Genomic DNA, 55601 nt, shown 5'->3' on the forward strand with positions numbered 1-55601 from the left:
ACAGGTATGTTCGCTTCGCGACGAGCCGTTGACGAGGAGGACGCGCGATGGCGCGTTTTCGTCCTCGAAGCGCGCTTGCGCAGCGCGGATTTGATCTCTCGCCTCGAGCCAATCGACGCCAAGATCATAGTCGGGATCGGCAAATCCTGGTCCAGCCTTTTTGGTTATCGGGCTCTTTCGCGAATGGGCGTATGCATTCCATGCGGCCGCGGCCACCTTGCCGAGTTCGTTATCCAGTGTGTCGTAAACCCGATCCTTGAACTGGCTTAGGAAACGCCTCTTGAATTCTCGCTCGTCGAGGCGAGGGCTCGGGCTGCCTTTTCGCGGTTCGAGGTCAGATGCGTTCGCGGCTGGTTCGTCGGGCATGGGGCCTCCACGCATTCATGCGCTCGAAACAACGCGGTGAGCCGGCTTCTGTTCCGGTGCCTCCCAGTTGCATCGTCTATCGAGGATCGGTGATCAGCCCGGAACAATCGGCCGTTGTCCCGGTTCGGAAATAAGGCCGATCGGCTACTCCATGCAGCAAGGGCTTCGGGATCATGAATTCTCGCAATCGAGCCATCTTTTCCAGGGAAAGACCCGCCGGCTTCGTCCGGATAAATCGTGCCAGCTGGATCGACACTTTGCGTGTGGTTGCGGCTGTCATGGTTCCGACGGCTGCCAAAGGTGTCATCATTCGCCGCCCGATCATGGAACGCCTGGCACAGCGGCAGGATCTGGACACGGGTGCTGTCAGTCAGATGCAGCGGCTGGTGAAGAAATATGGCAGGGAGCCTCTGCTTTTGCCTATCCCGTTCCGGCCGCAGCTGCTGGTGTTCGACCCCTCCGACGTCTCCACGGTGCTCGAGTGTTCAGCCCAGCCATTTGCCACGGCAACCTGGGTCAAGCGCTCCGCTCTTGCGCATTTCGAACCGAAAAACGTGCTGATCTCAGATGCCGCGCGGCGGGCCGAGCTTCGGCCGATCCATGAACATGCTTTGGCAAGCGCGGACCGGCTGCATCCATCTTCGGCCGGCTTCAAGACAATCGTCGATTCCGAACTCCTGGAGATTTTGGACGGTATCGGTTCCGACCGGCCGAACGAACTCGATTGGTCTGCGTTCTCGCGAGCCTGGTTCCGGATTGTTCGCCGCACCGTACTCGGCGATCGCGCGCGCAACGACGTCACTTTGACGAAGACCTTGAACGACCTTCGAAGTCGGGCGAATTGGGCTTTTGCAGCTTCCATCGATCGGCGCAAGCGTCGGCAGTTTCAGCTGCAGCTCGCCCAATATCTGCGCGAACCGGAGGAGGGCAGCATGATTGCTCGGCTGCCGAAAGGCAGCGATTTTGATTTGGAAAGTCAGGTGGCCCAATGGCTGTTTGCCTTCGACGCTGCTGGAGTGGCCGTTTTCCGGACGCTTGCGCTGCTTGCCTGCCATCCGAGCTACTGGGCCAACGCCGTTGACGAAGTTAAAGATCCCGACCTTGATCGTCCCTTCACGCGCAATTGCCTGCTCGAGGCTCTGCGTCTCTGGCCGACGACACCCGTCATTCTCAGAGAGCTGACCGAGGATGTCAAATCCGGCGACAGGACCGTGGTGCGCGGCACGGGCGTCATCATTTTCGCGCCCTTCTTTCACCGTGATCCCGAACTGGCTTATGCAAACCGGATGGAACCAAGTATCTGGGGGCGCAACGACACCTTGCCGACAGTCGGATTCGTACCTTTCAGCGCTGGTGCTGCCATTTGTCCAGCCCACAATCTCGTACCAGCGATTGCAAGCTTCGCCATCGGCGCGCTGTTGTCGGAGGCGGATATCACGCTGCTTCAGCCGTCTCTGACAGTCGACGACCTGCCCGGCACCCTCAACCATTTCGATATTCGGCTGCGGCTGAGCAAGCGACCGGTGAAAGCCCGTGCACCGCATGCTGCGGCAGGCTTTCCGCCTCATTGAAATCCGTGCTTGGCGCAGCTGTGGTCCGACGAAACGAGTCTTTCAAGGTGCGGCCACCGGAGGCGGCTCAACCGCATAATGGCGTTGGCCTCGTCGACACAGATAGACCTCGCGTTCCGGATGGTCGTTGATTCGAAAGCCGGCGCTGCGCAGCATCGCCTCGACCGCCGCCTGGTTGGGGATGAACCAGTTTGTCGGATCCGACGCGTAGCGTTCCTCGACAAAGAAGAGCTTCGGATATTCAGGCTGGTCGAAGATGCTCCATTCGGAAAAGTCGTAATCTTCCCTAAGGTCGGGAACGCGCTCGTCGCCCCGCTGGAGGCATTGGAACAGCATCATGTCGCCGACGGCGTGTTCATAGAGAAGATCCAGCGCCAGCAGGGGGTGGCGCAGGTGGTAGAGCACGCCCATGAAGATCACCAGGTCGAATGTTTCACCCAGTCGGGCGACGTCGTAGACGGACATCTGCCGGAACTCGATCTCCGCTCCCGCTTGTTCCGCCGCGAAGCGGGCCTGCGCGAGGTAGCGTGGGTCGGAATCGATGCCGACGACACGGGCGGCGTTGCGCCGTTTCATCTCGAGGGCATAGAAACCCGCGTTGCAGCCGACGTCGAGCACGCTGAGGCCACTAAGATCGGCCGGCAGGACATGCTGGAACCCTTTCCATTTGAAGGTGGGATAATCTCCGAGGAAATGATCGGCCGCTGTCATGTGGCCGCCGATGTTCAAATTCTGAAACCACGGCCCGAGTTGCTGGATCCGCTTTTGCAGGTTCGGATCTCTCGTCGGCTGTGCTGCATCCATCTCGGCTCTCCTTTGTCTGTTATCGCTCTCGAGTCAGATGCCAATCGCGGCGCGTCCAGCTTTTGCGCGCCGTCGCCAAGTCGAGCGCCGCGTGACTTGCGCGTCATCGAAGTCGCCGTCTGGACGGGCCGCGGCGATGAACCAATCGGCCGTCAGGCGTAGACCTTCGGCAAGCGGAATCGTCGGCTGCCAGCCGAGAAGGTCTTTTGCGCGTGAGATATCGGGCCGTCTGCGCTGTGGGTCGTCTTGCGGCAGCGGCTTGTGGACGACGACGGATGTCGACGGCACCATGGCCAGCACCATGTCCACCAGCCGGTTGATCGTGAACTCGCCGGGATTGCCGAGATTAACCGGGCCGCCCGGATTTGGATCGACATCCATCAGCGCCATCAGGCCCGCAACGAGGTCGCTGACGAAGCAGAAGGAACGCGTCTGGTCGCCGCTTCCATAAATCGTCAGCGGCGCGCCTGATATGGCTTGCACCAGCAGATTGGAGATGATCCGCCCGTCACTCGGCTGCATGCGAGGCCCATAGGTGTTGAAGATGCGGGCAACACGTGCGTCCACCTTGCCGGCCCGCAGCATATCGAAGCAAAGCGCTTCCGCCGCCCGCTTGCCTTCGTCGTAGCAGGCGCGCGGGCCTGTGCAGCTGACATTGCCGCGGTAATCCTCTGTCTGCGGATGCTCGACGGGGTCGCCGTAGACCTCGCTCGTCGACGCCTGCAGGAGCGAGGCATGATGCTGTTCGGCCAGCGAAAGCAAATTGCCGGTGCCGGCAACGCAGGTCATCATCGTATGCACCGGGTCCGCCTGATATTGTGGGGGCGATGCCGCGCACGCGAGGTTGTAGATCTGGTCCAAATGCTCGTCGACACCATAGAGATGGCAGATGTCCTTTTCGATCAGATGGAACTTCGGATGGTTGATCAACGGCCGGACATTGTCCTCCGATCCGGTGATATAGCTGTCGACACAGATCACCCGGTCGCCGCGGGCCAGCAGCGCATCGCATAAATGAGAACCGACAAAACCGGCTCCTCCGGCGACAAGCACGGTCTTTACTCTTCCGTTTCGCGTCCTTTGCAGCATCATGCGTCTCCTAAGCTGAAATGGATTGAGGCTGGGGACGATTGTCGTTCTCCCCCTTCTTCTGGCAGTTCTCGCAAGGCGGCGGCGAGTTCACGAGCGCGCACCTCGCCGGTATGGCGTTCAAGCACCGTCGCCCTGGCGGCCGATGCGAGCGCACGGCGCCCCGCGGCGGCGATGGTTGTCAGGGCGTCGACGACATCCCCCGATCCTTTGGCGATGATGATCGCCTGACCGTCGGCGAAGAACTCGTTCAAGCCGCGCCACTCGTCACTGATGATCGGCGTGCCGCACGCAGCGGCCTCGAATAGCCGCACGCTCGGCGACCAGCCCGCTGCGATCATGTCGGTTCGCGTGACGTTGAGCGTGAAACGCTGCCGGCTGTAGAAGCTCGGATGATCGGCAGGCCGCAGGTGTTCGATCCGCTCCACATTCGCCGGCCAGTCAATATTTTCAGGATATTGAGGACCGGCGACCACGAAGCTCAGATGCGGCAGTTGCCTGGCAGGCTCAATCAGCAGCCGCTCCAGCGTTGGCTGTCGGTCGGGGCTATAGGTGCCGAGATAGCCGAAATCCCAGCGGAAGGCTTCGTCCGTTGGCCGATATCGGCTCGCATCGACGGAGCAGTAGAGAGGGATCGCCTTGCGCGCGCCGTATCCGCGCTCGAGACCCGCCAACACGTCACCGCCCGAAAACGAGAAGTAGGCGTCGAAGGTCGCAAGCTGTCGGCGCGCCAGATATTCCTCGTCGCCGCGGTCGAGCTTCGCCAGCGTCACCGGCGTGTCGATGTCATAAAAGCACAGCCGTCGGGGCTTCAGGGCGGCGATCCTGTCGATAACCGCCACGCCGGATGGAACGTAGGACCCGATGATGACCGCGTCCGCCGCCTTGATCCGATCGGCATGGTTTTCGATCATCTCTTCGATGTCGCTGTAATGGACGAGCTGGCAAAAGTCGGGATCGGGAAGATCTCGGTGCGCCGCATACCAGGGCACGTCGCGCTCCAGGAACAACACTCGATGCCCCCCGGCGTGCAAGCCGCCGATGAGGGCGCGATAGGTCGTCGCGTGACCGTTGCCCCACGACGACGACAAGGAGAGGCCGAGGATGAGGATATCGAGCGGACTGGTCATTCGGCCGCCTCCGCTCGCGCGGCATGAGCGCGGAAGATGGCATCGGCGGTCTCGGCGCGATTGCTATAGGTATGTTCGGCAAGCACACGTCTTAGCGCCCGCTGTCCGATCGCCCTGGCCTGCTGCCATGTCAGGCCGGTCAAAAGATCGGCGACATCCTGGCCGTCGCGCGCCACCAGGATTTCTTTGCCGGGCTTCAGAAACAGGTCAATGCCTTGCCAGTAGTCGGTGATCAGGCAGGCGCCGGCGCCTGCGGCTTCGAAAACGCGGGTTGCCGGCGAAAAACCGTTTTCGGCCATGCTGGTACGGGAAATATTGAGCACCGCCTTCGGCGTCGCGTTGAACGCGTTGTGGTCGCGGGTCGGGACATGCCCGATGTGAACGATGTTCGACGACAAGGCTTTGTCGCTCCAGCCGGACCCGCCGAGCAGAAAGCTTTGCCGCGGCAGGCGGGCCGCGGGTTCGAGAAAAAACTGCTCGACCCGCGCTTCACGGTCGGGCAGACGGTTGCCGAGAAAGGCAAGATCCGCGGTGAACCGCGCCTCCTCCTGCACCGGATGATGGGTTTGAGGATCGAGCGCGTTGTAGATCGGCACGCAGTCGGCTGCCCCGAGGCCGCGATAGGCGTCGATCACGGGGTCGCCGCCACCATAGGTGAGGATGAGGTCGATCCGGCTCAAGGACTTGCGAAGCGGGTGCTCGGGGGTCTGCCGCAGCTCGGAAAGCGTTGCCGGCGCATCCACGTCCCAGAAGATCTTCAAAGCCCCTTGCCTGGCATGGCGAAGGACTTCCTGCAGCAGGAGATCGTCCTCGAAGCCGACGCCGCTGGCTTTGACGACGATATCGGCCTCGGCCGCGGCCGCCGTCACCTGCTTCAGCGCCTCGATGGTGCCTTGATAGACGACGACCTTGCACCATTCCGGCGGATCGATGTCGCGGTTTTTCTGCCGGTCGTAAACGTCGGGCTCGTAGAAGGTGATGTCGTAGCCCTTCCGCGCCAAAGCGCGCAGCAGGCCGCGATAGTAGGTGGCGGCGCCGTTCCAGTAGGCGGAAACCAGGCTCGATCCGTAAAAGGCGATCTTCATTCGGCGGCCTCCTTGGCTTGCAACCGCCCGACGACGCCCGCCGTGCCGCATTGCTCCAGAATGGCGAAAAGTTCATCGACGCGATGCCGGCAGGTGTGCCGCGCCCGGATCGTCTCCAGACCGGATGCGATCAGCGAGGCCGCGAGAGCATCATCCGCCGTCACCTCGCGCAGCAGGCGGGTCATCTCGGTCCCATTCCTGGCGGCAAGGTAATCTCTACCCGGCCTGAAAAGCGCCTCGGCATCGTGCCAGGGCGCGCAGATCAGCGGGATGCCGCAGGCGAGCGCTTCGAAGACACGGATCGTCGGAATGCCGGGGAGGTTTTCGACATAGGGGCGTCGCGGTACATGCACGGTCACCTTGTGGTCGGCGAAAGCGAGTGGCGCCTCCGCATTGGCGATCCAGCCGCCATAGGCGATGCCTGCGTCCTCGAGAGCGTCGAGCGCCTGCTTGGGGTAGCGCACACCGCGAACGGTCGCCCTCAGCCCTAGCGCATGCGCGGGACGGACGAGGAATTCCATCAGCTCGGCGGAGCGCTCGTCATCGCCCCAATTGCCGATCCAAATGAGATCGCCTGTCTTTTCGATCTCCGGTCTCGGATAAAACAGCGCGTCGTCGGCCGCCTCATGCCAGGTAAAGACCGATCTGCCCCAACCGGCCCGCAGATAGCGCTGCCGCAGCGTCTCGCCGAAGGCGAGCACGGCGTCATAATCCTCAAGCGTCAGTCCGGCGATGTCGCCCTTCGCCGACACGGCCCGGTGATGCGTGTCGTGGAACAACAGGGTGAAATCGGCACCGTTGCGCCTGGCTCGCCCGATCCGTTCCACCAGTGCTGGCTCCGTCCACTCGTGGACCACGACGACGTCGGCCTCGGCGATCGCCGCCTCGTGATCGAAATGCGCTCCGTAGATTTGCGAACGCAGCTGCGGGAACATGTCGTGAAACTTCTCCACCGCCGTCGGCCCTTGATCGCTGAGCAGGTTGCCGCGGCTCCAGGATTGCTGGGGTTCGAGCGCCAGCGCCTCGTGATGGCGGCGGGTCAGCTCCCGCATGATGCCGCGCAAGAAGTGGGCGTTGCCATGGTTCCAGTCGGAAACCAGCGAATGGGTGTAAAACAGAAATTTCATGATTGCTCCGCCGCTACCAGGTTAAATTTGTCGTTCATCAGTCGTGCATAGGCTTCGAGCACCGCTGCCGCATGCCGTTCCAAACTGAAGACTCGCGAGCGCTCCAGCGATCGCACGACGAGTTCGGCGCGCAATTGCTCGTCTTCGCTGAGGCGCATGCACGCGGCTGCCAAGGCCTTCGGATCATGCGGATCGAAGAACAGCGCGCATCCATCCCATAGCTCGCGATAGGTCGGGATATCGGACAGCGCCAGGGCCGCGCCGCATCGCGCCGCCTCCAGGACGGTCAGGCCGAAAGGCTCGTAGGTGGATGGCGATACGACGATTTGCGCGCGCCGCATCAAGGCGATGGTCTTCGAATAAGGCAGCGGCCCGCGATCGTCGGCGTCGTCGAGCTGCAGTCGCTGTCCGTTAGGACCCGAGCAGGAACCTACCATGACGACGGGAAGGGGCATCACCGCTGCCGACCTGTCGAGCACCGCGCCATTCTTGCCCTCGTCCCACCAGCGCCCGGCCGCGAAGACGAAAATCTTCTTTGGACGCGGGTCGGACCCGACGCGACTGGCGTTGTGGACCACCTTCAGCCGGGAGAGAGGACCATAGGCGGCCTGCAGAGCGTCCGCATGGCTCCTGCTTGGCGCAAGCACGGCATCGGCGCGGTCGAAACCTTCACGGTTCGCGTCGCGCTGCCAGGCCCAGTCGGGGGGCACCGGCGTGCCGCGCACCGCGGCAAACCACGTGACGACGCAGGAATGGGAAACCACGACAACGGGCAGCGGCGTATCGATCCCGGCGGCCTGGGACGGCAGGTTGAGATGCAGCAGATCGGCGCCATGGGCTCTGGCGATCCGAGAGATTTCGGCGGGCGCGGCAGATATTTCGGCCCTGCTCGCCGCCATCCAGTCGAGAGGGGCATCGAGCCACACCAGTTGCCCAAGCGCAGTCGCTTCGCTGGTCTGTGTTGCCGACGGTGCGGGTCCGAGGCCCGCGAAGACGATTTCCGTCCCCTCGCGCCGAAGCCCGGCACCGAGATCCATCGCATAGCGCCAGACACCGCCAACCGCGTCGAGGGTCATCAATATTCGGTTTCGTCGACGGATCATGCCGAGACCTTTCGATCGCGGCGCAGGATCGGTCGGCCGCCGAAACGGTGTTCGATGAGCCACTCCGCCAGGTGCCGCAGTCCGCTTTCCCATCCCACACGCGCGCTCCAGCCAAGCGTGTGCTGGAGCTTACGTGTGTCCGCGACGAAGAAATACTGATCGCCGGGTCGCCAGTCGTCGAAGGAGGTTTCGACCGGGCGCCCAATCAGCTTGCCGATCTCGCGCAGGACCGCGAGCACGCTAACGGCGTTCGTCGGACCGCCCCCCAGGTTGAAGACGCGGCCCTTGACCCCGTCAATGCCATCGAGGACGCCGCGATAGGCGGCAACCGCATCCGCGACGTGAAGAATATCGCGGACCTGCTTGCCATCGCCGTAGATCGAGACGGGCTCGCCGGCGAGCGCCCGGATCAGGAAATGCGCCACCCAGCCCTGATCCTCGGTGCCGAACTGGCGTGGGCCGTAGATGCAGCTCATGCGCAGCACGGCCGTCGGGATGGAAAAGGATTTCGCGTAGTCCAGCACATACTGGTCCGCCACGCCTTTCGAGCAGCCATAGGGGGTGCAGAAATCGAGCGGTCTGTCTTCGCCGATGCCATATGACCGGACGGTCGCGTCGACCGGCAGGTAGCGATCCTCGGCCTCGCGCATGGCGAGGTCGTCGAGCCCGCCATAGACTTTGTTGGTGCTGGCAAAGATCACCGGCGCATGTCGGCCCGCCTTGCGAACCGATTCGAGCACGTTGATCGTGCCGCGCGCATTGGCCTCGAAGTCGTCAATCGGATGGATGAGACTGGTGGTGACCGCGGTCTGGGCGGCGAAGTGAAAGACCGCCTTGGCATCGGCGAAGGCTGCCTCGATGCTTCTGGCGTCGCGTACGTCGGCAAGCACCGGATGTACGTTTGAGCCATGCCTCTCGGTCAGCCAGCCGAGGTTCTGATCGACGCCTGGCCTCCCGAGATTGTCCAGCACGACGACGTCTTCACCGTCCTGGAGGTAGCTGTCAGCGAGGTTGGAGCCAATGAAGCCGCAGCCTCCGGTGATGACGATCGGGGCGGCTCCCTTGGCGACGTTGGGGGTGGCGAGCCGGGCGACCTGCTCGAGCCGTTCGACGCCGCCTTCCATCAGCAGGCGCGCGAGCAGCTTCGGCTGGTTCTCGTGGGTGACGGCACCGAGATGGTAATGCCGCGGGTCGAACCACAGGCCCTCCTGCACCGGCACGTCCGGCGGCACATCCCGCCAGGAATACCAATACATCCGGTCGGCCGGCACGCTCAGAGCCTTCACGAAACGCCGCGCCTGCTCCATCTCGTCGTTGCGCCAGGTCGAATAACCGGTTTCGGTGATCCAGATCTCGGCCTTGTCGTTGAAGCGTCCGATAATGTTTCGCATCTCGCCGAGATGCATGTCCCAGCCGCTCCAGGTGCCTTCCTCGCTGTCCCATGTGCCGGGAAAACCGTGAAAGCCGACGGCATCGACGACGCCAAGCACGCCGCGTTCGCCCATCAGGTTGAGCCAATAGGGATCGAAAGGGCACGGGCCCCCGAGCACCGGCTTCCAGCCGCGATGCTTGGCCCAATAGGCGGCGGCGCCGACCATCTCGCAAAACAGCAGGAAGTCCTTGTCCTCGCGCCAGTCCCAGTCGAGCAGGTTGTTTGGCTCGTTCCACAATTCGACATGGCTGAAATATCGACCGTATCGGGTGAGCACGTGGTCGACGAAGTCGGCATAGGATTTTAGATCGGCCGGTGCGCCGGAAGACCGTCCTGTCCGGGACAAGGACGGCGGCGTGTAGTGAATGCAGGGGAGGAGATCGATCTCGCGCCCAAGCTTCGGGATCAACCAGTCAAACCACGCCTCGCCTCCCGGAGCGAGATATTCAGCCCATGACAGATGCGTGCGCAAGTAGCTGGCGCCGCTTGTACCGACGTCGGCGATCGTCTGCGACGTCCGCTCGTATTCGCCAGGGCGAAACCACTCGACGAAGCCATAGGGTCTCGAGCACGTGCCGGTGCCGGCGGAGAACGCGGATATAGTCATGATACCAGCCCTCTTTCCTCCAACTGTCGTTTCATCTCCGCGCCGCGATCGATCGCTCCGGCATTTCTCACCCAATCGGCGAAAGGTCCGAGCGCGTTTTCCAGCTTGAAGCGCGGCTCGAAGCCGAGCAGCTCGCGCGCCTTCGCGATGTCGGCAAAGCAGTTGCGGATATCGCCGGAGCGCGCCTTGTTCATGATCTCGGGCCGTATCTCCGGCACGCCCATCGCGTCGGCGAGAAGCGTCGCGACTTCGGTGATCGTATAGGCCTGGCCGCTGCCGATATTGATCACATGTCCCGGCGCGTCGGGTTTTTCGAGCGCCAGGCGGAAGGCGCGCGCCGCGTCGCGCACATGCACGAAATCCCGTCGCTGCTCGCCGTCCTCGAAGATCATAGGCGGCTGGCCATTGGCGAGCCTCGAGGCGAAGTTCGCCAAGACGCCGGTATAGGGATTGGACAGGGCCTGGCCGGCGCCGAATACGTTGAAGAGACGGAGCGCCACTGCCTCCACGCCATAGGCTTCGCCAAAGATCAGGACCTGTTTTTCCTGCGCGTATTTCGTCAGCGCGTAGATCGAGGCGAGATCGACGGGCTTTTCCTCATCCGTCGCGACCGGCCTCAGGACTTTGCCGTCAGCGCCACGCGGGTTCCATTGGGCGGCCCTGATCTGGTCGCTGCGTCGCCTGACCAGATCGATTTGCGCGCCGTCGGCGGTTTCATATCGGCCCTCGCCATAGACGCTCATGGACGAGGCGACGACAACGCGTCTGGGCCGGCGACCGATCATCGCCTCCAGAAGGACCGCCGTGCCAAGATCATTGCCGCCGACATATCGGGCGATCTCGTACATCGACTGTCCGACGCCGACCTCAGCGGCGAGATGGATGACGCCATCGGCACCCAGCAAAGCCCGTTCGACCGCGGTTTTGTCCCTAACGTCGCCGCGCACGATTTCGGCGGCCTCGGGCGGCGCCGTTTCGGCATCGCCGTGAACCTGATCGATCAACGCATCGAGGACCCGCACCTCATAGCCGTTGTCGAGAAGTTCCTCGACAACATGTCTTCCGATAAAGCCGCAGCCGCCGGTTACAAGGATCATCGCCATCTGATTTCCGTCCGCTCAAGTTGAAGATGACCCGCCGAACCAAGCGCGGCGAAGATTGTTCCGGCTTCAATGTCATCTTCTTTGACATGTTCTTTGACATCATCCGGAACATCTGGCGGCGTCGCTGGTTCGGCGGCCAATCCGTGAGCGAAATATTTCCTCGAGGATTGAGAAGCGGCCACCGGCGTCTGTCGGCTAGCAGACCGGCCGTGCCAAACGAAGGAGCAATTCATGAACATGTTGGCAAGAGCAGCCGAGGGTGCGACCCGGGCGGCGATCATCACCGGTCCCGGAGAAGTGTCCGTCGAAGAGAGACCTCTTCCTCAGCCGAGGCCGGGGCAGGTCAGGATCAGGCTCGAGGGGTCGGGCGTGTGCGCTTCCAATCTTGGCCCTTGGGCCGGCCCGGAATGGATGAGTTTTCCGACGGAGCCGGGCGGTCTCGGGCACGAGGGCTGGGGCAGGATCGATGCGCTCGGGGACGGAGTTTCTGGCCTCACCCTGGGAGACCGCGTCGCCGCGCTCACCTATCACGCCTACGCCACCCACGACATCGCCGATGAAGACATGGTCGTGTCGCTGCCGCGGGCGTTCGATGGCCAACCCTTTCCGGGCGAGCCGCTCGGCTGCGCGATGAACATATTCCGGCGCAGCCGCGTCGAGGCGGGTCAGACCGTCGCCATCATCGGGATCGGATTTCTCGGCGCCTTGCTAACGCAGCTTGTCAGCGGCGCCGGCGCGCGCGTCATTGCCATCTCGCGCCGTCCGTTTTCACTTGAAATCGCCAAGCGCATGGGCGCCGCCGAGACCGTGTCGATGGACGACCACTGGCGGATCATCGAAGCTGTGAGAGAATTAACCAGCGGTGCTTTCTGCCACCGCGTCATAGAGGCGGTCGGCAAGCAGTGGCCGCTCGATCTCGCCGGCGAGCTGACCGCCGAGCGCGGCCGGCTGGTGGTTGCTGGATACCATCAAGACGGGCCGAGGCAAGTCAACATGCAGCTCTGGAACTGGCGTGGCATCGACGTCATCAATGCTCACGAACGCGATCCCAGGATTTATGTCAGTGGCATGCGCGAGGCGATCGCAGCAATGATCTCCGGCAGGCTCGATCCGTCATCGCTCTATACGCACGTCTATCCGCTCGAAGGCCTTGGCGAGGCGCTCGACGCCACCCGCGATAGGCCCGATGGTTTCCTCAAGGCGATGGTGACATGCTGATGAATGGGATGATAGAGCGCTCCCCGCGGACGCGGGTCAAGTCCGTCAGGCTCGGTTTTCTCGGTGTCGGCTGGATCGGCAGAAGCCGAATGGAGGCGATCCTCCGCACGCAAATGGCCGAGGCCGCTGCCGTCGCCGATCCCTCGGAGGACATGCTGAATGAAGCCCTGCGTCTTGCGCCGGACGCGGAAATCGTCGGCGGTCTCGATGCGCTGCTGTCACGCGACCTCGACGGCGTCGTCATCGCCACGCCGAGCGCGCTGCACGCCGAGCAGTCGATCCGAGCGCTGCGGGCCGGGGTCGCAGTGTTTTGCCAGAAACCACTCGGCCGATCCGGCGCGGAAGCGGCAGCCGTCGTGGCCGCCGCCAGATCAGCCGACAGGCTGTTGGGCGTCGATCTCTCCTATCGTCATACGCAAGGCATGCAGCGCATCCGCGATCTGATCAGAAATGGCGAACTCGGCACCGTCTTCGCCGCCGATCTGGTCTTCCACAATGCCTATGGCCCCGACAAGTCCTGGTTCTACGACAAGTCGCTATCGGGCGGAGGATGCGTCATCGACCTCGGCGTCCACCTCATCGACATGGCGCTCTGGTGCCTCGACTTTCCCCAGGTGGTTGACGTCACGAGTACGCTGATGAAAGGCGGCCAGCCGATCAGCGCAGCGGGGGATGTCGAGGATTTCGCCATCGCCACCCTGACGTTGGCAAGTGGGGCGGTTATCCGCCTTGCCTGCTCCTGGCGGCTGCAGGCAGGATGCGACGCGGTCATCGGCGCCGACTTCTTCGGAACATCCGGGGGTGCATCCTTCAGGAACGTCGGCGGGTCGTTCTATGACCTTGCGGCCTATCGCTTCCGCGGCACGTCCGCCGAAGATCTTGCCCTGCCTCCCGACGACTGGGGCGGCCGGGCGGCGGCCGACTGGGCGGTCCGGCTCGCTAGTGGTGAGGCTTATGATCCGTCCTGCGAACGACTTGTCGAAGTTGCCGACATCATCGATGACATCTATCGGCACGCATGAAGCAGCGGCCTCGGCCCGGCTGGATGAAATTGTTTGCAGTCAGCGGTGAATCGGCTGGAACCGCCGCGCCCTTTGTCGGTTTTGGCGGTCGCAAATCATCTGCGGGATAGACATGGCCTCTCGACCAGCACGGAAGACGTCGAAGCCGCGGGCAGCCTCGAGCGATATGCTCGTCCGCAGCAAAATTCCTGTCTGGATCGTCAAGGCGCTTCTTTCCAGCGGCATCAAGCGCGTCAGTAAATTGTCTACGATGACCGACGATGAACTGCTGGCGCTTCCCGGCATCGGCAAGCGCGCGATCGAACTGATCCGATCGTCTCGGAAGGCCCGCGAAAGCGACGGGAGCCACGCTCGGGGATCGCCTGTTCGTCGATGACGTGAGAGGCGCTGGTCACACGCGGAACTCTCCGCCTTCGCGGGGGTTTGGACTTGCTCAACATGGAAAGCATGCAATGTCGATGCCGAAATCCGAGCAGCAGCAGACCACGATATCGAGACGTCTCGACCGCAACATCGAGGCTCTGCTGAAACGGCGGGAGCAGGAAGCGCGGCAATCGAGCCGGCAGGAGCGGGCGGCCGATGCCATTACCCGTTTCGCCGGATCCTTGATGTTCGTCTACCTGCACCTGCTGGTCGTCACGCTCTGGATCGTCGTCAATATCGGCCTTGTTCCGCTCGTGCCGGCCTTCGACCCCTCTTTGGTCATTTTGGCGATGGTCGCATCCGTCGAAGCCATTTTCATCTCGACATTCGTGCTGATCAGTCAAAACCGGATGGCGGAAGCCGACGACAAGCGCGCCGATCTCAATTTGCAGATTTGCCTTCTGGCGGAGCATGAGGCGACTGAGTTGCTGACCCTGGTCTCGGCCATCGCCGAGAAGCTCGGCGTCGAAATCGAGACGAGCGAGGAGCTTGAGGAACTGAAAGAGCACGTGAGGCCGGAAGAAGTGCTGGACGAAATCGAAGAGAAGATGCAGCGGCGGGGGACCAGAGAGCCGCCGGCGTAAACCGCCATCGCCGAGGTGTCGCCCGCTTCACGACGGTTTGGTCGGAAAGAATTTCGGCGGGCTTGGAACCGCGTCGATTCCGCGCGGAACATCCTTTCCGGAGTTTGGCAGCAGAACCGCGTGACGGTACCGGAGGGCGAAGCGTATCACGGCAGATACCAGCCGCTGATCCGACCACTCGGTGTCAGGGACGGATGGGCCGACGTCAGCCGACGCGACAGGGCGTCGGTAAATGCAAGGAAACTTCAAGACATTCCAGACCATGACGGCAAAACCCAGAAAAACACCGAGGATTGGTTTCCACAGCGCCGGCGGGTGGAGGGGCTCGGCGAGATCGGTGGGAGAAAGTCTTCTCCGAGAACATATCCCGGTCTCCAGCCCGGGGCTCTTGGCGCATCAAAACAAGCCGGACGGATATATATGCGTCAGTTGCGCCTGGGCCAAACCCGCCAAGACGCATCCACTGGAATTCCGTGAAAATGGCGCCAAGGCGACGGCCTGGGAGACGACGAACCAACGCGCCGACCGGTCTTTCCTTGAAAGCACATACCCTGACTGAACTCGAAGACTGGCGCGACCACGACCTGGAGGAACAGGGACGCCTGACCCATCCGATGCGGTGGGACCAAAAGGCCGAGAAATATGTTCCGGTTTCCTGGGCTGCCGCCTTCGAGGAAATCGGCCGCGAATTGCGGGCAATATCACCGGAGAAGGTGGCGTTTTATACCTCGAGCGGGCTTCGCTCGAGACCTCTTACATGTATCAGCTTTTCGCCCGCATCTGACAGGAGGCGCAGTCGGCGGCAAGAAAAACCAGTTTCCCCTTCGTCGCGTCGCCTGCCGTCAATGCAGCATTTTCCGCATAGAGGCGCGGATCAGCCTCGGTCACATGGCGGAACAGAAAAACCACGATCAGGATACAGATGACAACACCGGCCATCGGGCCTACCGGCGCGCGGACGACAAGGTGCGGCGCAGGCGATGGGCTGCGGCGCGAAAGTCGCCACCGGCTGTAGACAAGCTGTTCATAATACTCTTTCCACTCAGTCAAGCGCGGGTCGGCGCCCCTCCTTCGACGGCTCAAGGTATGCCCGGCAAATCGGTCGTGTTTTCGGACAGTTCCTTTTCCTGCTCTCCGGCGTCCATCATCTCGCGAAGCGGCGAGCGCGACACATTCGCCTCGATCGCCCGATGACCCGGCGTCTCCGGAAGAGCCTGGCGAAAGCTCTTGGCATAGTCTTTGGGCATCTTCGGAGGCATCATCGGCTCGTATTGGTCAACCATCGCTTGAATGACCACCGGACCGGCGACGGAGAAAGCCTCCGTCAAAGTCGGCTCTATCTGATCGAAACGCCGAATTGTGAAGCCGCGGCCTCCCATTGCCTCCGCCGCCTTGGCGAAGTCGATGGGCGCCAGTTCGCAGGCAAATTGCGGGTTGCCAAGGAACATCATCTGCTCCCAGGCGATCTGGTTGAGCATGCCGTTGCAGATCACCAGCAATTTCAGCGGGAGAGCCATGCGAACGGCGGTCGAGAACTCCCCGAGCTGCATGCCGAATCCGCCATCGCCAATGACCGCGTAGATTGGCCGCTTCGGATCGGCGGCGCCCGCCGCTATCGCATAAGGCAGGCCGGAAGCCATCGAGGCGAGCGCGCCGGAGACTGCGAACTGGTTTGTCGTGCCGAGGTCGATGTGGCGCGCCGCCAGCTCGGTGTTCTGGCCGGAATCGGCCACCAGCACGCCATCGGCCGCGATGCGCCTGCCGAAAGCTCGAACCACCGCCTGTGGCTTTAACGGAGCGCTCCGCTCCGTCTCCATCGTCTCCATCATTCGGCGCCATTCGGACATCGCCGTTTGCGCCTTTTCCAGGAACGACCGATCCGTTTTCCTGGTCAGCCTGGGCCTAAGGAGCCGTAGCGTTTCCCGTGCGTCCCCCACCAGACCGGCATCAACGGGAAAGCGCAGGCCAATTCGCTGAGGATCGCTGTCGATCTGCACGCCGCGGGCGGCTTCGGGCCGCGGGTAATATTCGATGTAGGGAAAGGAGGAACCGACAATCAGCACCGCGTCGCACTGTTCCATGATCTCCTGCGAGGGAGCGGTGCCGAGAATTCCAATCCCGCCGGTCGTCAAGGGATCGTCGTCGGCGAGAGCCGTCTTGCCGAGCAGGGCTTTGGCCACCGGCGCGGCGAGCAGGTCGGCGATCTCGCGCAATTCCTCCGCCGCGCCGACAACACCCCGGCCGGCGAGGATGGCGACCTTGCGGGCATCGTTCAGTATCCGGGCCGCACGATCGAGCTCGATCTCCTCTGGCACTTGGCGGCCGTGGAAATAGCGGTTCGGTACGTGTTTCGGGCGGTTCCGTTTCGATCGCGATTTCGCGTCCATCTCCTGGACGTCGTTGGCGATGGAGAGATGTGCGACGCCCCGGCGCGAGAGCGCCGAGCGGCAGGCGAGGCTGGCGACGTTTTCCATGTGCGACGCGTCACTGACATGCGCATTGTAGAGCGCGACATTGTCGAACACGCGGGTCAAGTCGACGTCCTGCTGGGTAAAGGTTTCGATCAGGTCGTGATACTGCGTCCCGGTGATGGCAAGCACCGGCATCTGATCGAGCTTGGCATCATAAAGTCCCGTCAGCAGATTCGTGCCGCCTGGTCCGGACGTTGCAAGGCAAACGCCGAGATTTCCGGTGAATTTAGCGTAGGCACTCGCCATGAAAGCGGCCGATTCCTCATGCCGGACCTGGATGAAGCGGATCTGGTCCTGGCGCTTGCGCAACGCCTCCATGACCCCGTTAATACCGTCTCCAGGAAGGCCGAAGATGACCTTCACGTCCCATTCAATCAGTGTGTCTATCAATATGTCAGCGGCATTGGGCATCGAAATCGTCCTCTGCTTATCAAAGACCGCAAACCTGCGTCATTGGGAAAGGTTCCAAACGCACGCCCCGGAAGAGCTGCGCGGCAGCGAAGCGATGTGGCAGGCAAGTATGCCCGAGCGCGTTCACATCCTATGCGCCAAACCGTAGACGAGGATCGTGACGTAAAGCAGGAAGGCGATGACGGCCACGGTCGCGATCAAGGTGACGGCAATCCGCCCGCCTTTGAGGCTGTTTCGCTGCTGTTCAGTGCTGGGCCGGGTCACCTGGATAGGATCGTGCTCGGGCGCGTCCATCAGGGCTTCGCTTCCGTCGAGATTTTTGCAGGCTCGTCATTTCCGCCGCTTGCGTTAATTGAGACCATCGAGCCGAAAACGATCAAAAGCCCAACTAACGTGATGGCGCCGATGTAGATGAAGGAAGCCCGACCGTCCGATTGCTGGTTCATCTGCCTCTCCCTTGGTTTGTCAAACCAAAGAACAGCGGCAATGTTCCCGCCAGCTGGCCTTATCGCGTCTTTTTGCTTTCCCCGCGGCCATCGACCACGATCGACGTCGGCCCCTGACCTATGCAGCGCATCACTTCCGTCAGCAATATGGAGGGCTCGCATGGTTTTTCCAACCACACGCCCTCGGAAAATGACAAAGCATCCGGGTGCACCTTCCGCTGAGCACCGGTGTAAACAATGAATGGTATATGGCGGCCGCGCAAAGATCTCGCAATCGCTCCAGCGACGCCATCTGTCAATTCGATGTCCATCACCACGAGATCGGGATCGTTCGCTGTCAGCCATTCTTCGGCTGCTCGACAAGACGACACTGTCTCTATCCGATCGAAGCCGGCGCCATGAAGGATGTCTTCCACGTCCATCGCGATGATAATCTCATCCTCCATCAGAAGGATGGACGTCGTTCCTGCAACGCTCATGGCCAAACTCCTAAAATACTGGATTACACAATAGACCTTTCGGGTCGAAATACAGGTTTCGTGCGCTATCGCACAGTTATCCTACCTCGCATGTTTCTCGCGAGGAATACTGGCAAGAGAGACGGGACCACGCAAGTTTTCAAATGGAGCCAAGGCGCGCCGCTGACGCGCCAGATCGTGTCGCCGACGATCTACGGCCTCGTCTTGTGGACGGCAAGTCCGACCGGTCGGCCGTCTGTTTCGTCCTGCATAGTCCGGAACAATCGCTTTGACGAGGAGGTCGGCCGGTTGAGGATTGACCCGGGGATCGACATTCTGGGTCCGGTCGGTTCATGCGTCGCCTGACGAACGAGAATTGCCAGATTGTCGAGGGTGGTGCCATCTCGGCGCGCTCCACGCTGAGACTGTGACTGGCTGCTCAGGCTCGCGATCTCCGTCTGCAAATAGCGGCCCGCGTCGCCCAGCCACTTCCACGCGAAGGAACTGCCGGCCGAGGAAGAGCCGGCTGGCCGTCATTCGAGCGGTTTCGGCGATCGATACCATCGGGCCTCTTTGTTCATAGGGGACAGGGACGCGCGAACACCGGACCGTCTGTACGCTATGGCACAGTGCATTGCTCAACGATTCGAGATGGTTAGGTTCGCCGCAGCAACGGGCGAAGGACTGCCACATGTGGACGAAACCATGGATGACGAGCAATTGAATTTTAGAAATGAGCTGTTGCGGGCCATGGGCCCACAAGAGCGCGATCTGATCGTGCCTCATATGGAGCCAATAACTCTCGATGTCCCCTTAATCCTTGAGATGGAGGATACGCTGGTCGGCGACATCTATATCCTCGAATCTGGACTTGCTTCGATCGTGGCGAGATTTCCGGGTGGGCGCGATATCGAGGTTGGCATCGTCGGCCGGGAGGGAATGACAGGTGCCGCCGTGATGCTCGGCGGAGACCAGTCCGCCAATCGGACGTTCATGCAGGTCTCAGGCCACGGCTTCAAATTACCAGCCCCGATCCTTTCCGCGGCCATGGAAGAAAGCCGGACCTTGCGCGGCCTGCTTCTCGCGTATGTCCAGGCGCTGCTCGCGCAAACGACTTCGACGGTGCTAGCCAATGGTCACGCCAAGCTAGAGGAGCGGCTCGCACGTTGGTTGCTGATGGTCCATGACCGAACGGACGGCATGATGATATCCCTGACCCACGAATTTCTCGCCGTGATGCTGGGGGTCCGCCGCGCCGGAGTGACGGTCGCGTTGCATCTGCTGGAGGGCAAAGGTCTGATCCGGTCCACCCGAAGGCAAATCGTCATTCTCAACAGGCGCGGATTGATCGAAGAGGCGCATGGCTGCTACGGTGCGGCGGAGGAGGAATATCGGCGACTGATCGGCAGCCCTCTCGCGCGTTGAGCGAACTTTTGATCAAACCTGGTCGTGCCGCGGTCAGAGGCGGCGCTTGCGGGCCGATGCCAGGCGACCCACCGAAAGCAATTTGTCCTGGTCTGCCACTCCATGTCGGTAGAGGCTGATCAGCAATGCCGCGATCTCCTGCGTTTCAGGCGCTCGCAGAGGCTTGCCCGTCTCGCAACAGATGGTATTCAAAATGGCCCGCAGATGACTGAGGTCATCTGAATCGAGGGCCTTCAAATGAGCAGACTGAGAATCGAGCATAGCGCCGTTCCCGACATAAAGGCTTCGGATCATGCGGCCCCCATCATGAGGTCCGCAAACGCCTAGCGCAACGCTTGGTGCGTAAACGCACGGATCTAATGATAATAGCCGGCACCAAATCCGAACAATGCCTCTACGATGGCGTTGATGTCGGCGGCACGATCGCTGAGGACGAAACCGGCTGAGAGCGCTTCGGCCGGATGCCCTTGAGCGAAGACGAAGGGTATGCGCCGGATCTCCAGCCATTCATTCATTGCGAGCATCGCCTCGTCCGGGATCGTGACGTCGATGATCGCCGCGTCACATGCAAAGGTTTCCTTTGGACCATGCATCGCGAACATATCGACGCTGCTGGTGACGACCACGGCTTGACGCGCGGCCCATGCCTTCTTGACGCTGTCTGAGAGAAAGCCGGATTCACCAATGATGACGATCGTCTTGCCAGCGACCGGACTAAGCGATTTCATAGCGGACGCCTGCAAGAGTGGTTGGACCGTCATCATGCTGCCAACCGGCGATTCACCGGCGCTGACAGGCTATCCGTACCATATTCAAGTTTGCGATGCGACGTTCCTCTAATCCGTCCCGAACCCGACCGCGCTGTGTTGGTTCCCCAGCCGATGGCGAGGTGAGGGGGAGGACTTCGTACGATTCCGCACTAGCGGTTGAAATCGAAAATCCGGAATTTTAGGATCGCCTTAAATAACGAGGAGGAAGACGATGACCCAGCACTCGGGAATTACGAAGCCGGCTCTGCAGCCTGGTGACATCGCCATGTTGCAGGCTGTGTTGCAGGGTTGGTGCCAAGAAAAATCATGCGGGATGGCCAGCCCCGCGGCGCAGCATGTGGCGAGGGAACTTGTCTCCTGGTTCGAGTGCGGCATTCGAGACCAGGGTAAACTCAGCGGTCTGATGCGCTATATGCAAGTGGATTTCAACAGCTTATCGATCCCGACGAAGCCGCGGCGTCCTGAGCCCCTGCCGTTCGCTGTCAATATTGGCGAAACCAGGGTGCTGTAATGGACAGACTTGTCTATTTCAAAAGGATGGCCTCCGATCCGGCCGCGCTCGATACCGTCGTTCGGGGGATTATTGTGCGAAAGATCGTCGATGAACTTCAGGAAATCTGCGATAGCGAGGCGAGCTGCGGTGCTGACCGGTACCCGGCGGTCGATGGTCTGCTTCGGACGATCCGAGCTTCGATCATATCGATCAGCAAAGCCGACGACCGTTGTTGGCAGAAGATCGTTGACGAGCTCCTACAGCTTCGCGCGACGATGGTTGATCTGAAGGCCGGCCATGGTGGCAAGACCTCCCATTGATAGGGAACTACACACGTCCCGCCGATGCGCTCTCATGGCCTTTGGCCAGGACGCATACTGATCGGCGATTGTTTGGGCGTCACTTGCCCGGCAGGTCCTTCTCCGTCGTCGCGGCAGCCGGAAGCCTTTGCTGCGACTGCTCTCTGTCAGAGGCGCGCACCGGGGCCGTCGGCGCCTTGGCGACATACACGCCCAGTCCCAGCGCGCCGATGGCAACGATGAAAGCGCCGGCTATGGCGAAGACAGACCGTCGTCCGTCCTGCTTGATCATTCCAAAAGCGAGGGCGATCCCGAGAAGGGCTGCTCCTCCTGCCACGGCGAACAGCCAGAGATAATTCATCAGCGTAAGCTCCCAATGTCCGGCCGCCTAACCCCGAAGAACAAGGAAGGTTCCTGGAGCATCCGTTTTTTCCAAATCTCGGATGTTCCACCTCGTTCTCTTGAATTCGGCGCAACAGCGGCGAAGGCTATTTGTTCAGGTCCTCCGCCATCTGCAGATGATGTTCAAGCGCAGGCCTCGTGCTTGCCGCCCAAGCTTTCAGCTCAGCATTGTCGCCGCCTTCGCCGTAGCGCTTGAAGAGGTCGACCGCGTCCTCGTGCGCGGATTCCTGGTCGGAATGATATTGCTTGATGAAATCATCGCCTTGAAGGCCCTTCAGCTTGTCGAGCATGTCCTGCTGCGCGCTGGTCATGGCGCTCGGCAACTGCGCCTTGACCTTGCCGGCGGAAATCAGCGCCTTGAGCTCGCTGCTCGTCTTCTCGTGATCCGTCACCATCTGCTGGGCGAAGGTTTTGGTCGCGGCATCACCGCGATCGACTGCCAACTTGCTGGATTCGATCTCGAACATATCACTGGTGGCGGCCTCCTGTACGAAGTCCTCTGTCTTCGGCGCAACGCCAATCAGCGAGTTGACTCCGGACTTTTCCGCGGCGGATTGGGCCAGGACAGGTCCAGCAAGCGAAATGGCAAGAGAGGCGATAATGATCTTCTTCATGGTTTGGTCTCCTGGTTGGTGGCTCGATTCGGCCGCTAAACAAGCCCAAGGCGGAATTGTTCCCTGCAAATGGATCCCTCCCGCTTTCCGATGGAACAACTCCTTCCGATCACGGTTTGGCTGTCTTGAGTTTGAAGACCAGAGACGGAAAAATCGTTTCCAAAAACCGAAAGGGTTGCAAGGCGGCGCGTCCGCTCTGCGCTCGGGATCGAAAGGCGGACGACGACATGAAAGCACTTACCTGGCATGGCAAACACGACATTCGATGCGAGAGCGTTCCAGATCCTCAAGTCGAGGAAGGGCGCGATGCCATCATCAAGGTGACGGCCTGCGCGATCTGCGGGTCTGATCTTCACCTCTTCAACGGTGTGATGCCGGACATGCATCACGGCGACATCATGGGCCACGAGACGATGGGCGAGGTCGTCGAAGTCGGCAAGGACAACAAAAAGCTCAAGGTCGGCGACCGTGTCGTGGTGCCGTTCACCATCTCCTGCGGCGAATGCTTCTTCTGCCAGCGCGGCTTTTATTCCGGATGCGAACGCAGCAACCCCGACCCGGCGAAGGTCAAGAAGATGTGGGGGAATTCACCCGCGGGCCTGTTCGGCTACACACATCTTCTTGGCGGCTACAGTGGAGGTCAGGCGGAGTACCTGCGCGTGCCTTACGCGGACGTCGGCCCGATCAAGGTGCCGGACGGACTGACGGATGAGCAGGTGCTCTTTCTCTCCGACATCTTTCCGACGGGGTACATGGCCGCGGACTTCTGCGATATCCAGCCCGGCGACACGATCGCGATCTGGGGCTGCGGCCCCGTCGGACAGATGGCGATCAAGTCGGCCTTCATCCTCGGCGCCGAGCGCGTCATCGCGATCGATACCGTGCCGGAGCGGCTTGCTCTTGCCGAAGCGTCGGGAGCCACCACCCTCGATTTCATGGACGAAGACATCTACGACAAGCTCATGGAGCTGACCAACGGGCGCGGCGCAGACGCGTGCATCGATGCGGTCGGCACCGAAGCCGATCCGTCGGCGAGCTGGGACTCGCGCCTTGACCGCATCAAGGTCGCCACGTTCATGGGAACCGATCGCCCCCACGTTCTTCGCCAGGCAATCCATTGCTGCCGCAACTTCGGTACGGTGTCGATCGTCGGCGTCTATGGTGGTTTCCTCGACAAGATCCCGATGGGTTCGGCGATCAATCGCGGCCTGACGTTCCGAATGGCGCAGACCCCGGTGCAGCACTACCTGCCGCTGCTCATGGAACGCATTCAAAACGGCGAAATCGATCCGTCGTTCATTATCACGCATCGTGCGACCCTCGACGAAGGTCCCGAGCTCTACAAGACTTTCCGCGACAAGAAGGATGGCTGCATAAAGGTTGTTCTTAAGCCGTAACGAACGTCGCGGACGCCCTGGATCCTAGCCGGCATCGAAGAAAGGTCCGATCATGCAGAAGAAATCAAACGACCCTATCGAAGACCGGAATAGGCTTCGCCCACCGGAGATGGAGCTCGAGCCGATCCGGTCCGAAGGTGAAGACCATGGCGCAGCTGTCGGCAAGCGCGATAAAGCTCGAACCGGCCGCCATGCGGAAGGATCGCCTGCGCCGCGCCGCGCCCAGGTGGACAATGAAAGGGTAGAAGGATTGCCCGAAACAGACGCGGCAGAAAGCTTGGCGACGGCGCCACCTGTGATGAAGCGTGACTGAGCGTGGTCCTCCCAGCCGGATGGAGACACAGGAGATCACGATCGCTCCAACTTGCGGGGGATTGGCCGATAACCATGGGGCTCGCCCGCATGACACGGAACCTATTCGTTTTTGGAACTTTGAAGAAAGGCTTTCCTCTCCATGAACAAGGACTTTCCCGCGCCAGCTTTCTTGGAATTTTCCAGACCCGACAATGTTATCCGATGCTGATTGCCGGCCCTTGGTTCGCGCCGATGATGTTCAATGAACCGGGCATTGGCCATCGGGTCATCGGTGAACTTTACGAGCCTGACGATGATACGATAGCAAGCTTGGATCGGCTGGAATCGATAGGCATGCCCGGCAACCTGCGAGTGGTGCTAGACGTGGAACCGGTCGCCGGCGGGCCAATATGTTCAGCACTGGCATACATGAAATCGCGTCGGCTCGCCCACCCTGTTCATTCGACTTATATGCGAGTCTACGAAGACAGGCGGTTTATTCCCTTCGATCGGCGAGGTTTAGACTTGTATCGCGATGGCTGCGATGTTGCCGACATGGAAACGCCCGCGTCACTTCGAGCGCCCTACAAATAGCCCGGCCGCCTGAAGATCCTGTTTGTGGAATTCATGATCCTTCCCGGCCCGGACGTTTCCTAGATCGCGCATGGGAGGGCCTCGGCTTCTTGCGCAACGCGCGCGGGGATAGCCGTTTACGATACCGGCAAGCAATGTTGGTCCATGCGCCTCTCGCGCTTCCAAGGCCAATGGAACCAGCCGCATGCGGGCGACGTCTCTGGGTTTCCCCAATGCGGGCTTTCAACTACTCCTCGGCGTCGGAATAGTTCTTGTATTGCAGCTTCTGGAGCGATGCATCGAGCTTCAGGACGAACCCTGTCGGCGCATAGTCAAGTGCGACCTCTCCGAAGGCGGACAGGCTGGAGCTCACGAGGCGTGTGCCGAACCCCTTCTTGCTCGGAGCTTCCACCGTCGGGCCTCCAACCTCCTGCCAAGTGAAGTGCAGGCGTTGGTCGCCCGCCTCATCGCGTACGGACCATTCGATTTCGACCCTCCCTGTGTCCATCGACAGCGCACCATACTTGCTGGCGTTGGTGACGAGTTCGTGCAGCACCAGGGAGAAGCAAAGGGCCGCCTGTGGACCCAATTCAACCGCGGGACCGCTCGCTTTGAAACGCCCGGACGTCTCAAGTCCGAGATTAATCGCGGTCGCCTCGACGATTGTCGCCATGCTCGTGCCCAGCCAGTTCTGCTGAAGCAAAATGTCGTGCGCCTTTGAATAAGCATTGATGCGTGCCGTGATCGAATGCTCCGCATCCTCGAGAGAACTGGCGTTTCGGAAGGATTGGCTGGTGATGGCCTGAACGACGGCCAGCGTGTTCTTCATGCGGTGAGAGAGTTCGTGCATCAGGATGCGTTGTCGTTCCTCATTCTCTCTCTGCTCGGTGCGATCCCTCAGAATTTTTACGTATCCCTCGACTTTGCCATCGTCCGACGTCAACGCCATCATCTGACCGGACGCCCAGAACAACGAGCCGTCCTTGCGAACGTGCCAGCGCTCATCATTGCCATGACCTTCGGTCAAAGCGGCAGTCATTTCCAACTGGAGAATCCCGGCCTGCCTGTCTTCCTCGGTGAAGATGACCGCCGCAGGCTGGCCGACAATCTCATCCGCATCCCATCCGAGAATCCGGCGGGCGCCCTCATTCCACGTGGTCACCAGGCCATCGAGATCCGTGGAGATGATCGCATACTCGATGGCACTCTGCAGGATGGCTTCGAGAAAGCGCTCTCGAGAACGGCTGGAATTGGAAAAGAGTTTCATGATCATGTGGTGCGCGCGATCCTTTCGGGGCCTGCGGGCTGAAAGGCCTCATCCCGATTTTATACCGGATGCCGTCGCTTTGGCAAAGGCCGCAGCCATCCTGCAAGTCCCGGAGGAGCGATCGCTAAAGGCACGCAACCTTCCTGGAAACAAAGATACGCGAGCGACGTTATCAAGCGACGTCTTAGTGAGCGTGGAAGCATGACTGGCCATTCGAGAGAAAAACTGCATGGGGATTTGCCCTCCGCATCTTCAAAAGCAGCTTCCGCCGATCGGAAAGAGCTGGCAGCGATCGCATTTGAACGGACCAGGATGCCAATGGTCGTCACCGACGCGCGTAAGTCCGATCAGCCGATCGTGCTTGCAAACAAGGCATTCCTCGAGCTGACAGGTTACGAGGCCGAAGAAGTGTTAGGCCACAACTGTCGTTTCCTGCAGGGCCCCGCGACGTCTCCGATCGCCGCCGCTGAAATTCGTGCCGCTATCGCCGGGGAGCGTGAGATCAGCATCGAGATCCTCAATTATAAGAAGAGCGGAGAGCAGTTCTGGAACCGCTTGCATCTCAGTCCCGTCCATGGGGATGACGGAAGGATCCTGTATTTCTTTGGATCTCAAATCGACATGACGGAATACCGGCGGATCGAGGCACTGGAGGCCTCCGAACATCGCCTGCTGATGGAAGTCGACCACCGATCCAAGAATGTCCTGGCGATCGTCGACAGCATCGTTCGCCTGAGCAACGCCGATGACCCCGCCCTTTACGCCGCCGCCATTCAACACCGCGTGCAGGCGCTTGCCCGTGCCCATACCTTGCTTGCCGCACGAAGATGGACAAGCATTTCTCTTGAAGAACTCATTCGCCAACAGGTATCGCCGTTCGCGGCCACCCGCACCTTTTTTAGCGGACCGGATATCGACATGCCTGCGCCGGTCGTCCAGCCCCTTGCGCTCGTGCTCCACGAGCTCGCTGTCAACGCAGCCCATCACGGTGCGCTTGCCGCTGCGCAAGGTAGGCTTTCGATCAGTTGGAAGCCAGGACCGTCCGGAGCCGGCTTCAGGATCCGGTGGCAGGAGGTGGGCGTCGACACTCCGCCTAGATCAGCAAAGCGGGGTTTTGGCACGGTGATTGTCGGCGCAATGGTTGAAAAACAGCTTAACGGACGTCTTGAGAAAACCTGGTCGGACGAAGGGCTGCTTATCGACATTGAGGTCCCGTCCGCGGGCTCTTGATTTCAGGGACGGCCATTGAAATTAGGGAATGCCCCAGTGATTAGGAACTATTGATTGATCGCCCTTGAACAGCCGGGGTCCTGCCCCAATATCATTTTCATTAGGACCATTGGTGGCATGAAAGGAGGAAAAGATGCCGCTTAACGATGTTCCGTGGACCCTGCCGGTGAGAATCCGGTTGCAGTGCGGTTTGGAGCGCACCTTCACAGGCGCATACGACGCCTTGGATTTTCTCGAGAACGAATGGCCGCTGCGTCATGGAAAGCGCCATGAACGCGCAGTGAAGACGTGTCGTGGCGTCCTCAACGGGATCATTCCTAGCACCGTCGCGCGCGAAGCCTTCGTTGCGGCCTGCCTCGAAGCGGGCATGCCGTCCGTGCTGGCCCCGTGGAAGGGAAAGCCGACGACGCATCCGGCTCGGCCAGCACGCCTCGTCGCCCATTAATGCAGAATGCCAGACCTCGCCTCGGACGAGGAGAGGTCTGGCATCAGCGCACTTTTCCCCCGACAGAGTTCGTCTCCGAATTGGTTCCGCGCAGCGAACGAGGTCGACAAGCGGACGTCGATCTTCTAGCCGGCATCACCGCGAAACAGACCGGGAAAAGGCAGTGCAAAGGGCTTGCCGGATCAGTCATGGTGCGACGTTCGCACGCCACGCAGGCTCGGTCGCGGAAAAAGACGATCTGGACTGCAACAAACCTAATGCAGCACAGCAAGCTTCGCCTGCCTCTCCAGAAGACCTTCGACGGTGCCAACAAGCCTCGCGGCCCGCCGCAAGAGGTCCGCGCCGGTTTCGCTCATCGCGATGTCGTTGGACATCCTTTCCATACAGCCCGCCACCTCCATCATTGCGGTGCCGAGCTCGCTGCGGCCGAGACGGTCCGCCAGCCGTGCAAGGCGGCGGATGTTCTCCACATAGCGGAAAATCACCAATAGCCGCTCTGGCATCAGATCATGGGTAGTGGTGACATTCCCAGGTTGGGTTTGCCGGACTTTCATGTCGGCCTCCGCTTACCCAAGCAAAACCGGACGGCGCGTGGGCTGCGTTTGCAAGCCCTCGCCTCGCCACTCCTCGAGCTTCTTCAGTGCGTCGAGTATGTCCCTGTATCGAACTGGATGGTGGACGCCCGGCGGATGGCGCAGTTCCGGCAAGGATTCGACCGCGTGAAGGTCAGAAGCCCACGAAGCGAGAATTTCTCGTTTCTCGTCTGTCGAAAGCCCCGCTGAGACGACCTCCTCCGGGTGGTCAAAGTGTCGGTGCGTGTGAAGAATGTGCGACGCGGATATCGCGTCGACGGCGTTGTGGGGATTAGTGTGGTCAGAGCCTTTCGTTTTCATCTTGCGTCTCCTAAAAACTTCCAGCTAACGGAGCGAAGATCTCCAGGTGAAAAGGAGATTGTTTCAACGAAAACAGTATTCAAGAGGTTCGAGGCGCGACGCTCAGAATTTTTTTGATGCGCCTCTTGAATCAAAAAACGCTCGAGACCAGATCATTTTCCGTCGGTCGCCCGATGGGGCCGACAGCAACCCGGAGACGCCAGGCCGCGTCTCCATTCCATCTCGCTTTACGGAGGATTTGGTATGAGAAACGACTTCGACTTCGCACCGCTTTATCGGTCCAGCATCGGCTTCGACCGTGTTTTCAGTCTCTTGACCAACGCGCAGCAGCGCCTGCAGGCCATCGACACCTGGCCGCCCTATGACATCGTCAAGACGGGCGAGGACGACTATCGAATTCAGATGGCGCTCGCCGGCTTCGCCGACGCCGATCTCGAGATCACGCAAGAGCGCAACGTGCTGGTGGTGAAGGGTCAGAAGGCCGACGAGAAGGATGGTGAATATTTACATCGCGGTATCGCCGGCCGCGCCTTCGAGCGCCGCTTCGAGCTCGCCGACCACGTCAAGGTGGAAAACGCCTCCTTGACGAACGGCCTTCTCAGCATCGAGCTCAAGCGGGAGATCCCGGAAGCGATGAAGCCCCGTAGGATTGCGATCGGCGGCAACGCCGAAACACAGGCCCCTCTGCAGATCGAGGGCGAAAAGCACGAAGCCGCCTAATTTCAAGGAGGAGCGGGGGCGCTGTCTTTGACGGCGCCCCGTCCGTATTTGACCCCCACCCCATCGATGTAAGGGAGTCGGCGGCCTTTTGACGGGCGTGGTTGCTGCGGTTGGCGCCGATCGCTGCCACAACACAATGCATCACAAGCAGGCGCCGCCACGACGCCTGGTCGCCGATCGAAGCGTCCGTCAGCGCTGCCGCGAGCTTACTACAAACGACGTTGTGCCCCATCGGTCGTAAAACTATATTTTGTGTCCAGGTTCCTTAGGCGGCGGTCATGGTGGCAACCGTCATTGCCTTTCCGGCAGACCGATCCGGCCCCATGATTCAGAGGCGCCTGCGTGAAAACCCAGGCAGATGGGAGAGAGCGATGCGGAACTGTTTAGGCCTGTTAACGGCGGGAGTTTTTCTCCTCCAGCCATGCTCCTTCGCCAAAGCACAGGCGCCGAACGCGTTGGAGAGAGCCATTGGAGATGTGCAGCCATGCAGGTCGTTGAAGACCAAGGTATCGAGCTTCGGCATCAGTGTCGAGGTAGGCGTCGACAAGCTCGATTCCGTGAAGATCGAAAACCTGCAATTGTCGGTGAATGGCGACACGGCGGAGGCGAGCGCCCGCGGCACGCTTGCTTGCAAAACCTCGGACGAAGCGCTGGTCGAAGGAGGGTTTTCAGCTACCGCTGAAGTTCGGCTGAAGATCGACCTGTCGACCTGCAAGACGACCGATACCTCCATCGAGATCGTCAAGACTGGTGGCCGGTTCGGCGATGTCGTCAAGGGACTGGAGACCCAGATCTCCAGCGCTCTCCGGCAAAGCCTGGAAAAGAATTTAGCCAAGCTTTGCCAGAAGTGATCAGCGGATCGACGTCGCTGCCAAAAAGTCCCATAACCCGTGAGCGATCGCCGAACCTTGGAAATAGAAATGCCTCAGCTTATCCAGGTCGTCATCGGGTGGATAGTGATCACCCGTCGATCTACCCTGCTTCCCATTCGCGTTTTCGCCCGACGACGTTCCGGCGTGGAGACGTGGCACGGCTCCGAAGCCGCTGTTCGTCGTCGGGCAGAACCTTCATATGGGCGGTTGCCTCGGGCTGCGCGCACAAAAGCTTGCCTCGCGCTAGTGGGCCGCGTTCGCCTTGAAGCGAACGTAGACACGAGGCAAGCGCGTGCTACCATCTCGGATCATGTAGCTGCCTTGGTCATCTCTCCGACATCAAGACGCCCATTAGGCCCTATATCGTGGATGCCGTTGCGAACTGCTCCCGATCCGGCAAAGACACGGCAATTTCACGGATCGGTATCCTGCTCGGGTCGTGCATGGGGTCACCAGGCCTTGCTCGACTCAGCTCCCTTCGTCGACGCCGCTGGCCGGGATCAGGCAGCGTTTGATCTTGAACGTGTCCCAGGCATTTCGAGCTCGCCGTGGAACATATGCGCCGCCCGACCGTTGCTCCGCTCAGTTTGAAAGGTTGTCTGAAATGCCAAATCAGCGTGCCAACGATGATGAGCTTCGCGACATTATCGATCAGAAACTGACTGCACTCATCCAGGAAATGGAGGATGCGGATTGGAGCGCCAATGACGTCGCTTTTGCGATTAACGATGTCCTCAAAAGCAAGTGGCTTGATCGGATGATGGCGCTACAAGACGCACGCGACGCGGTTCCAAAAGGATTTCTGTCAGACGGGAACGAAGGCTAGCGGTCGGTTATCCACGGCGTGAAAAAGGAAAAACTTTCATGACTGCGACATTCCTGGTCATCGCCATCAGTTCGCTCGATCCGGATGGTAGCGACACCCGTAACGAGCCGATGCTCGTTTACCCCGATGCGCTAAAGACTGCACGGCAACTAAAATCTGAAGGCAAAGCGTTCAGGGTGATCGCTGACGGAGACCAGACGGAGGAACAGCTGCAGTCGTTCCTGGCGCTCGGTGCGCTCGTATAGTCGGATGATGGCGGTCGAGTTGTGGCAGGCTGAGTTCGAAGCCGTCGAGGCAGGAAACGCCGATCAGGTATCGGCTGCCGAGAGGGATCGGGCTGAGGACTATCCACTGACGCCGGTAAAACCGGGCAACGGGTGCTGACGTTGCAAATGAAGTCGAGGCCGGGACGAGGAGGATCGATTGGTGCAGCGCACTGCTGAAGATAACGCGGCCCGCCGCGCGCGCCGCGCTGAGCGCAGGCAGAAGCAGCGCGACGCCAATGTCGATCGGGCCGCCAAAATGCGTCAGGTACGCCTTGCCGATCCGCAGGCCAACAACCCGACCGAGGATCGACAGGCCGGTCGCACCCATATCGGATGTTCGGGGTGGTACTACTGGCATTGGAAGGGGGCGTTCTATCCTGCGGATGTTCCGTCGAGTCAATATTTCGCAATCTATCAGGGATCCTTCAAGACGGTCGAGCTCAACGCCCCGTTTTATTCGTGGCCGACAATCGGAGCCGTGAAGGCCTGGATCCGCCAGGCCGCGCCGGGTTTCGTCTACACCATCAAGGTCTGCGAGCTGATCACCCATATCAAGCGGTTCGAGCACGCGGAAAGTCTGATCCAGGATTTCGGCTATATCGCCGACCTTCTCGGCCCGCAGATGGGCTGCTTTCTCTTCCAGCTGCCGCCGAGCGTTCGCTACACTCCGGAAATGCTGCATTCCATTTTATCGCAGCTCGACTGCCGCCGCAGGAACGTCGTCGAGTTTCGCCATAAGAGCTGGTGGAATGATGAGGTATTCGAAGCCTTCAACGCTGCCGGGGTGATTTTCTGCTCCTGCAGCGGCCCCCGGCTACCTGATGAACTGGTGCGGACCGCCGATGACATCTACGTTCGGTTTCACGGGATCAGGCAATGGTATCGCCACGATTACAGTGACGCGGAATTACTCGTGTGGGTCGAGCGGATTAGGCAAAGCCGGGCGAAGACCGTATGGGCCTACTTCAACAACGATCGCGACGGACATTCGATCAAGAATGCCAATCGGCTGTCGGAGTTAATGAATGTTTCAGCCACGTAGGACAGCTGCGCGGGACGAGGCTGCGATGGGGCACAGAAATCGCTTCGCGGGATCTTCGCGGTCTCCCGATACTGAACGCGGGACGGTCGGATCTGCGTCCTGAAGTGCGGCGCATTTGTATCTGTTGCAACAAAATAGCCGGTGAACCCCACTGTTCAAGCGGGCGAATGAGGCACATCCCAGCTAGGTGATAGAAGGTCACAACTAGACTTGGTCGCGGTTGCGACCGAACAGCTCGCTCAGAAGCTCGTGTTCCAAGCGTTCTAGCCAATCTCGACGCGCCTCTACAGCCAAATCCCTTTGAAAAGCAACGCCGCGGGCTGACGTGATCGTTTTTGCTCATCATGGTTCGAATTACGCCTTGGGCTTATATCTCAATCGTTGAAAATCCCTGCAGCCCAGTGGTTGTCAAATCGCTGTCACGGCGGTGAGTGTTCTGTCATCCTGATCGCGAAGGCTATGAGCAGTGCTGACTGCGGCGATAACCGGAAACTTCGCCTCAACCTTTTTCGGGCAGACGAGACCGAATTCGGACGTTCCTTGTTCGATACTCGGAATTAACGCGGGGCTGGAAAAGCAAGAGACGACAAGCTTGGCTCTTCGGTGGGCTACAAGCCTTTCGCACTGTCCTCCATTGAACCGGATGAGGCTGGACTTTGCCGCTTTAGGACGCGCCGATCCTAAGTTTTGTGCCGAAGCCTGGAGCCTTTCCAGCAATCATCGCGCGATTGTGGCCGCCATCCCACGCCCCGCCATTCGCAATTCGACCTGCTGGCGGGCCGCACGAGTGCCGCGTTCGCATCTCGCACGATGAAGCAGCGCGGCCGGCTCGGAAACAATTCGTAAAACACGGAAATGTTCAGAGCATGATCGTGCCACGAACCGGTGAGTTACTAGCGGGACGTCCTTCGAAGATTCACCGCCGATTGAAAAAGAGCAAAGGCGCTAACTCGTGGCTGACATCAATATACCGTCTTCTCCGATCCGAAAAAGTGACAGTGCCTATCAAATCGAATGCAAATTCGCGCTGGAGCCCTCACTTACAAGGCTTTTCGAAAAGGCACGCTCCGCCGGCTGGGACCCACAGCACATAGCCCTCGCAGTCGCCGCGCTCAGTTGGGAGCTGCTGGTTGATCAGCGCGATAGTATGCAACGCGATGGATGCGGCATTGAACATTAGGGTTCATCCGCTCCGCAAGACGGATTTAGGGAAGTCCTCGGTCCATGCCGGCTGGATTGCGCATACAGTTCTCCTGCTCACGCTGCTGTCGTCGGCCACATATTGCCGTGCCGAGAATGTCATCAGCGTTACAGAGACCGGTGTGAATGTCACGCGGCATGTCAGCATCGGTCTAAATAAGACGCTCATCGTTGAACTTCCTCAGGACGCTCATGACATTGTTGTTTCAGATCCAGGCGTGTCTGACGCGATAGTGCGAGCGACACGCACCATCTTTCTCTTTGGCAAAAAGGTCGGGCAAACGAATATCTTCATCCTCGATGCGAACAAGCGACCAATCGTCAATATCGATATCGCGGTTGAGAGAGACATTGCCGGGCTGGAGACGGATTTGCGTCGTTTGATACCAGATGCGGCCATCAAGGTTGAGATTATTTCCGATAATATTGTCCTCACCGGCACCGTAAGGTCGGCACAGGACTCGGCACAAGCCGCCGATCTTGCATCCGCTTTCGTCAAAGGCGGGGAGGCGACGACCCGCACCCAAAGTGCGTCGAGCGGGGGTAGTCAAGGATCCGTGGCCCTTGTTGCGGAAGATCGGCAGGAATCCAAAATCATCAACCTTCTTCGCATCGCAGCCGACGATCAGGTGATGCTCAAAATGACGATAGCGGAGGTAAAGCGAGAGATCCTGAAGCAACTGGGCTTTGACAATGAGCTAAAAAACGCTGGTGGCTCAACAATTGCCCAGCTGGGAACGGCATCGACGGATGCGACGACCGCGACCTCCGGCGGCGGCCTATCAGCCCTATTCAGCGGATCCTTCGGCAAGTATGGCCTCTCAACGACATTGAATGCGCTTGAACAAGCGAAAGTGGTTCGAACCTTGGCCGAGCCGACATTGACGGCCGTCTCGGGTCAATCGGCATCGTTTCAAGCAGGTGGCGAGGTCCTCTATTCAAACACCGACAGCGATGGCAATACGACCCAAACCCCGTACAGCTACGGCATCAGCCTCTCATTCAAGCCCATCGTCCTAACGTCCGGTCGGATCAGCCTGCAGATCTCAACCGAGGTGTCCGAACCGGTTACCTCTATATCCGGTTCATCCCCGACCTACGGCAAGCGTTCGACCAGCACCACCGTTGAACTGCCATCGGGTGGTTCGATCGCTCTGGCGGGGCTAATCCGAGATAACTTCAACAGGACCTCCAATGGGACGCCGGTCTTGAACAAGATTCCAGGGTTTGGCGCTTTGTTTCGCCAGACAAGCTTCGAGAGAAACGAGACTGAACTCGTAATTATCGCCACACCCTATTTGGTTCGCCCTGTCGCGGCAAAAGATCTGAATCGGCCTGATGACAATCTTAGCCCAGCTGATGATGCCTCTCAGGGGTTACTCGACCGGATCAACAAGCTCTACGGCAACGGCAAAACCTTGGAGCCGACAGCGCAATATCACGGCACCGTCGGCTTCATATACAAGTGATCGTTGCTGATAGTCTGACGTCCGGAGAGGCCCGGCCTGTCATTCAACCGACCTGCCTCTTCGGTCAGTGCCTTGGCGTGCCAGCAGGTGAGCCCGACAAGAACACGGCTAACAAATATCGCCATTGAAGGGGTTTCCCAACGTTAAAAGCTCAGCTCCGAGGTTGGCATGACTTGGACAAGCGGGACGCTCACCATCCTTTCCAAACCATCGATCTTGCTCGCGCGCCGGGCGTCCGGGGTCGCACCAGCGGGCGCCATCCGTGGTCGGACGTGGCACCCCGGAGCGGTCGCACTCGTCTGCTTTTACTCAATTTTACGCAGCCTTTACGCTGCTTAACGTTGAACCCGCTACCAAGGATGGCGACGTAGTCAGGAACCCGTCCATGGACATCGAAATGAACGACGGTAAATCGCGACAGTCCCTCCTGCCGTGGCGCGGCGTAGACCATCCGCTCAGGACACGGTTGCTTTGCCTGATCGCGGGCCTGGTCGCCTCCGGCTTGTCGACGTCCACATTTGCCGAAGACAGCGCAACCGGCAGTACGTCGCTGTTTCAGGTCGGGTCCAGCATCGCCGACACAGGAACCGGATACTCGCTGTTTCGCGGACCGCAGCACGGCTCCAACGACTATTGGATTGAATGCTCTTGTTCGAACGGCGCATTGGCGGTCAGATCGTGTCCTTCCTTGAGATACAAATGCTATTGCGCAGATAAGCCCTCGATATCTTGCAGCCAATGATCTGTGCGCCCCGCAACCCAGCCGTGCTCGGTTCTGAGCGCTTCGGCTCAACGGTGTCCGCCAGGATGCCGGCGCCTTGCGACCTAAATCGCGTCGCTCCTTTCCCCGATGCCGGCAACGACTGCCTTCCCGCGACGTCTGTCCCCACCGGTTCCTTTCATTCGGCGTCTGGACGATTTTCGTTCGCGTATATCCACCATGCCGATCCTGTCGGCAGCCTGTTTGGCGGGCAGAGGTCTCGGGTCGTGGACGGCGACGCCCTTTGCTTCTCCCTCCGCCCCGCCCGAGATCAAGCCGGCCTTTGGCCGATCTATTCATGCGGTGTTTCCGGCCCTGCTGCACTGCGAGGACGGAGGCGAAATCACCCACGATGGGCTCTGCGTTTGGGGATGGGGTTGCTGCAGGTCGCGAGCGAGCGCCGTCGGGAGGTTTGGGTTTGGGGCTGAGACTGGCGAGCGTTTTGGCACTGCTCCTGTCGGGGTTGGTTGGGCCAGAAGCGGCCCAACGAAAAAATTCCGATGAGGCCTCATGGAGAATGGAAAGTGGATTCAACCGCGCCGGATCGTTGGCCCTGGGCGCCGCTGCGCCGAGCGAACAGCTCCTCGTCGCCGCCGACGGCATAAAGGAGAAATACGATGACTGGGGCGTTGAATGCGCGGTCGTCGACGTCGGAAAGCAATGTGCCGCGGGTCAGTTTCATGAAGATCCAAAGAGCGGTTTGGTTGCGTTCGCAATTCAGGTCTACCCTTCTGAAGAGCTGGGCACGAGGGTCCTGATCAGGATGCCGCTCGGCTTGAAGTTGTCGGACGGCGTGCGCCTCGAGCTTGATACGCAACCCTCAAAACAACATGCGGATGTTGCGACGTGCCTGCCCGATGGTTGCGTCGTTCTTCTCATCATGTCCGACGCCACCATAGACATTTTGAAGGCCGCGCAGGTGCTCACGGTGAGCGCCACTTCGTTTGCTTCAGGTGGTAAGTTGACCTTTCGCGTCTCTCTGAAGGGGTTTCCTCGTTCGCTCGAACGGCTGGATGAACTGCGATGATCGCGACGCTCCCATGGCGGATGCCGTTCCTTACTCCCAACGGCTGACGGACTTGGGCGCATCGAACCATGGCAAATGATAGCGCCGATCTCATGAGATATAGGGCCGCGGCGACAGCACACCATTATTCGGCAATCAAACGCTGCTTGTGACGTTTTCGAATGCAGCGGTTCCAGCAGCTTAACGTTTCTCGGCGATCTCGGGATGTTTCTGGAGGTTTCCCGCAGACGACAACGAGAATTGAAAGCCGGCAGTGGAAGAAGAAATCAATCATCGAGGTGGGCGATATGGACCATATATTAGTCGTTGATGGCGATCTGGAAATCCGCCGGCTACTGACACGTTATCTTGTCGATCAAGGTTTTCGTGTCACCGCTGTTGCATGTCGGCAGGACTGTGAGAGGTGGATCGATACCAGCACGCCTGACCTGATCGTGCTCGACGTCCTGCTTCCGGATGGTTCGGGCCTTGATATCTGCAGGAACCTGCGCGCTAGCCAGTCTCGAATCCCTGTTATTCTGCTGACCGCATTGAAGGAGGAGGTGGACCGTATCATTGGCCTGGAATTCGGAGCGGACGATTATCTTGGCAAGCCGTTCAATCCGCGAGAACTCGTGGCAAGGATCAGGGCAGTCTTGCGACGAGCCGGCGACGCTGAGGACAGTGACACCGACGTCAAGGTCTTCACTTTCGCAGAATTCATCGCTGACACAAGCACCCGGCGGGTATGCAAGTTGCGTGGCCCAGAAATTGAGTTGACCGGAGCGGAATTCGACCTGTTGGTGGTCTTTCTTGAACGACCGGGCCGACTCTTGTCACGAGACCGGCTGCTTGATCTGACACAAGGGCGCAAGAGCGAGCCTATGGACCGATCAATAGACGTCTTGATGAGCAGGCTGCGACGTAAGCTTGGTCAAACCCAAAGCGGCCCCCTTTTCCGGACGATCCGAAATGGCGGTTACCAGTTCACGCTTCCAGTCAAGGCAGGCGTGCCTGACGTGGCAGCTAGCATTGCGGTTCTCACCGGGAACGACAACGTTCGCTCCCTATGAGCGCGCTGGAGTCTTTTTTCGTCTCAGCTTGCCAACGAACTGGCCGGTGGCGACTGCATCTGTCAACGGTCGAGATCGCAGGCGCTAACCGCCGGGATGACCGATTTGATGAGCGGTCCAAAAGGAGAGAAGCGGCGAGCGTTAAACGCAGTTGAGGACATTCTCACTGTTATGATGTCACGTTTCGCTGCGCTGCATCGTCATCACTTACGAGAGCCTTGATTGTTGGAGAAGCGGCAATGGCTGACAGCGATGCCTCGAGCTAGCCGAGGCATTCTTGACCGCCTCGCGCGACGGCGACCTGGCGAAATTGCGGCGATACTCGCGGCCGACGTGGCGGTGTACGCCGATGGCGGGGGCGAAGCCGCGACGGTCACGAACGAAGTTGTTGGAATAAGGCGGTTATGCGCCTGCATGCCGGGCTCGCGCGGCTGTTCGATCGCAGCCGTTCGCGCCTGCTGCCATGAGTTTTATGACGCCAGTCTGCGCTCCCGCGCCAATAGCCGCAAGTTCCAGTAGAAGGTCGCGCCATACACCGTGCCCCGGGGAGATCGACAAGGCTAAGGCAGCCGGGGAGGTTTTGCGCTCACGGACAATAGGCGGCGGAGCGCGGTTTGACCAGCGCTGAACGCGCGCGTGGCCGTGGTATCAGCCAGGGTATGGACCGCCGGCGCAATAGTCGCTATTTGCAGGACATGCTGCGATGTTGAAAACGTCGCTGAAACATCACCGCAGATACCCAAGGCTTTTTTAAATTGAAAAAAGTGCAGCGCAGCTTTGCCGTCGAGTACAAATCAGGTCGGCGAAAACTCAACTCCAAACCGAGCTCGATCTGGGCAGACACGGATCTCAAGTCCGTTGCACAAGATATGCAGGACGAGGCAATGCCATTTATGTCATTAGCTCCTCAGGCAAGAAGCACCGGAATGCTTGTATCCGAAGAAGAACAGGCCGGGCCGTTATTGACACTGCCGATCGAGCAAGAGACAAATGCATCGGCTTTACAGGAGACCATAATGGCCGACGAAAAAGATACGACAACCAATGCTGACACGCCGGCCGCCGCGGCGCTCGATGGACTGAAGAAGGTGCGCAAACCTCGCGCCAAGAAGGTGGTGCCTGCAACCGCCTCAGCCGCCGTTTCTTTGCAACCGGCAGCGGCTTCGGATGCCAAAGCTGGAAAGCAGACGAGAGGACGCAAAGCAAAGCCTGACGAAGGGACGACGAGTGCCAAGCGTGTACCTGTCAAACGTGCTCCGAAGGCTGTGTCGATAGCGGCTGCACCGTCGGTGGCGGCAGTTGATGAGATTTCGGATCTTCTGCAGCTCGAAGAGGAAAACCAGAAACTGCGCAAGCTGCTGGCGGAGAAGCTCCGCGCTGAAAATGCCGATCTGCGAAAGCGCCTCAACCTCGGTTGATCGGCAGCAGACGGTCAAGCGCTGGCCGCATTCTCATGCTTATTGAAGTGAAGATTTTGGCGGCGGTTCGTTCTGCCGCCAACGTTTTTGCTCGCAGTTTGCATACGCAGTAGAATTCGAGGTCAAATAAAATGGCGTCTCCATGGAAACTTCTTGCTGGGCTGGTGTCACGGCGACGCCAGCAGAAGCAAGAACACGGCTCAACCGATGACGTGAAGCCGGACGTATCAGCCATGGCCGAGCCGACTGAAGCGGCGGCCAACAACCGGTCGAAGGCCGCAGACCGTGCGGCCAACGAAAAGCCGGTCACCCACGAACAACACGAGGCGGTGTCGGTAGACCCGCGTCGTCATGCCGAAGAGGCGGCAAATAGTGCTGATCACACGACAGATGTCGAAAGCGCCACGCTCGAGATAGCGGCTGATCCGGCCTCATCCGATGTGGTGGACATAGCTGCACACGCCGCGCCCAAGCCCTCGCGGACTGACGATGGTGCAGCGCGAAAGCGCAGCAGACAGGCCAGGAAAGCGGACGTCGTCGATGTCGTTTCGCGACCATCTCCACGACTTGCCATCGTTTCCGACGATGCAATCAGCCTTGAGGGAGAAATCAGGATGCTCCGGGATCAGTTGGCGAGGAAGCTTCGGCTGCAAAACGCACAACTGAGGAGGATGCTTGATCGGTTCGAACGCTGAATTGTCAATTCCCGTTGTACCCAATGGGTCCAATGCGCCTTGGCCCGGAACGGCTATGAGCTGCGTTGCTGGCGCATTGCATAAGGTCTATCGGCCCGGCCATCGAATGATCGAGCTAGCAACTGGCGTTTGATATGGCGCTCAATCCGGGTTCTGTCTGCCTTTGCCTAAAACGACTTGGTGGTCCCTCCCGTCTTTACCAGTAGCCCGCCGGACTGGGTTGGCATTGACATGCGTGAAGTCATGCTGGCCAGTCCGCCCGACCACCTTCCCACGAACATTGCCCGGCGTGGCAATAATTGCAAAAGCCACCTCCCGTCGTCGACGACAAGTTGCCGGCCGGCAGTCGATCCCATTCTCGCGCCCATGCCCGGATGTTCGGGACGAGTATCTCGATTGGCGCGTGATGTCGTATCGCGCGCGCTTCATCCGCGAAGCTGGCGACGGGATCCGGATCGCGGATCAGCCATGTCCGCCTGCGTCAAAACCTCCCCTGCGATTGCGGCCATCGCGTCCTGCCCCGGCTTTTGGTCCTGCCAGGCTCGCGCCGCCGGCAACGGCCTTGCCGTCCTCCACTTCGTTGCGGCCCCGCGGGGTGCAGGCAGCGCTTGCCGCCTGGCTTTCGGACCGCCGTACGTAGCAGGTCGCGATCGCCGCGACCTCGAAACGGAGGTTCCAACATGAGCAGGCAGCAATCCAATCAACGATCCGATATCTACAGCCGCATCACCAACACGATCATCGCCGATCTTAAACAGGGTGTGCGGCCATGGACCAAACCCTGGACGACGGGACATGCGACAGCCAAGGTCAGCCGGCCACTGCGCCACAACGGCCAACCCTACACCGGGATCAACGTCCTGCTGCTGTGGTCGCAAGCCATCGCCCGCGGCTTTGCCTCATCTCGCTGGATGACGTTTCGCCAGGCCATCGAGCTCGGCGGCGCCGTGCGCAAGGGCGAAACCGGCACAACCGTCGTCTTTGCCAGTTCGTTCGTCCGCACCGAGACGACAGACACGGGCAGCGAGATCGAACAGGATGTTCCATTCCTCAAGGCCTACACGGTGTTCAACACCGATCAGATCGCCGGTCTAAAAGGCCGCTTTGACGACGGCGCACCTCACCAGGATCCGATGAGCCGCATCGGCAATGCCGGCCGCTTTTTTGCCAATACCGGCGCACTGATCCGCCACGGAGGATCGGCTGCCTATTATGCCGCTCAGCGTGATTACATCCAGATGCCATGCCTGGATGCCTTTAGGGACGATGCTTCCTATGTCGCCGTCCTCAGCCACGAGATGACGCACTGGACCGCCGCACCGCGACGGCTGGATCGCGATCTCAGCCGCTACGCGAAAGACCGGAGCGACCGCGCCCGCGAGGAGCTCATTGCCGAACTCGGCAGCGCGTTTCTCTGCGCCGATCTCGGCATCGTCCCAGAGCTCGAACCGCGCCCCGACCACGCCAGCTATCTCGATGGCTGGCTCAAGGTTCTCCACCACGACAAGCGCGCCATCTTTTCGGCGGCGGCCCATGCGCAGCGGGCGGTCGACTACCTGCATTCCTTGCAGCCGGAGCGCAACGAGGAGGAGGCGGCGTAAGCCGTCTCTTCTTCAACTGATGAAATGCTCGGATGATCAGGCCGCCCCGCGGGCCTTCCAAGCCTGCATGGTGAAAACCGACGCGCCGCTCCGTAGCCTGATCGCGCCGCCGCCGAGGCCTTGCCCAGACCGAACGGTGAAGTGGCACCAACTGCCTGCTGCACGTTCTCGCATTTTGTTCATGAGCCCCAGACCACTGACTGCTCATGCCGCTTAATCAGGTGCTTGAGGTTATCGAAGCCGGTGCGGATGTGGCGGGCGAAGTTGTCGGCGGCGGGTGTGCGGGGTGCGTCAGAACGCTTCAGCAAGCCGAGCGCGCGTTCCGAATGGGGGATGGGAACGGGCAGGGCGGTGATGGACTTTTCGTTGCGCAATGCGAAGACGACGCTGTGCGGCATGATGGTCAGCGCATCCGCCGCCTTCATGTACTGGACGACGCTCATGAGGGAGCCGCCCGAATAGCGGATCTTGACTTCGGTTGCGCCGAAGGACAGCAGCATGCTGCGCAGATCGGTGAGTAGCGGGCTGCCTGGCGGAGGCGCCACCCAAGGGAAATCGAGCAGGTGCGCCGGCTGAGGGCGCCGCTTCAACAGCAAAGGATGGGTGACCCGGCAGGCGACGACGTTGCGGCCGGGCAGGATTTGCTGAAATTCGAGGCCGGAGCCCTCGTCGAGAATATCGATCGGGCAGATGGCAAGGTCGATCTGGTCGGCATTGAGCGCGGCACGGAGGTCTGGGAAGTAACCATAGCTCTGGTCGATGCGTACGTCTGGATGCAGGTTCTGGAACTCGGCGATCATGCCGGCGATCAACGCATCCATGAAAAAAGGCGTGCCACCGACACGCACTACGCCGCTTCTGCCGGCCCGAAAGCTTTCGACGACATCGGAGGCCTTGCGCGATGCCGACAGCATCGTCTGGCCGTGATCGGCCAGCGCCCGACCCAATGACGTTGGCTGCAACGGCCGCCGCCCCTTGACGAACAGTGGCTCGCCGATGCGAGCCTCGAGCATTGCGAGCGTACGCGAAACAGCCGGCTGCGATAGGCCGAGCAGGGCAGCTCCCTCGGTGACCCCGCCGGTCTTAACGACTGCCGCAAGCTGGACAAGGTGACGTTCGTCTATCTTCATAACGATATGATATATTAATAGCGAATAAAATCATTACCGGCACATAGCGTTTGGACTAAATTTGTCTCCACCAGCCATTGCCTTGGAGGAGACGCATGACGCCGGGTCCGATGGCGCTGAATTTCAGCGAGGCCACCTCGCATGACATCTTTGCGCAACGACTTCAGCCATCAAAGGACAACATCCTGCCGCAGGTTCTCGCGGCGGCGGTGACGCATCTCCATACCCTGATCCGCGAAGTGCGGCCCACCCAGGCGGAATGGCGCCAAGTCATCGAATTCTTGACCGACGTTGGCCATGCAAGCGACGAGCGGCGCCAGGAGTGGGTGCTCCTGTCGGATCTGCTCGGCGCTTCGACACTGGTCGAGGAGATCAATTCGCGCCGTCCGAAGACGGCCACCCCCAACACCGTGCGCGGACCGTTCTTCCGCGCCGACGTTCCACAATTGCCGCTCGGCGGCAATATTTCGCTTGATGGTATCGGCGAGCCGCTGGAAGTTTCCGGCCGCGTGCAGGATCTCGATGGCGATCCCATCGCAAATGCCGAGATCATCACCTGGCAGGCCAATGCTCAAGGCCTCTACGAAAACCAGCAGCCGGACCTGCAGCCGGAATTCAACCTGCGCGGCGGCTTCCGCACGGATCCCGACGGACGTTTCCACTATCGGACCATCAAGCCATGCGGCTATGGCGTGCCTGACGATGGTCCCGTCGGAAAGCTTTTGCGGCGGGCGGGCTATCCGCTGCGCCGCCCCGCGCATCTTCATTTCATCATCAAGGCGCCGGACTTCGAGACGATCACCACGCATATCTATGACGGCAGCGATCCGCATCTGGCCGAAGACGCGATCTTCGCCGTCAAGCCCGAGTTGGTGCGAACCTTCGAGCAGCAGGGCAAGCGGTGGTTGTTGAAACTGACGTTCGTCATGGTCCGCGCCAGGCAGGGAGCCGATACATGAGCCGGATTTTCACCTATAGCGGCAGCCCCGCCCATATCGTCTTCGGCGAAGGCAAGAGCGCCGCCGCCGGCGAGTGGGTGGAAAAGCTCGGATGCACCAAGGCCCTCGTTCTCTCGACGCCGCAACAGAAGGCCGACGCCGAAGCGCTTGCCACGCGGCTGGGCTCTCTCGCTGTCGGCGTCTTTGCCGGCGCCACTATGCACACGCCAGTCGATGTCACCGAAGAGGCGATGGAGGTGGTTTTCCAAACGCAGGCCGATTGCGTCGTTTCGCTCGGCGGCGGCTCGACCACCGGGCTTGGCAAGGCGATCGCCTATCGCACGGATCTGCATCAGATTGTCATTCCGACGACCTATGCCGGATCGGAAGTGACGCCGATCCTCGGCCAGACCGAGGCCGGGCGCAAGACGACCGTGCGCCATGCGAGCATCCTGCCAGAGGTGGTGATATACGACCCGGCGCTGACGCTTGGCCTGCCGGTCGGCATGAGCGTCACCTCGGGCCTGAATGCCATGGCCCATGCGGTCGAGGCGCTCTACGCGCAAGACCGCAACCCGATTTCGACGCTGATGGCGGTCGAGGGGCTGCGGGCCTTCAAGACCAGCCTGCCTGATATCATCGCTAATCCCCACGAGCCCGATGCCCGTGCCGATGCACTCTACGGCGCCTGGCTTTGCGGCACCGTGCTCGGCACGGTCGGTATGGCGCTGCACCACAAGATCTGCCACACGCTGGGCGGCACTTTCGATACGCCGCACGCCGACACGCATGCGATCATGCTGCCGCACACCGCCGCCTACAATGCCGCGGCGGTGCCGGAACTTCTGGCGCCGGTCGCCGATATTTTCGGCGCCTCGGTCGGCGGCGGGCTTTGGGATTTCGCGAGACAAATCGGTTCACCGCTGGCGCTGAAGGGTCTGGGCCTGAGCGTTGCCGATCTCGATCGCGCAGCCGAGATCGCCACCGAAAATCCCTACCGGAATCCAAGGCCGATCGACCGGAAGTCCATTCGTGCCCTGCTGCAGGATGCCTGGGAGGGCAAGCGGCCGGCATAAGCTGACGACAGACATCACGCTCTCTGGGAGGAGAGGAAAATGGGAGGAGGAAACATGTTTACCCGACGCGATTTTCTGAAGACGACGGCCGCCACCGGTGCATTGGCGGCGACATCCGGGCTCGCCGCCCCCGCGATCGCGCAGGACGCCGCGATCAAGCTCGGCTATGTCAGCCCGCAGACGGGACCGCTTGCCGCCTTCGGTGAGGCCGACAAGTTCGTCATCGACAGTTTTCTGGCAGTCACCAAGTCGAAGGGTCTCAACTACGAGGTTGTCGTCAAGGACAGCCAATCCAATCCGAACCGGGCGGCGGAGGTCGCCAAGGAACTGATCGTCACCGACGAGGTGAACCTGATCCTCGTCGCCTCGACGCCGGAGACCACCAATCCGGTGGCGACCACCTGCGAGGCTGAGGAAATGCCCTGTATTTCGACGGTGGCTCCCTGGCAGCCGTGGTTCATCGGCCAACAGGGCAATCCCGGCGACCCGCCCTCCTGGAAACCATTCAACTACGCCTATCACTTCTTCTGGGGTCTCGAGGACGTCATCTCGGTCTTCACCAACATGTGGGCGCAGATCGAGACCAACAAGAAGGTTGGCGGCCTCTTCCCAAATGACGGCGACGGCAATGCCTGGGGCGACAAGGTCGTCGGCTTCCCGCCGGTGCTGGAAAAGATGGGCTACGGGCTGATCGACCCCGGCCGCTATCAGAACATGACGGATGATTTCTCGGCGCAGATCAACGCCTTCAAATCGGGCCAGTGCGAAATCATCACCGGCGTGGTGATCCCGCCTGACTTCACCACCTTCTGGAACCAGGCCAAGCAGCAGGGTTTCGCCCCGAAGATCGCCTCGATCGGCAAGGCACTGCTGTTCCCGCAGACGGTGGAGGCGCTCGGCAATGCCGGGCATAATCTGTCGTCGGAAGTCTGGTGGACGCCGAGCCATCCGTTCAAATCGTCCTTGACGGGCGAAAGTACAGCAGAGGTGGCGGCCGCCTTTACCAAGGCGACTAGCAGGCCGTGGACGCAGCCGATCGGTTTTGCCCATGCGCTGTTCGAGCTGGCGGTGGATGCGATGAAGCGGGCCGGAGATCCGACAGACGGGGATGCCGTCGCGCAGGCGATTGCCGCCACCAAGCTCGATACGCTGGTCGGGCCGATTGCTTGGGACGGCAAGGGCCTGCCGCCTTTCGCGGCCAAGAACATTGCCAAGACGCCGCTCGTCGGCGGCCAGTGGCGGTTGAAGGACGGCGGGGGCTACGATCTCGTCATCACCGACAACAAGACGGCGCCGAACATTCCGGTCGGCGGCAAGATGGAAGCAATCGCCTGATTTTTTGCGCGGGCCCGTTCGGCCCCGCCTGTTCTCGGAGGAATGGGTTTGGCAATTCTCGAACTCGATGGGGTCTCGAAGAAATTCGGCGCATTGACGGTCGCCGAGCAGATTTCCTTTGCCGTCGGCGAAGGCGAGGCGCTTGGCATTATCGGGCCGAACGGCGCCGGCAAGTCGACGCTGTTCAATTTGATAACCGGCAATATCCCCGCCGACAGCGGAAGCATCCGCTTTCTCGGCGGCGACGTGACGCGCACGCCGCCGATGGCGCGCTGCCTGGCGGGCATGGGCCGCACCTTCCAGATCCCGCAGCCGTTCGAGAAGCTGACGGTCTTTGAAAACCTCCTGGTCGCAGGCGCTTTTGGCTCGCGGCGGCGCGAGGCCGAGGTGTCGGACCGCTGCGCCGAAATCCTGGTGGACACCGGGCTGATCGACAAGGCGAATGTTTTGGCCGGAAGCCTGTCGTTGCTGCTGCGCAAACGGCTGGAGCTCGCCCGAGCGCTGGCGACGGAACCGAAGCTGCTGCTGCTCGATGAAATCGCCGGCGGGCTGACCGAGGGCGAGTGCCGGTCGCTGGTGGCCACCATCCGCGCCATTCATGCGCGCGGCGTTGCCGTCATCTGGATCGAGCACGTGCTGCATGCGCTGAATTCCGTCGTTGAGCGGCTGCTGGTGCTGCATTTCGGCAGGGTCATCGGCATCGGCAAGCCCGACGACATCATGGCATCGCGCGACGTGCGTGAAATCTATCTGGGGATCGAGATCTGATGGCGCTGCTCGAAACCAGAGGCCTGACCGCCTCCTACGGCGATTTCCAGGCGCTGTTCGGCGTCGATATTGTGGTCGGCGCCGGCGAGACCGTCGCCATCATTGGCGCCAACGGCGCCGGCAAGACGACGCTGATGCGCTCGATCTCAGGCGTGCTCACCAATGCGGCGTCATCGATCCTTTATCGCGACGAGCCGATCGGCGCGCTGTCGGCGCCTGACATTCTGGCGCGCGGCATCGCCATGGTGCCGGAAGGGCGAAAACTCTTTCCGTCGCTGAGCGTCGAGGAAAACCTGCTGGTCGGCAATTATGGCCGCAAGGTCGATGGCGCGTGGACGCTCGAAAGCATCTTCGCGCTATTCCCAATCCTGAAGGAGCGGCGCGACAATCCGGCCACGGCGCTTTCCGGCGGGCAGCAGCAGATGGTGGCGATCGGCCGCGGGCTGATGTCCAATCCGGCGATGCTGCTCTGTGACGAGATCAGCCTTGGCCTTGCGCCCGTCGTGGTCCGCGATATCTACGCCGCCTTCCCGCGCATCCGCGAGACCGGCGCTTCGATCGTCATCGTCGAGCAGGATATCGCCCAGGCGCTGAAGGTGGCCGACCGCGTCTACTGCATGATGGAAGGGCGGGTAACGCTTTCCGGCCGCGCCGCCGACCTCAGCCGCGACGACATCCACAAGGCTTATTTCGGGACGGATCACCATGAACTGGCTTGATACCATTCTCCAGGGCGTGCTGCTCGGCGGGCTCTACGCGCTGTTTGCGGCGGGGCTCAGTCTCGTCTTCGGCATCATGCGGCTGGTCAACCTCGCCCATGGCGATCTGATCGTGCTTGCCGCCTTCCTGATCCTGGTCCTGGTGACGACGCTCGGGCTCAATCCGTTCGTTGCCGCCGCGATCGCGATGCCGTTGATGTTCGCGATCGGCTGGGGACTGCAATATTTCCTGCTCAACCGCACGCTCGGCAAGGATATCCTGCCGCCGCTGCTTGTCACTTTCGGCCTGTCGATCGTCATCCAGAACGGCCTGCTCGAAGGATTTTCGGCCGATAGCCGCCGTGTCTTTGCTGGGAGCCTAGAAAGCGCCTCCGTCAATCTCGGCCCGGTCACCGCCGGCATCATGCCGCTGATGACCTTCTTTTCCGCCGTCGCCGTCATCGTCTGTCTCAACCAGCTCATCTACCGCACCTCCGTCGGCCGCGCCTTCCGGGCGACCTCGGACGATCCGGTGACGGCAGGGCTGATGGGCATCCGGCCGCAACGTATCTTCGCCATGGCGACAGGGCTTGCCATGGTCGTGGTGACGATCGCTGCCCTCTATCTCGGGACCCGCGCCAATTTCGATCCGACGTCGGGACCGGCGCGGCTGATCTATGCCTTCGAAGCGGTGATCATCGGCGGGCTCGGCTCGCTCTGGGGCACGCTCGCCGGCGGCATCATCCTTGGCGTTGCCCAGACGGTGGGTGCCGCGATCAATCCGGAGTGGCAGATCCTTGCCGGCCACCTGGCATTCCTCGCCGTTCTCCTGTTCAAGCCGCGCGGCCTTTTCCCGCGCGCGGTGGATTGAGGTGCATCGATGACCATGGCCATTCCCTCCTTCACCGTCGAGACGCGTACCAGGGCATCGACATTGTCGGCTGTCGCGGTCGTTGCCCTTCTGCTGCTTGCCTTCGCCGCACCCTTCATCGTCTCGCGCGGCGTCATCCAGGACCTTTTCTTCATCCTCACCATGCTGGTGCTGGCGCAGAACTGGAACCTGCTTGCCGGTTATGCCGGGCTGATCTCGGTCGGCCAGCAGGTCTTCGTCGGCTTTGGCGCCTATACGATGTTCGGCTGCGTCATCCTGTTCGGCGTCGACCCGGTCGTGGCCATACTGATTGCCGGCGTATTATCCGCCGCCCTCGCCATTCCCACGGCCTTCTTCACCTTCCGCCTCTACGGTCCTTATTTCGCCATCGGCACCTGGGTGGTGGCCGAGGTCGTGCGGTTGCTGCTGGCCCAGTGGAAGGCGCTCGGCGGCGGCACCGGCACCTCGTTGCCGCGGGAGGCGACCCGCGACATGATGGGCGTCGGGGCGATGCGCGACCTCTTCGGCATGAAGGCTTCCGAGGCGGGCGACTCGCTGACTTATTGGCTGGCGCTGATCCTCGCCGTCGCCACAATCGGCTTCATCTATGGTCTTCTGCGCAGCAAGCAGGGTCTCGGCCTAGCCGCCGTCCGCGACAACGAGCAGGCCGCCCGCGCCGTCGGCGTCGATGCGCGGCGGATGAAGACGCTGGTCTATCTGGCGACCGCCTTCATGACAGGCATCGCCGGGGCGCTGATCTACGTGCAGAAGGCGCGCATCTCGCCGGACGCCGCCTTCTCGGTCACCGACTGGACGGCCTATGTCATCTTTATCGTCGTGATCGGCGGCATCGGCACGATCGAGGGACCGATCCTCGGCGTCATCATCTTCTTTCTCTTACAGAACCTCTTGGCCGACTACGGCTCCTGGTACCTGCTGATGCTCGGTCTTCTCGGCATCGCCATCATGCTTCTTGCGCCGCGCGGCCTCTGGGGATTGTTCTCCGAGCGCACCGGCATCCAGCTTTTCCCGGTTCGCCGCGTCCTGAAGGGCGGGCCGCTCAATCTCACGCATAGGGGAGGGCCTCATGGCTGACATTACCACCGACGTACTCATCATCGGCACCGGCCCGGCCGGCTCCGCCACCGCCGCACTGCTCTCCTCCCACGGGGTCGAGAACCTAGTGATCAACCGCTACCGCTGGCTCGCCAGCACACCGCGCGCCCACATCACCAACCAGCGCACCATGGAAGTGCTGCGCGATCTCGGTCGAGACGTGGAGGACGAGGCCTACATGTTCGCGGCCGAGCAAGACCTGATGGGCGAGAACGTGTTCTGTACCTCGCTCACCGGCGAGGAGATTGGCCGGATGAAGAGCTGGGGTAAACATCCGCTATCGCGCGCCGAGCACCAGCTGTCGTCGCCGGCTCATATGAACGATCTGCCGCAGACCTTCATGGAGCCGCTGCTGTTCAAGACGGCCTGTTCGCGCGGTAGCCAATCGCGCATGTCGACGGAATATCTGGGCCATGCGCAGGACGAGGACGGCGTCACGACAACCTGTCTCGACCGGCTGACCGGCAAGGAATTCACCGTCCGCTCGAAATATCTGGTCGGCGCCGATGGCGGCAATTCCAAGGTCGCGGAACACGCGGGCCTCACCTTCGAAGGCAAGATGGGCGTCGCCGGTTCGATGAACATCCTGTTCGAGGCCGATCTGTCGCGACTGGTCGCCCATCGTCCCTCGGTGCTCTATTGGGTGCTGCAGCCGGGTGCTGACGTTGGCGGCATCGGCATGGGGCTGGTGCGTATGGTAAGGCCCTGGAACGAATGGCTGATCGTCTGGGGTTACGATATCAACCAGCCGCCTCCTTCGGTGGATGAAGCGCATGCGAAGAAGGTCGTGCGCGACCTGGTCGGCGATCCGGATCTCGAGATGACCATCAAGTCGGTCTCGACCTGGACCGTCAACAACATGTACGCCACGTCAATGTCCAATGGCCGCGTCTTTTGCATGGGCGACGCCACCCACCGCCATCCGCCGTCAAACGGGCTCGGCTCGAACACCTCGATCCAGGATGCATTCAACCTCGCCTGGAAGCTCGCCTTCGTCCTGAAGGGGGCCGCAGGCCCGAAACTTCTCGATAGTTATCAGGCCGAGCGGGCGCCCGTCGCCAAGCAGATCGTCACCCGGGCCAACAAGTCGATCGAGGAGTTCGGGCCGATCTTCAAGGCGCTGGGGCTGCTCGATTCCATCGACCCGGTGAAGATGCAGGAGAACATGGACGCCCGCTGCAACAACACTGTCGCGGCCGAGGAGCAACGGGCCGCGATCCGCAAGGCGATCGCCGACAAGGTCTACGAGTTCGATTGCCATGGCGTCGAGATGAACCAGCGCTACCGATCGGGCGCGATCGTAACGGATGAGCAGGCGGAACCGGCCTTCGCCCGGGATCCGGAACTGCACTGCCAGCAGACGAGCTGGCCCGGCGCAAGGCTGCCGCATGCTTGGGTGTATTCTGCGACAGGCGAAAAGCTGTCGACGCTCGACCTTGCCGGACATGGGAAGTTTACCGTGCTGACCGGCATTGGCGGACAGGGTTGGATCGAGGCCGCCCGAACCCTTGGAAAGGAATTGGGCATCGATATCGCCGCACATCTGATCGGTCCACGTCAGCCCTGGCAGGACTTTGCCGGCGACTGGGCGAACATGCGTGAAATCCGAGACAGCGGCGTCCTCCTCGTGCGTCCCGACCATCATGTCGCCTGGCGAAGTGAAGCGATCGTCGACGATCCGTCAGCCGAACTGCGGCGCGTGCTGACCAGCGTTTTGGGGAGATAGGGCGATGATTGATGCACATGAAAAGGGTTTCTTCACGGAAGAGAACTCCGTTGAGGTGGTCACGAGCCGCAACGCCACCACCAAGGACCAGCGCCTGAAGCGCGTGATGGAGGTCGTGACACGCAAGCTGCATGAGGCGGTGAGGGAGCTTGAGCCGACGCAGGACGAATGGATGGAGGCAATTCTCTTTCTGACCCGCACAGGACATACATGCAACGAATGGCGACAGGAATTTATCCTGCTGTCGGACGTGCTCGGCGTGTCGATGCTGGTCGACGCCATTAATAACCGCAAGCCCTCAGGCGCCTCCGAAAGCACTGTTCTTGGCCCGTTTCACGTTGCCGACGCGCCGGAACTGCCGATGGGCACCAATATCTGCCTCGATCACAAGGGCGAGGACATGGTGATCGGCGGCAGCATCCGTAGCACGGATGGCAGACCGATTGCCGGCGCTGTCATCGACGTCTGGCAGGCCAACGACGAAGGCTTCTACGACGTGCAGCAGAAGGGGATCCAACCAGACTTCAACCTTCGCGGCATCTTTCGCACCGGCGCGGATGGCCGCTATTGGTTTCGCGCAGTCAAGCCCAAGTATTACCCGATCCCGGACGATGGACCGGTCGGCAAGCTGCTCGGCGCGCTCGGTCGTCACCCCTACAGGCCCGCTCACCTGCACTACATCATCAAGGCCGACGGCTTCGAGACGCTCACGACGCACATCTTTGATCCGGACGATCCGTACATCCACTCCGACGCCGTCTTTGGCGTGAAGGAGAGCTTGCTTGCCAAGTTCCAGCACGTCGAGGATTCGGTACGCGCTGACGAGCTTGGTTTCTCTGGCAAGTTCTGGCAGATAGAGCACGATTTCGTGCTGGCTCGGCCCGAGGAGTAGCATGCTCGCCAGCCGGCGTTCTGACGAAGAAGGCCGTGATAGCCGATGCAATGGAGATGATCTCCCCGGATGGGAAGGCGGCTCGAATTCCGCCGGTCATAGCCGCAGGGGACGCCAGCCAACGCGGCATTTGAGCCGGTCTTTTCGGTGGCATGCGCCCAAACAAAATGCAAGCCGATATGACGCATATAGTTCCATAACGTTGATTACGCCACAAACTATTTAGCCGGCTACTTAAATTGAGATGCGCCTTGTCGGTTTACGTCGATGACGCCATGCATTCGGGGTTCGCTGGGTCCAAGAGCAACCTTTGACTAGCTGACCGCGACGAAGGCGTTCAGCGATGGGCAGCCTCCTGGCATCGACGGCCGTCATCCGTGCCTCGGCCGTTTTGCGTGCGAGCAAGTGGACTGGGTAAGCGGCCCGGCGGTCGCCCGCTTCCGGTTGGGCCGATCGGTGGCCACTGCTTTGGGGCTGCCTGACTTCGACGATAGACGGCTTGGCGTGACGCATGGATTCTCCGGGCGGCGAACCAGGCTCGGCAAGTCACGTCGATAACAAGGGCAACTGCCCGGTCGGCCGAACTCGTCGCAACCGAATTCGACGCCATGACTTGAGGACAGAGCGCAGGCTTGCCACTGCAGTGTTTCGGTACGGAATGCCCTGACGCGGGCCCCCATGCTCAAGTACCTCCCATTGCTGTCGTAGGCCGCTCCTCCGCGGGCTCGATGAGGCATGTCTGACCGGAGACCGGCTGCGCCTCGATCGTCTTCCCGCAACGGCAATTTGCAGATTTCTTACCCCGGACGTCACGTCCTCCTCTCCCGCTAACAAATCTGCGTCTTGCCGCCCTCCATTTCATTTTGGCCTTATCAGGTGCGGTCCGATCGTCACCGGTCTTTGCGACAGCCATCGAGGCCGCGATGGGCGCGGCCCGATACACACGAAAGGAACATGAACATGGCTACCATCGGCATCTTCACCGCAAACGAAAACGGCTTCACCGGCTCGATCCGCACTCTCGCTCTCAACGTCAAGGCCCGCATCGCCCGCGTCGAAAATCCGTCCGACAAGGGTCCGCACTTCCGTATCTACGCTGGCAACGTCGAGCTTGGTGCGGCCTGGCAGAAGCGTTCCAGCGAGAGCGACCGCGACTACCTCTCGGTCAAGCTGGACGACCCGAGCTTCCCGGCCCCGATCTACGCGACGCTTTCGGAGGTCGAAGGCGAGGACGGCTACCAGTTGATCTGGTCCCGCCAAAACCGAGACTGAGATCCCGCTGGCCCCGCCGCTTGAGGCGGGGCCAGCGGCCCGCTTTGAGAAAGCCGACAATAGGCCTCGATGCCGCCCACGACCTATAGGTCGGATATCAGCGATGCGCGCGTTTGAAAGGAAAACATCATGCAACAACTGGCCGATATCGTTCCTCATCTAGATCGGCGCGGCATTCTCGAGACCAACGCGCCATCAGGGGCCCGTTTCGGCGGTCGTCGTGACGCTGAAGGACCGAGGCGATCGGATCATCGCTGCAAATACCGGAGAGTTGATCTTGGCCGATAGCCCCGGGCACGTTTTTGTTTCACCAGGGCGAGGAACAGGCGAACCGCTTCCTCCTCCCGTTCGAAGAAGTGCTGTTTTTCCTGCCCATGCTGGCCGATGCGTCCCCATCGCCGGATCAGGCAGACCTCTCCAAACATTGTCTGCCCGACTTCCATGGCGTAGTAGCGCGCCATGTTCTTTGCCGCATCCGCGCGTTCGATATAGAGATGGTAGGGCTGTGCAATCATGCTGCCATGATCGCCAAACAGTATCGCGACGTCCAACGACACATTTGAATCAGTCACATGCGACCGATTCAATTTCGTGATGGATGGCAACCGGGCCAGGCGCCAATGGCGCACGGCGCCAATCGTACCGCGACCGAAGCCCGCAGGCGGTCTTCGCCGATTCCGGTCGCGATCCTCTCGCAACGTAATACAGACGGCGCACGAAGAGGTCGCGTCGAGCTTACCGAACCGTCTTGTGGCCAGCAAAGCTGGCAGGCGGTCGCGTCCTTTCAGGACGCGGTTCTATCTCTCTGACCGCCCATTGTGCACCCGCCGCTCCGGCGTCAAGGACATCACGGCCCCGCCAATTTTCCGCACCGCAGGCGGCACAGAAAATCGGTTCCTCCGCGCGCCGCGTGGCGGCCGCGTACGCGGTCCCTGACCCCTCGCGAGCTACGGTGCGGCCCCCTTTCGTCAGAAAACGAAAAGGAGACTTTGATGACAAGGCGTGAAATCAATCCCATGGATGGAGGAGCCCCCAAGCTGCGGCCTCAACAGTCGGACTTGCTTGAAAATTTGCGTCATAATTTCGATGCGGAAGTCCATCTTCCCTTCGATATCCCACGCGAGTTTCTGTCGGCGGCGCTACTCTTTGCGATCGACAACAAGGTGGATTTCGGCTTGTTCCATGAGGACCACCGGATCATCATCGCATATTTCGGCGGCGACGAAATTTATCTTCCGTCCCGGTGGTCCGATAAGCGCTGGCATATCGGTGTCGAGGACAGAGAGACGTTCTTCGATCCCGCGGATTGAGACCCAGACCAGAGGCGGCAGCCGCCTCTGGTCTTTAGCTTGCCTTATGACCCGGTCCGGCCGGATCGACCGACCGGCCCGGCTGTGAAAGGGGGGCTGCGCCGCCCCTCTCAATCTCACCCCATGAAGGAAGTGCAAGCCCCTCCTTCAAACTTCCTCCCATGAGGAAAGAGGACGGTTCCCTCCTCCCTTTCCCCAAACCCCTATTCCTCTCCCGTCGGATGGAGGTACTGCCAACTGGCGACGCCGATCACCGCCTCCCAGATGACGAGTGTCGGAATGCCGCGCCGCAAGCGGCCGGACGACCACGGTCTCACCGTTTTCCTGAACGGCGTTACGGTGTTCGTCGCCAGTCGATTTCCCCTAGATCCCGGTAGACGCTACATCCGACGTAGCTTCATCGGTGTTTGCGAGATTTATCGCATTCGAACGCTCCTTCCTGCCGCTGTCCGGTGAATGAAACCGGTTCTCGCCGACGCAAGCCTTCATATCGTCACGACGGAACCAGATCGCACGACCGCATCGAAGCGGCGCATTGCCTGCCGTGAAGACGATCTGCTCGTCGGCCCGCATGCGCAGAACTTCGTGCGGCTGGATGAGCGGTCTGGCGGCAAGCTGTTTCGAGCGCGTGCGCGATGAACCCTTCGACTGGACACTGCGACTGACCTGATCGATCTCGACCGTCGTCATGCCGCAGCGCCGCGAGATGTAGTCGGCCGTTTCCGGATCGTTGATGGCAGCAAACGAGATCCAGCTCGCACTCTCAAACCATTTGCTCGCCGCGTCGCGGCCGCCATAGGTTTCTCGCATCTGGCCGATCGACTGGTAAATCATTGTCAGCGTGATGCCGTATTTTCGGCCGGCGTCACGAGCCGTCTCCAGAATCCGCATGTAGCCCAGGCGTGCCACCTCGTCCAAAAGGAACAGCGCCCTGCCCTTCAATGCTCCATCACGATTGTAGATCGCGTT

60 protein-coding genes and 1 pseudogene (2 of these 61 only partly in view) are annotated in these 55601 nt (G+C 60.6%); 36 read left to right on the forward strand and 25 right to left on the reverse strand.

Going from position 1 to position 55601, the window contains the following annotated elements; genetic code table 11:
- Window positions 1-366 carry the beginning of a flavodoxin family protein gene (locus AC245Y_RS34485; protein WP_017997517.1) on the reverse strand. It extends 735 nt beyond the left edge of the window, so only the first 366 of its 1101 coding nucleotides appear in the window; the start codon lies at window positions 364-366; the stop codon falls past the left edge of the window.
- A 173-nt stretch (window positions 367-539) separates the two neighbouring features.
- On the opposite strand from AC245Y_RS34485, the gene AC245Y_RS34490 reads away from it, so the two are divergent.
- Window positions 540-1937 carry a cytochrome P450 gene (locus tag AC245Y_RS34490; RefSeq protein WP_017997516.1) on the forward strand — a complete coding sequence of 466 codons (1398 nt, stop codon included), beginning with the start codon at window positions 540-542 and terminating at the stop codon, window positions 1935-1937.
- 42 nt (window positions 1938-1979) lie between these two features.
- Here the strand turns inward: AC245Y_RS34490 and AC245Y_RS34495 are convergent, their stop codons facing one another.
- The 8 genes from AC245Y_RS34495 to AC245Y_RS34530 are packed head-to-tail and all read right to left on the reverse strand — an operon-like array spanning window position 1980 to window position 11417.
- The gene (locus AC245Y_RS34495; RefSeq protein ID WP_003554680.1) at window positions 1980-2741 is read right to left on the reverse strand and encodes a TIGR04290 family methyltransferase; all 762 of its coding nucleotides are present in this window, start codon (window positions 2739-2741) and stop codon (window positions 1980-1982) included.
- 33 nt (window positions 2742-2774) lie between these two features.
- Window positions 2775-3830 (reverse strand): UDP-glucuronic acid decarboxylase family protein, encoded by a 1056-nt coding sequence (locus tag AC245Y_RS34500; protein ID WP_017997515.1) that lies wholly within the window; start codon window positions 3828-3830, stop codon window positions 2775-2777.
- On the reverse strand, window positions 3830-4960 hold the full coding sequence (locus AC245Y_RS34505; protein WP_017997514.1) for a CgeB family protein: 1131 nt from the start codon (window positions 4958-4960) through the stop codon (window positions 3830-3832). Before AC245Y_RS34505 ends, AC245Y_RS34500 begins: the two co-directional genes overlap by 1 nt.
- The gene (locus tag AC245Y_RS34510; RefSeq protein WP_017997513.1) at window positions 4957-6045 is read right to left on the reverse strand and encodes a CgeB family protein; all 1089 of its coding nucleotides are present in this window, start codon (window positions 6043-6045) and stop codon (window positions 4957-4959) included. Before AC245Y_RS34510 ends, AC245Y_RS34505 begins: the two co-directional genes overlap by 4 nt.
- The gene (locus AC245Y_RS34515; RefSeq protein WP_017997512.1) at window positions 6042-7172 is read right to left on the reverse strand and encodes a CgeB family protein; all 1131 of its coding nucleotides are present in this window, start codon (window positions 7170-7172) and stop codon (window positions 6042-6044) included. Before AC245Y_RS34515 ends, AC245Y_RS34510 begins: the two co-directional genes overlap by 4 nt.
- Window positions 7169-8248 (reverse strand): glycosyltransferase family 4 protein, encoded by a 1080-nt coding sequence (locus AC245Y_RS34520; RefSeq protein ID WP_017997511.1) that lies wholly within the window; start codon window positions 8246-8248, stop codon window positions 7169-7171. Before AC245Y_RS34520 ends, AC245Y_RS34515 begins: the two co-directional genes overlap by 4 nt.
- A gap of 23 nt (window positions 8249-8271) precedes the next feature.
- Window positions 8272-10314: an NAD-dependent epimerase/dehydratase family protein gene (locus AC245Y_RS34525; RefSeq protein WP_017997510.1), complete on the reverse strand. Its 2043-nt coding sequence runs from the start codon at window positions 10312-10314 to the stop codon at window positions 8272-8274.
- Window positions 10311-11417, reverse strand: coding sequence for an NAD-dependent epimerase/dehydratase family protein (locus AC245Y_RS34530; RefSeq protein WP_017997509.1), 1107 nt, complete (start codon window positions 11415-11417; stop codon window positions 10311-10313). Before AC245Y_RS34530 ends, AC245Y_RS34525 begins: the two co-directional genes overlap by 4 nt.
- 231 nt (window positions 11418-11648) lie before the next feature.
- Between AC245Y_RS34530 and AC245Y_RS34535 the strand changes: the two genes are divergently transcribed.
- The 5 genes and pseudogenes from AC245Y_RS34535 to AC245Y_RS34555 all read left to right on the forward strand — a co-directional run.
- Window positions 11649-12635, forward strand: a complete 987-nt coding sequence (locus tag AC245Y_RS34535) for an MDR/zinc-dependent alcohol dehydrogenase-like family protein (protein WP_017997507.1) — start codon at window positions 11649-11651, stop codon at window positions 12633-12635.
- Window positions 12629-13657, forward strand: a complete 1029-nt coding sequence (locus tag AC245Y_RS34540; RefSeq protein ID WP_003554661.1) for a Gfo/Idh/MocA family protein — start codon at window positions 12629-12631, stop codon at window positions 13655-13657. Before AC245Y_RS34535 ends, AC245Y_RS34540 begins: the two co-directional genes overlap by 7 nt.
- A 112-nt stretch (window positions 13658-13769) precedes the next feature.
- The gene (locus AC245Y_RS34545) at window positions 13770-14033 is read left to right on the forward strand and encodes a helix-hairpin-helix domain-containing protein (RefSeq protein ID WP_026157743.1); all 264 of its coding nucleotides are present in this window, start codon (window positions 13770-13772) and stop codon (window positions 14031-14033) included.
- 76 nt (window positions 14034-14109) lie between these two features.
- A complete protein-coding gene (locus tag AC245Y_RS34550) occupies window positions 14110-14664 on the forward strand; it encodes a DUF1003 domain-containing protein (RefSeq protein WP_003554657.1) in 555 nt (184 codons plus the stop codon).
- 262 nt (window positions 14665-14926) lie between these two features.
- Window positions 14927-15445: pseudogene (locus AC245Y_RS34555) on the forward strand (FdhF/YdeP family oxidoreductase); the annotation flags it as partial.
- On the opposite strand, the gene AC245Y_RS34560 reads toward AC245Y_RS34555, so the two are convergent.
- The 5 genes from AC245Y_RS34560 to AC245Y_RS34580 all read right to left on the reverse strand — a co-directional run bounded on the left by AC245Y_RS34560 (window position 15427) and on the right by AC245Y_RS34580 (window position 18471).
- A complete protein-coding gene (locus AC245Y_RS34560; RefSeq protein WP_020487182.1) occupies window positions 15427-15714 on the reverse strand; it encodes a hypothetical protein in 288 nt (95 codons plus the stop codon). The pseudogene AC245Y_RS34555 and the gene AC245Y_RS34560 overlap by 19 nt on opposite strands.
- Window positions 15715-15743: 29 nt before the next feature.
- On the reverse strand, window positions 15744-17546 hold the full coding sequence (locus tag AC245Y_RS34565) for a thiamine pyrophosphate-binding protein (RefSeq protein WP_017997503.1): 1803 nt from the start codon (window positions 17544-17546) through the stop codon (window positions 15744-15746).
- Window positions 17547-17669: 123 nt separating this feature from the next.
- Window positions 17670-17840, reverse strand: coding sequence for a hypothetical protein (locus AC245Y_RS34570; protein WP_017997502.1), 171 nt, complete (start codon window positions 17838-17840; stop codon window positions 17670-17672).
- A complete protein-coding gene (locus AC245Y_RS34575) occupies window positions 17840-17992 on the reverse strand; it encodes a hypothetical protein (protein WP_017997501.1) in 153 nt (50 codons plus the stop codon). The genes AC245Y_RS34570 and AC245Y_RS34575 overlap by 1 nt, the downstream gene beginning before the upstream one ends.
- Before the next feature lie 59 nt (window positions 17993-18051).
- Complete coding sequence (locus AC245Y_RS34580; RefSeq protein WP_003554649.1) at window positions 18052-18471, reverse strand: response regulator; 420 nt, start codon at window positions 18469-18471, stop codon at window positions 18052-18054.
- 684 nt (window positions 18472-19155) lie between these two features.
- On the opposite strand from AC245Y_RS34580, the gene AC245Y_RS34585 reads away from it, so the two are divergent.
- On the forward strand, window positions 19156-19875 hold the full coding sequence (locus AC245Y_RS34585) for a Crp/Fnr family transcriptional regulator (protein WP_003554647.1): 720 nt from the start codon (window positions 19156-19158) through the stop codon (window positions 19873-19875).
- 33 nt (window positions 19876-19908) lie between these two features.
- Here the strand turns inward: AC245Y_RS34585 and AC245Y_RS34590 are convergent, their stop codons facing one another.
- Entirely contained in the window at window positions 19909-20136 is a 228-nt protein-coding gene (locus AC245Y_RS34590; RefSeq protein ID WP_003554645.1) for a hypothetical protein, read from the reverse strand.
- A gap of 95 nt (window positions 20137-20231) precedes the next feature.
- Complete coding sequence (locus tag AC245Y_RS34595; RefSeq protein WP_017997499.1) at window positions 20232-20603, reverse strand: hypothetical protein; 372 nt, start codon at window positions 20601-20603, stop codon at window positions 20232-20234.
- 253 nt (window positions 20604-20856) lie between these two features.
- Here AC245Y_RS34595 and AC245Y_RS34600 point away from each other — a divergent pair, with 253 nt between their 5' ends.
- Both AC245Y_RS34600 and AC245Y_RS34605 read left to right on the forward strand, forming a co-directional pair.
- Window positions 20857-21156, forward strand: coding sequence for a hypothetical protein (locus AC245Y_RS34600; protein WP_017997498.1), 300 nt, complete (start codon window positions 20857-20859; stop codon window positions 21154-21156).
- Window positions 21156-21458 carry a hypothetical protein gene (locus tag AC245Y_RS34605; protein ID WP_017997497.1) on the forward strand — a complete coding sequence of 101 codons (303 nt, stop codon included), beginning with the start codon at window positions 21156-21158 and terminating at the stop codon, window positions 21456-21458. Before AC245Y_RS34600 ends, AC245Y_RS34605 begins: the two co-directional genes overlap by 1 nt.
- A gap of 79 nt (window positions 21459-21537) precedes the next feature.
- Here AC245Y_RS34605 and AC245Y_RS34610 read toward each other — a convergent pair whose 3' ends face one another.
- On the reverse strand, window positions 21538-21798 hold the full coding sequence (locus tag AC245Y_RS34610; RefSeq protein ID WP_003554637.1) for a hypothetical protein: 261 nt from the start codon (window positions 21796-21798) through the stop codon (window positions 21538-21540).
- 127 nt (window positions 21799-21925) lie between these two features.
- Window positions 21926-22453: a DUF4142 domain-containing protein gene (locus AC245Y_RS34615; protein ID WP_003554634.1), complete on the reverse strand. Its 528-nt coding sequence runs from the start codon at window positions 22451-22453 to the stop codon at window positions 21926-21928.
- A gap of 227 nt (window positions 22454-22680) precedes the next feature.
- On the opposite strand from AC245Y_RS34615, the gene AC245Y_RS34620 reads away from it, so the two are divergent.
- Window positions 22681-23850: a zinc-dependent alcohol dehydrogenase gene (locus AC245Y_RS34620; RefSeq protein ID WP_003554633.1), complete on the forward strand. Its 1170-nt coding sequence runs from the start codon at window positions 22681-22683 to the stop codon at window positions 23848-23850.
- A 64-nt stretch (window positions 23851-23914) separates the two neighbouring features.
- On the opposite strand, the gene AC245Y_RS34625 is transcribed toward AC245Y_RS34620, so the two are convergent.
- Complete coding sequence (locus tag AC245Y_RS34625; RefSeq protein WP_017997495.1) at window positions 23915-24043, reverse strand: hypothetical protein; 129 nt, start codon at window positions 24041-24043, stop codon at window positions 23915-23917.
- A 209-nt stretch (window positions 24044-24252) separates the two neighbouring features.
- Between AC245Y_RS34625 and AC245Y_RS34630 the strand changes: the two genes are divergently transcribed.
- The gene (locus tag AC245Y_RS34630) at window positions 24253-24738 is read left to right on the forward strand and encodes a gamma-glutamylcyclotransferase family protein (RefSeq protein ID WP_245274080.1); all 486 of its coding nucleotides are present in this window, start codon (window positions 24253-24255) and stop codon (window positions 24736-24738) included.
- Between the two features lie 226 nt (window positions 24739-24964).
- On the opposite strand, the gene AC245Y_RS34635 is transcribed toward AC245Y_RS34630, so the two are convergent.
- A complete protein-coding gene (locus AC245Y_RS34635) occupies window positions 24965-25990 on the reverse strand; it encodes a sensor histidine kinase (protein WP_017997494.1) in 1026 nt (341 codons plus the stop codon).
- 195 nt (window positions 25991-26185) lie between these two features.
- Here AC245Y_RS34635 and lov point away from each other — a divergent pair, with 195 nt between their 5' ends.
- Together lov and AC245Y_RS34645 are read left to right on the forward strand one after the other, a co-directional pair.
- Complete coding sequence (lov, locus tag AC245Y_RS34640) at window positions 26186-27214, forward strand: blue-light-activated histidine kinase (RefSeq protein ID WP_017997493.1); 1029 nt, start codon at window positions 26186-26188, stop codon at window positions 27212-27214.
- A 133-nt stretch (window positions 27215-27347) separates the two neighbouring features.
- Window positions 27348-27659, forward strand: a complete 312-nt coding sequence (locus AC245Y_RS34645; RefSeq protein ID WP_003554625.1) for a DUF982 domain-containing protein — start codon at window positions 27348-27350, stop codon at window positions 27657-27659.
- A gap of 254 nt (window positions 27660-27913) precedes the next feature.
- Here the strand turns inward: AC245Y_RS34645 and AC245Y_RS34650 are convergent, their stop codons facing one another.
- Both AC245Y_RS34650 and AC245Y_RS34655 read right to left on the reverse strand, forming a co-directional pair.
- On the reverse strand, window positions 27914-28213 hold the full coding sequence (locus AC245Y_RS34650) for a hypothetical protein (protein ID WP_017997492.1): 300 nt from the start codon (window positions 28211-28213) through the stop codon (window positions 27914-27916).
- Between the two features lie 12 nt (window positions 28214-28225).
- Window positions 28226-28552, reverse strand: coding sequence for a hypothetical protein (locus tag AC245Y_RS34655; protein WP_017997491.1), 327 nt, complete (start codon window positions 28550-28552; stop codon window positions 28226-28228).
- A gap of 243 nt (window positions 28553-28795) precedes the next feature.
- On the opposite strand from AC245Y_RS34655, the gene AC245Y_RS34660 reads away from it, so the two are divergent.
- The 12 genes from AC245Y_RS34660 to AC245Y_RS34715 all read left to right on the forward strand — a co-directional run bounded on the left by AC245Y_RS34660 (window position 28796) and on the right by AC245Y_RS34715 (window position 41500).
- Complete coding sequence (locus AC245Y_RS34660; protein ID WP_017997490.1) at window positions 28796-29272, forward strand: Hsp20 family protein; 477 nt, start codon at window positions 28796-28798, stop codon at window positions 29270-29272.
- A 371-nt stretch (window positions 29273-29643) separates the two neighbouring features.
- Window positions 29644-30123 (forward strand): LBP/BPI/CETP family protein, encoded by a 480-nt coding sequence (locus AC245Y_RS34665; protein ID WP_003554618.1) that lies wholly within the window; start codon window positions 29644-29646, stop codon window positions 30121-30123.
- Window positions 30124-30748: 625 nt separating this feature from the next.
- The gene (locus AC245Y_RS34670; RefSeq protein WP_017997489.1) at window positions 30749-30970 is read left to right on the forward strand and encodes a hypothetical protein; all 222 of its coding nucleotides are present in this window, start codon (window positions 30749-30751) and stop codon (window positions 30968-30970) included.
- A gap of 38 nt (window positions 30971-31008) precedes the next feature.
- Window positions 31009-31215 carry a hypothetical protein gene (locus AC245Y_RS34675; protein ID WP_003554614.1) on the forward strand — a complete coding sequence of 69 codons (207 nt, stop codon included), beginning with the start codon at window positions 31009-31011 and terminating at the stop codon, window positions 31213-31215.
- 178 nt (window positions 31216-31393) lie between these two features.
- Entirely contained in the window at window positions 31394-32278 is an 885-nt protein-coding gene (locus AC245Y_RS34680; RefSeq protein WP_017997488.1) for a DUF72 domain-containing protein, read from the forward strand.
- Between the two features lie 1157 nt (window positions 32279-33435).
- Window positions 33436-34947 carry a type II and III secretion system protein family protein gene (locus AC245Y_RS34685; RefSeq protein WP_020487177.1) on the forward strand — a complete coding sequence of 504 codons (1512 nt, stop codon included), beginning with the start codon at window positions 33436-33438 and terminating at the stop codon, window positions 34945-34947.
- Window positions 34948-35332: 385 nt separating this feature from the next.
- A complete protein-coding gene (locus AC245Y_RS34690; protein ID WP_080635507.1) occupies window positions 35333-35689 on the forward strand; it encodes a hypothetical protein in 357 nt (118 codons plus the stop codon).
- Window positions 35690-36149: 460 nt separating this feature from the next.
- Window positions 36150-36734 carry an invasion associated locus B family protein gene (locus AC245Y_RS34695; RefSeq protein ID WP_244432307.1) on the forward strand — a complete coding sequence of 195 codons (585 nt, stop codon included), beginning with the start codon at window positions 36150-36152 and terminating at the stop codon, window positions 36732-36734.
- Between the two features lie 287 nt (window positions 36735-37021).
- Window positions 37022-37786, forward strand: a complete 765-nt coding sequence (locus AC245Y_RS34700; RefSeq protein ID WP_003554601.1) for a response regulator — start codon at window positions 37022-37024, stop codon at window positions 37784-37786.
- 755 nt (window positions 37787-38541) lie between these two features.
- A complete protein-coding gene (locus AC245Y_RS34705; protein WP_017997483.1) occupies window positions 38542-39204 on the forward strand; it encodes a transcriptional regulator in 663 nt (220 codons plus the stop codon).
- Between the two features lie 131 nt (window positions 39205-39335).
- Window positions 39336-39899, forward strand: a complete 564-nt coding sequence (locus AC245Y_RS34710) for a hypothetical protein (protein ID WP_017997482.1) — start codon at window positions 39336-39338, stop codon at window positions 39897-39899.
- Between the two features lie 680 nt (window positions 39900-40579).
- Window positions 40580-41500, forward strand: a complete 921-nt coding sequence (locus tag AC245Y_RS34715; RefSeq protein WP_017997481.1) for an ArdC family protein — start codon at window positions 40580-40582, stop codon at window positions 41498-41500.
- Window positions 41501-41679: 179 nt separating this feature from the next.
- On the opposite strand, the gene AC245Y_RS34720 is transcribed toward AC245Y_RS34715, so the two are convergent.
- Window positions 41680-42630 (reverse strand): LysR family transcriptional regulator, encoded by a 951-nt coding sequence (locus AC245Y_RS34720; protein WP_003554594.1) that lies wholly within the window; start codon window positions 42628-42630, stop codon window positions 41680-41682.
- Window positions 42631-42725: 95 nt separating this feature from the next.
- Here AC245Y_RS34720 and AC245Y_RS34725 point away from each other — a divergent pair, with 95 nt between their 5' ends.
- From AC245Y_RS34725 to AC245Y_RS34770, 10 genes are all read left to right on the forward strand, one after another.
- Window positions 42726-43589 (forward strand): dioxygenase family protein, encoded by an 864-nt coding sequence (locus AC245Y_RS34725; protein ID WP_017997480.1) that lies wholly within the window; start codon window positions 42726-42728, stop codon window positions 43587-43589.
- On the forward strand, window positions 43586-44644 hold the full coding sequence (locus AC245Y_RS34730) for a maleylacetate reductase (RefSeq protein WP_017997479.1): 1059 nt from the start codon (window positions 43586-43588) through the stop codon (window positions 44642-44644). Before AC245Y_RS34725 ends, AC245Y_RS34730 begins: the two co-directional genes overlap by 4 nt.
- 54 nt (window positions 44645-44698) lie before the next feature.
- The gene (locus AC245Y_RS34735) at window positions 44699-45979 is read left to right on the forward strand and encodes an ABC transporter substrate-binding protein (RefSeq protein ID WP_017997478.1); all 1281 of its coding nucleotides are present in this window, start codon (window positions 44699-44701) and stop codon (window positions 45977-45979) included.
- A 48-nt stretch (window positions 45980-46027) separates the two neighbouring features.
- Window positions 46028-46747 (forward strand): ABC transporter ATP-binding protein, encoded by a 720-nt coding sequence (locus AC245Y_RS34740; RefSeq protein WP_020487176.1) that lies wholly within the window; start codon window positions 46028-46030, stop codon window positions 46745-46747.
- Window positions 46747-47466: an ABC transporter ATP-binding protein gene (locus AC245Y_RS34745; RefSeq protein WP_017997476.1), complete on the forward strand. Its 720-nt coding sequence runs from the start codon at window positions 46747-46749 to the stop codon at window positions 47464-47466. Before AC245Y_RS34740 ends, AC245Y_RS34745 begins: the two co-directional genes overlap by 1 nt.
- Window positions 47453-48316, forward strand: a complete 864-nt coding sequence (locus AC245Y_RS34750) for a branched-chain amino acid ABC transporter permease (RefSeq protein ID WP_003554581.1) — start codon at window positions 47453-47455, stop codon at window positions 48314-48316. Before AC245Y_RS34745 ends, AC245Y_RS34750 begins: the two co-directional genes overlap by 14 nt.
- A gap of 9 nt (window positions 48317-48325) precedes the next feature.
- Window positions 48326-49411: a branched-chain amino acid ABC transporter permease gene (locus AC245Y_RS34755; RefSeq protein ID WP_017997475.1), complete on the forward strand. Its 1086-nt coding sequence runs from the start codon at window positions 48326-48328 to the stop codon at window positions 49409-49411.
- Window positions 49404-51158, forward strand: a complete 1755-nt coding sequence (locus AC245Y_RS34760; RefSeq protein WP_012760289.1) for an FAD-dependent oxidoreductase — start codon at window positions 49404-49406, stop codon at window positions 51156-51158. The genes AC245Y_RS34755 and AC245Y_RS34760 overlap by 8 nt, the downstream gene beginning before the upstream one ends.
- A 7-nt stretch (window positions 51159-51165) precedes the next feature.
- Entirely contained in the window at window positions 51166-52050 is an 885-nt protein-coding gene (locus AC245Y_RS34765) for an intradiol ring-cleavage dioxygenase (RefSeq protein WP_026157742.1), read from the forward strand.
- A 960-nt stretch (window positions 52051-53010) separates the two neighbouring features.
- Window positions 53011-53322 carry a DUF736 domain-containing protein gene (locus tag AC245Y_RS34770; RefSeq protein ID WP_012760275.1) on the forward strand — a complete coding sequence of 104 codons (312 nt, stop codon included), beginning with the start codon at window positions 53011-53013 and terminating at the stop codon, window positions 53320-53322.
- A gap of 248 nt (window positions 53323-53570) precedes the next feature.
- Here AC245Y_RS34770 and AC245Y_RS34775 read toward each other — a convergent pair whose 3' ends face one another.
- A complete protein-coding gene (locus AC245Y_RS34775) occupies window positions 53571-53837 on the reverse strand; it encodes a WGR domain-containing protein (protein WP_172643749.1) in 267 nt (88 codons plus the stop codon).
- Between the two features lie 477 nt (window positions 53838-54314).
- Between AC245Y_RS34775 and AC245Y_RS34780 the strand changes: the two genes are divergently transcribed.
- Window positions 54315-54632, forward strand: a complete 318-nt coding sequence (locus AC245Y_RS34780; protein WP_012760273.1) for a hypothetical protein — start codon at window positions 54315-54317, stop codon at window positions 54630-54632.
- Window positions 54633-54995: 363 nt separating this feature from the next.
- Here AC245Y_RS34780 and traG read toward each other — a convergent pair whose 3' ends face one another.
- Window positions 54996-55601: the end of a Ti-type conjugative transfer system protein TraG gene (gene traG / locus AC245Y_RS34785; RefSeq protein WP_017997470.1), read on the reverse strand. The gene runs 1392 nt beyond the window's last position; only the last 606 of its 1998 coding nucleotides appear in the window; its start codon lies beyond the right edge, outside the window; its stop codon occupies window positions 54996-54998.

The organism is Rhizobium sp. SRDI943 (genome assembly GCF_057653695.1).

Coding starts and splice junctions, on each gene's coding strand:
- AC245Y_RS34730 (WP_017997479.1), top strand. CDS start 43,586: ATGAGCCGGATTTTCACCTATAGCGGCAGCCCCGCCCATATCGTCTTC.
- AC245Y_RS34565 (WP_017997503.1), bottom strand. CDS start 17,546: ATGCCCAATGCCGCTGACATATTGATAGACACACTGATTGAATGGGAC.
- AC245Y_RS34530 (WP_017997509.1), bottom strand. CDS start 11,417: ATGGCGATGATCCTTGTAACCGGCGGCTGCGGCTTTATCGGAAGACAT.
- AC245Y_RS34535 (WP_017997507.1), top strand. CDS start 11,649: ATGAACATGTTGGCAAGAGCAGCCGAGGGTGCGACCCGGGCGGCGATC.
- AC245Y_RS34665 (WP_003554618.1), top strand. CDS start 29,644: ATGCGGAACTGTTTAGGCCTGTTAACGGCGGGAGTTTTTCTCCTCCAG.
- AC245Y_RS34570 (WP_017997502.1), bottom strand. CDS start 17,840: ATGGACGCGCCCGAGCACGATCCTATCCAGGTGACCCGGCCCAGCACT.
- AC245Y_RS34760 (WP_012760289.1), top strand. CDS start 49,404: ATGGCTGACATTACCACCGACGTACTCATCATCGGCACCGGCCCGGCC.
- AC245Y_RS34550 (WP_003554657.1), top strand. CDS start 14,110: ATGTCGATGCCGAAATCCGAGCAGCAGCAGACCACGATATCGAGACGT.
- AC245Y_RS34770 (WP_012760275.1), top strand. CDS start 53,011: ATGGCTACCATCGGCATCTTCACCGCAAACGAAAACGGCTTCACCGGC.
- AC245Y_RS34625 (WP_017997495.1), bottom strand. CDS start 24,043: ATGGCGGCCGGTTCGAGCTTTATCGCGCTTGCCGACAGCTGCGCCATG.
- AC245Y_RS34675 (WP_003554614.1), top strand. CDS start 31,009: ATGACTGCGACATTCCTGGTCATCGCCATCAGTTCGCTCGATCCGGAT.
- AC245Y_RS34655 (WP_017997491.1), bottom strand. CDS start 28,552: ATGAAAACGAAAGGCTCTGACCACACTAATCCCCACAACGCCGTCGAC.
- AC245Y_RS34500 (WP_017997515.1), bottom strand. CDS start 3,830: ATGCTGCAAAGGACGCGAAACGGAAGAGTAAAGACCGTGCTTGTCGCC.
- AC245Y_RS34700 (WP_003554601.1), top strand. CDS start 37,022: ATGGACCATATATTAGTCGTTGATGGCGATCTGGAAATCCGCCGGCTA.
- AC245Y_RS34635 (WP_017997494.1), bottom strand. CDS start 25,990: ATGATCATGAAACTCTTTTCCAATTCCAGCCGTTCTCGAGAGCGCTTT.
- AC245Y_RS34735 (WP_017997478.1), top strand. CDS start 44,699: ATGTTTACCCGACGCGATTTTCTGAAGACGACGGCCGCCACCGGTGCA.
- AC245Y_RS34545 (WP_026157743.1), top strand. CDS start 13,770: ATGGCCTCTCGACCAGCACGGAAGACGTCGAAGCCGCGGGCAGCCTCG.
- AC245Y_RS34775 (WP_172643749.1), bottom strand. CDS start 53,837: ATGATTGCACAGCCCTACCATCTCTATATCGAACGCGCGGATGCGGCA.
- AC245Y_RS34715 (WP_017997481.1), top strand. CDS start 40,580: ATGAGCAGGCAGCAATCCAATCAACGATCCGATATCTACAGCCGCATC.
- AC245Y_RS34595 (WP_017997499.1), bottom strand. CDS start 20,603: ATGAAATCGCTTAGTCCGGTCGCTGGCAAGACGATCGTCATCATTGGT.
- AC245Y_RS34590 (WP_003554645.1), bottom strand. CDS start 20,136: ATGCTCGATTCTCAGTCTGCTCATTTGAAGGCCCTCGATTCAGATGAC.
- AC245Y_RS34720 (WP_003554594.1), bottom strand. CDS start 42,630: ATGAAGATAGACGAACGTCACCTTGTCCAGCTTGCGGCAGTCGTTAAG.
- AC245Y_RS34710 (WP_017997482.1), top strand. CDS start 39,336: ATGGCGTCTCCATGGAAACTTCTTGCTGGGCTGGTGTCACGGCGACGC.
- AC245Y_RS34510 (WP_017997513.1), bottom strand. CDS start 6,045: ATGAAGATCGCCTTTTACGGATCGAGCCTGGTTTCCGCCTACTGGAAC.
- AC245Y_RS34755 (WP_017997475.1), top strand. CDS start 48,326: ATGACCATGGCCATTCCCTCCTTCACCGTCGAGACGCGTACCAGGGCA.
- AC245Y_RS34630 (WP_245274080.1), top strand. CDS start 24,253: ATGACACGGAACCTATTCGTTTTTGGAACTTTGAAGAAAGGCTTTCCT.
- AC245Y_RS34580 (WP_003554649.1), bottom strand. CDS start 18,471: ATGAGCGTTGCAGGAACGACGTCCATCCTTCTGATGGAGGATGAGATT.
- AC245Y_RS34685 (WP_020487177.1), top strand. CDS start 33,436: ATGGATGCGGCATTGAACATTAGGGTTCATCCGCTCCGCAAGACGGAT.
- AC245Y_RS34670 (WP_017997489.1), top strand. CDS start 30,749: ATGCCAAATCAGCGTGCCAACGATGATGAGCTTCGCGACATTATCGAT.
- AC245Y_RS34660 (WP_017997490.1), top strand. CDS start 28,796: ATGAGAAACGACTTCGACTTCGCACCGCTTTATCGGTCCAGCATCGGC.
- AC245Y_RS34750 (WP_003554581.1), top strand. CDS start 47,453: ATGAACTGGCTTGATACCATTCTCCAGGGCGTGCTGCTCGGCGGGCTC.
- lov (WP_017997493.1), top strand. CDS start 26,186: ATGACTGGCCATTCGAGAGAAAAACTGCATGGGGATTTGCCCTCCGCA.
- AC245Y_RS34690 (WP_080635507.1), top strand. CDS start 35,333: ATGGACATCGAAATGAACGACGGTAAATCGCGACAGTCCCTCCTGCCG.
- AC245Y_RS34600 (WP_017997498.1), top strand. CDS start 20,857: ATGACCCAGCACTCGGGAATTACGAAGCCGGCTCTGCAGCCTGGTGAC.
- AC245Y_RS34575 (WP_017997501.1), bottom strand. CDS start 17,992: ATGAACCAGCAATCGGACGGTCGGGCTTCCTTCATCTACATCGGCGCC.
- AC245Y_RS34585 (WP_003554647.1), top strand. CDS start 19,156: ATGGATGACGAGCAATTGAATTTTAGAAATGAGCTGTTGCGGGCCATG.
- AC245Y_RS34520 (WP_017997511.1), bottom strand. CDS start 8,248: ATGACCCTCGACGCGGTTGGCGGTGTCTGGCGCTATGCGATGGATCTC.
- AC245Y_RS34650 (WP_017997492.1), bottom strand. CDS start 28,213: ATGAAAGTCCGGCAAACCCAACCTGGGAATGTCACCACTACCCATGAT.
- AC245Y_RS34745 (WP_017997476.1), top strand. CDS start 46,747: ATGGCGCTGCTCGAAACCAGAGGCCTGACCGCCTCCTACGGCGATTTC.
- AC245Y_RS34645 (WP_003554625.1), top strand. CDS start 27,348: ATGCCGCTTAACGATGTTCCGTGGACCCTGCCGGTGAGAATCCGGTTG.
- AC245Y_RS34725 (WP_017997480.1), top strand. CDS start 42,726: ATGACGCCGGGTCCGATGGCGCTGAATTTCAGCGAGGCCACCTCGCAT.
- AC245Y_RS34610 (WP_003554637.1), bottom strand. CDS start 21,798: ATGAATTATCTCTGGCTGTTCGCCGTGGCAGGAGGAGCAGCCCTTCTC.
- AC245Y_RS34615 (WP_003554634.1), bottom strand. CDS start 22,453: ATGAAGAAGATCATTATCGCCTCTCTTGCCATTTCGCTTGCTGGACCT.
- AC245Y_RS34505 (WP_017997514.1), bottom strand. CDS start 4,960: ATGACCAGTCCGCTCGATATCCTCATCCTCGGCCTCTCCTTGTCGTCG.
- AC245Y_RS34490 (WP_017997516.1), top strand. CDS start 540: ATGAATTCTCGCAATCGAGCCATCTTTTCCAGGGAAAGACCCGCCGGC.
- AC245Y_RS34515 (WP_017997512.1), bottom strand. CDS start 7,172: ATGAAATTTCTGTTTTACACCCATTCGCTGGTTTCCGACTGGAACCAT.
- AC245Y_RS34605 (WP_017997497.1), top strand. CDS start 21,156: ATGGACAGACTTGTCTATTTCAAAAGGATGGCCTCCGATCCGGCCGCG.
- AC245Y_RS34780 (WP_012760273.1), top strand. CDS start 54,315: ATGACAAGGCGTGAAATCAATCCCATGGATGGAGGAGCCCCCAAGCTG.
- AC245Y_RS34540 (WP_003554661.1), top strand. CDS start 12,629: ATGCTGATGAATGGGATGATAGAGCGCTCCCCGCGGACGCGGGTCAAG.
- AC245Y_RS34620 (WP_003554633.1), top strand. CDS start 22,681: ATGAAAGCACTTACCTGGCATGGCAAACACGACATTCGATGCGAGAGC.
- AC245Y_RS34525 (WP_017997510.1), bottom strand. CDS start 10,314: ATGACTATATCCGCGTTCTCCGCCGGCACCGGCACGTGCTCGAGACCC.
- AC245Y_RS34495 (WP_003554680.1), bottom strand. CDS start 2,741: ATGGATGCAGCACAGCCGACGAGAGATCCGAACCTGCAAAAGCGGATC.